The following is a 57,671-nucleotide window of genomic DNA, read 5'->3' as shown; positions in this document are numbered from 1 at the left end:
CTGCTGGCCCGTCTTGACTGTGATGTGGACTATGAAGGCCCGGCCACAGACTGGAGCAGCTCAGCACTGGAGCTGCTTAAAGATGCCCTGGCCGGTGAGGCCGCCAATGAAGTGATCCCGGGCACTCCCGCCACTCAGGGGGTCGCCAGCCTGTACAGCAAGAAGAATCCTTTTGCCGCCGAGCTGTCCACCAATCAGAAAATTACCGGCCGGGATTCTGACCGGGATGTGCGCCACATTGAGATTTCCCTGGAAGACTCGGGTCTGACCTACCAGCCCGGTGATGCGCTGGGCGTGTGGTTCAGCAACGACGAGGCGCTGGTCGATGGCTTGCTGCAACTGGTGGAGCTGTCCGGCGATACCGAAGTCAAGGTGGAAGACAAGACTCTGTCCCTGCGTGAGGCGCTGATCAACCACTATGAGCTGACTCAGGGTTACGCCAGCTTTGTGCAGGCCTATGCCGAACTGTCCGGCAGCGACAAGCTTAAGGCGCTGGTGGATGACAAGGCCGCCCTGCGCGAATACTGCGCCAGTCATCAGATTCAAGATATTATCGCCGGGCAGCCGGTGGCACTGACTGCCGAGCAACTGCTGGGGGCCCTGCGTAAACTGACGCCGCGGCTCTATTCCATTGCCTCCTCCCAGGCGGAAGTAGACGAGGAAGTGCACCTGACCGTGGGGGTGGTACGTTTTGACCACGACGGACAGCCCCGTGCCGGTGGTGCCTCTTCCTACCTGGCCGACCGGCTGGAAGAGGGCGGCAAGGTGCGGGTGTTCGTGGAGCACAACGACAACTTCCGCCTGCCCGCCGACGACAGCACCCCGGTGATCATGGTGGGCCCGGGCACCGGCATAGCGCCGTTCCGCGCCTTTATGCAGGAGCGGGATGACAGAGGTGCCGAGGGCAAAAACTGGCTGTTCTTCGGCAACCCGCACTTCACTCAGGACTTCCTGTATCAGCTGGAGTGGCAGCGCTACGTCAAATCCGGCCTGCTGGACAAAATCTCCCTGGCCTTCAGCCGGGATCAGGCCGAGAAAGTCTATGTGCAGCACAAGCTGAAGCAAGAGGGGGCCGAGGTCTATGCCTGGCTGGAGCAGGGCGCGCATTTCTATGTGTGTGGCGATGCCAACAAAATGGCTAAAGACGTGCATGAAGCCCTGATCGAACTGGTGGCTGAGCACGGCGGCAAGACCCGCGAACAGGCCGAAGATTATGTGGATGCGCTGCGCAGCGCCAAGCGTTACCAAAGGGATGTTTATTAAGATGAGCGAGCAAAAACTGTCTGACAACGAACGCCTCAAGCGCGAGAGTAATTTTCTGCGTGGCACCATAACGCAGGATCTGCAGGATCCGCTCACCGGTGGCTTTAACGGCGATAACTTTATGCTGATCCGCTTTCACGGCATGTATCAGCAGGACGACCGCGACATTCGCAACGAGCGTACCGCACAAAAGCTGGAGCCGCTGCACAATGTGATGCTGCGCGCCCGTCTGCCCGGTGGCATTATTAAGCCCGAGCAGTGGCTGACCATTGACAAGTTTGCCGCTGATCACACCATGTATGGCAGCATTCGCCTGACCACCCGCCAGACCTTTCAGTTTCACGGCGTGCTCAAGCGTGACATCAAGCTGATGCACCAGACCCTGAACAAGACCGGCATCGACTCCATCGCCACCGCCGGTGACGTGAATCGTAACGTGCTGTGCACCAGCAACCCGGTAGAGTCTGAGCTGCATCAGCAAGCCTACGAGTGGGCCAAGAAGATTTCCGAGCATCTGCTGCCCAAGACCCGGGCCTATGCCGAGATCTGGCTGGACGGCGAGCGGCTGGAAACCACCGACGAAGAGCCGATTCTGGGCTCCACCTATCTGCCGCGCAAGTTCAAGACCACTGTGGTGATCCCGCCGCACAATGACATTGATGTGCACGCCAACGATCTGAACTTTGTGGCCATTGCCGATAACGGCAAGCTGGTGGGCTTTAACGTGCTGGTGGGCGGTGGCCTGGCCATGACTCACGGCGACACCAATACCTATCCGCGCAAGGCCAGCGACTTTGGTTATATTCCGCTGGAGCACACCCTGGAGGTGGCCGCTGCTGTGGTCACCACTCAGCGTGACTGGGGTAACCGCTCCGAGCGCAAAAACGCCAAGACCAAATACACCCTGGAGCGGGTAGGCGTGGATGCGTTCAAGGAAGAAGTAGAAAAACGCGCCGGGATTAAATTTGAGCCGGTACGCCCTTACGAATTCACCAGCCGTGGCGACCGCTTTGGCTGGGTGGAAGGCATAGACGGCAAACACCACCTGACGCTGTTTATCGAGAATGGCCGTATTCTGGACTATCCGGGCAAGCCGCTGAAAACCGGCATGGCCGAGATTGCCAAAGTGCATCAGGGCGACTTCCGCCTGACCGCCAACCAGAATCTGATCATTGCCGGTGTACCCACCGAGCAGAAGGCGGAAATTGAAGCGCTGGCCCGTCAATACGGCCTGCTGGACGACAGCGTGTCTGAACAGCGGCAGAACTCCATGGCCTGTGTGGCGCTGCCCACCTGTCCGCTGGCGATGGCGGAAGCGGAGCGCTTCCTGCCGGAGTTCGTCACCGAGATCGAAGGCGTGCTGGCCAAGCACGGCGTGAATGATGACAGCATCATCTTCCGTGTGACCGGCTGCCCCAACGGCTGTGGCCGCGCCATGCTGGCGGAAATCGGCCTGGTGGGCAAGGCGCCCGGTCGCTACAACCTGCACCTGGGCGGCAACCGTGAAGGCACCCGCATTCCGCGCATGTATAAGGAAAACATCACCGATCGTCAGATCCTGGAAGAGATCGACGGTCTGGTTGCCCGCTGGGCCGCCGAGCGTGAGGCCGGTGAAGGTTTTGGCGACTTCGTGATCCGTGCCGGCATCATTGCGCCTGTGGTTGACTCCGCGAGGGACTTTTATGCAGTCTAATGTGTTGCCCGCTCTTGATGAGCTGACCGGCCTGTCCCGACAGCAGCAGGTCGAGGCCCTGGCGCCGCTCAATAAAGAGCTGGCGGCACTGGGCGCATTCGAGCGGGTGCGCTGGGCCCTGGACCATCTGCCGGGAGAGCCTGTGCTGTCTTCCAGTTTTGGTATTCAGGCGGCGGTGATGCTGCATCTGGTGACGCAAGTCAGGGCTGATATTCCGGTGATCCTTACCGATACCGGCTACCTGTTTCCGGAGACCTACCGCTTTATTGACGAGCTGACCGAGCGCCTGGGGCTCAACCTCAAGGTGTACCGAGCCGCCGAGTCCGCCGCCTGGCAGGAAGCCCGCCACGGCAAGCTGTGGGAGCAGGGGGTGGAAGGCATCAGCCGCTACAACCACCTGAACAAGGTGGAGCCGATGCAACGTGCGCTGCGTGAGCTGAACGCCGGCGTCTGGTTCTCGGGCCTGCGCCGCAGTCAGTCCGATACCCGTGAAGGGCTTGAGGTGCTGGGTATTCAGAACGGCCTGTTCAAGTTCCTGCCGATTATCGACTGGAGCAACAAGGACGTGCACTACTACCTGAAGGACCACGAGCTGCCGTATCACCCGTTGTGGGAACAGGGTTATGTGTCGGTGGGCGATGTGCACACCACCGCCAGGTGGGAGCCGGGCATGAGCGAAGCGGACACCCGCTTCAACGGCCTCAAGCGCGAATGCGGCCTGCATGAAATACCCGAGTCCGACGGCAGCGGTATCTGATTCGTCTGTGAACCCCTGCAATGTCGAGTAAAGGGCTCACTCCACCGACACGCCGTAAACCCCTCCCTGGGGGCTCCGCTGCGCCATCCCTGGCGCAGAGGGTACGGTGGAGCGAATCCCTTTACTCTCCTTGTTAAGCCTCAAGTTGTCTGTATGACTCGTTCCCACGCTCTGCGTGGGAGCACATACCGTTTAGCCTGGTATTTGCACAGGCGCTCAAAGACTTGTTACCGGCGAAGCCGATGCCGAAGAGGGAGAGCAAAGGTGTCTGCTTCACGACCGATCAAATGCCATGGATGGCATTTGCCGAGCGTCCCATGGAAGGGCTTGAAGCGTGTCGTGAAGTAGTGCCTTTGTTCGACCTCCGTACAGTTCTGCAGATACATCTAATGCCTTAAAGGCATAAAAAATCATTTTTTATTATTATACTGATATATGCCTGCCGGTTTATAGTTAGCCTGTCTATCGTTATTGTCGGAGCCGGCCATGGAACACCTGCCTCTTTTTATCAGCATTGAACAACGTCCCTGCCTGGTGGTAGGCGGCGGTGCCGTGGCCGCCCGCAAGGCCCGGCTGTTGCTGTCTCGCGGAGCCAGGCTGACCGTGGTGGCCCCCGAACTCTACCCCGAGCTGGAACAACTGCTGCCGGAGTTTGAGTGGCGGCAGGCCGAGTTTGACGAAACGCATCTGCAGGATCATTTTCTGGTGGTGGCCGCCACCAGCAGCAAGGAAGTGAACGCCCGCGTCTATCAGCTGGCCAATCAGCGCGGCATTCTGGTCAACAAGGCCGATGACAGCAAGCGCTCGGCGGTGATCTTTCCGTCCGTGGTGGAGCGCTTTCCGCTGCAGCTGGCGCTCAGCACCGGTGGCAAGGCACCCTGGCTGGCCCGCCTGCTGCGGGCTCGTATTGATGCATTACTGCCGTCACACTGGGGCGCACTGGCAGAGGTGGCCGGCCGGTTGCGGGAGCGGGTGAAAAACAGTTTTGGCAGCAGCGAAGAGCGTCGTCGTTTCTGGGCCCGGGCTCAGGATGACGGCACCCTCAATGCTTACCTGAAACACGGTAACCTGGCGGCGGCAGAGCGCTGGCTGCAGCAGGAAGCGCAGCTGCCGTCACAAGGCGAAGTGATCCTGGTGGGGGCCGGCCCGGGCGACCCGGAACTGTTGACGGTCAAGGCGCTGAACGAGCTGCAGAAGGCCGATGTGGTGCTGTACGATCAACTGGTGTCGGATGAGATCATGGCGCTGATCCGTCCTGAAGCGGAATTGATCCCGGTAGGCAAAAAGGCGGGTAATCACAGCGTGCCCCAGGATCAAATCAATCAGCTGCTGGTGGATCATGCGCTTGAAGGCAAGCGGGTGGTGCGTCTCAAGGGCGGCGATCCCTTTATGTTCGGCCGCGGCGCGGAAGAGCTGGAGACCCTGGTGGAAGCGGGCATTCGCTATCAGGTGGTGCCCGGCATTACCGCTGCCGCCGGTGCTACCGCCTATGCCGGCATTCCGCTGACCCACAGGGATCATGCTCAGAGTGCGGTATTTATTACCGGTCACTGCAAGAAGGATGGTGAAGAGCCGGACTGGGCCAGTCTGGCCAACAGCCGCCAGACCCTGGTGATTTACATGGGACTGATGCGCTCGGCGCATATTCAGCAGCGATTGATGGAGCATGGCTTAAGCGGTGCCACGCCGGTGGCGCTGATTGAGCGGGGCACCACTCAGCAACAAAAGCTGGTGCGTGGCACTCTGAATGAGCTTGGCGAGCTGGCAACTCAAGTGGAAAGTCCGGCGTTGATGGTAATTGGCTCAGTCACCTCACTGGCCGGCAAGCTGGGCTGGTTTCAGTCTCAGGCCGAGGTTGAAACCCTGCTCGAGCGCGCTGTTTAAGCGCCTTTGTCCTGCTCCAGCTGGCCCAGCGGGGCCAGCAACTCCAGCACATCCGTTATATAGTCTGCCGGTGTGACTTCTGTCATCAGCGCGGCCAGCTCGTTGCCAATGCCGGTAAAACGGTAATACAGCAGCCGTACGCCTTTGCGCCGTGGGCTGAGTTTGAGCCGTCTGTCTCCCAGTATCAGGGTGAGCGGGTTGGCAGTGGTCAGCTCGCCCGACTCCAGCTCGGTCTGGTGTAATAATCCCAGTTCAAACAGCTGCATCAGGCCGGCAAAGGGCAGGCGATATTTTCCCGGAGTCAGCTTTTGCTGGCGCAGCCCCTGCCAGAGTCCTTTTTGCCGGTAACCCAGAAACAGCCGTAAATTGTCATCGCCAAAATGGCAGCCAAGCGCACTGGCCTTTTGCAGCAGCAGGGCGTCTTTTTGGGTCATACGCCGCAGGCAGGTGAGCGCCTGTACTGAACAACGGCCGGGCTGAGCAATTTCACGGGTCAGTATGCTGGCCCAGAACTGCTGCATGGCGCTGTGACGAATATTTTCTGCAAGGCTCATGAAATGACTCAGCCAGTCAGGATCCGGCTCGCCCCCTACGTCGCTGCCGCATTGTTCATGAGCCAGGCGCATAATGGTTTCCAGATTCTTCTGGCGGGCGGCGTCTTCCAGCTGCTGCCGGATTCGGTAACGATCTCCAAAACTGTTGGGTGAGTCCCCGTGCAGCAAACCTGCCAGGCCTCGCTGTTCGGCCAGCTCGCGCAGTAAATGTTTACTGTTTTTTATCTTTGTATCCTGACTGAGTGTCTTGGTGATCATGAACGTCAATTCAGCTTGTTAATTATGTTTTCACTATGTTAAAATTCAGCTGCAACTTTTGAAAGGATCACCGAATGAAAAAAGACAAGTCCAGGATGACTTGGTTGCTTCTGTTCATTGGCTATGTCTCAAGCCTCGGGATCCTGGCCATCATGATATAGGGCAACCGGTTAATCTGTATACAAAAAAGCTCGTTAAGAGCCATTTTGCCAACATTCATCAAAAACCGGCTGACCGCCACACCAATAAAAAAAGAGCACCGCAGTGCTCTTTTTTTATATCAGCAAGGCAGAATGATCAGGCCTTATTGTAACGCTCGGCGGAAGCCAGAATTTCGGCTTCAGCGGCGGCCTTGTCTTCCCAGCCTTCTACCTTCACCCACTTGCCGGCTTCCAGCTCTTTATAGCGCTCAAAGAAGTGTTTGATCTGGGCCTTGAGCAGCTCGGGCACGTCATTGATGTCCTGAATGTGCTCATATTCCTTGCTCAGCTTGCTGTGGGGAACGGCGATTACCTTGGCGTCTTCACCGGACTCGTCGGTCATTTTCAGTACGCCAACCGGACGGCAGCGGATCACTGAGCCGGGCACCAGGGGGTGAGGAGTGGGTACCAGCACGTCTACCGGATCGCCGTCCAGAGACAGAGTCTGGTTCACGTAGCCGTAGTTGCAGGGGTAGAACATGGGAGTGGCCATGAAACGATCCACAAACAGGGCACCGGTGTCCTTGTCTACTTCATATTTGATGGGATCGGCATTCTGAGGGATTTCGATTACCACATAGATATCTTCGGGCAGGCTCTTACCGGCCGGTACCAGGTTCAGGCTCATGACGTTTCCTTGTATATAGTCAGTTACGTATTTGTGAATCGAGTGTACCACCGCGGCCGCTTTGCATCTGTTATACAAATGGGTAACGGCGATGACAGGCCGGCATTATAACCGGCCTGTCGCGTGAATCACCAGAGCAGTGCCCAAAGAGCCGCCACATTGCTAGAATGGCGGCACTTTTTAAACGCCGAAGGCAGTCTCATGCATATTCATATTCTCGGTATTTGCGGCACTTTTATGGGCGGGCTGGCGGTGCTGGCCCGTCAGCTTGGCTACCAGGTCACCGGCAGTGACGCCAATGTTTATCCGCCCATGAGTACTCAGCTGGAGCAACAGGGGATCACGCTGATCGAAGGCTATGATTCAAGCCAGCTCGATCCAGTGCCGGATCTGGTGGTGATCGGCAACGCCATGAGCCGGGGCAATCCTTGTGTGGAAGCCGTGCTCAACCGGCGCATTCCCTATACTTCCGGTCCGCAGTGGCTGCTTGAGCATGTGCTGCAGGACCGCTGGGTACTGGCGGTGGCCGGCACTCACGGCAAAACCACCACCTCGGGCATGCTGGCGCATATTCTGGAAGACTGCGGCCTTGCGCCCGGCTTTTTGATCGGCGGCGTGCCCGGCAACTTTGAGGTTTCTGCCCGTCTTGGTAATGCCCCTTTCTTTGTGATCGAGGCGGACGAGTACGATAGCGCCTTTTTCGACAAGCGATCCAAGTTTGTACACTACCGCCCCAGCACTCTGATCCTGAACAACCTTGAATTTGATCATGCGGACATTTTTCCCGATCTGGCGGCAATCCAGCGGCAGTTTCATCATCTGCTGCGCATGGTGCCCGGCCATGGTCGTATTCTGATGCCAACACATACACCGGCGCTGGACGCGGTGAAAAACATGGGCTGCTGGAGTGAGCTGGAATATGTGGGCGAGGGGGGCCGCTGGCGCGCCGAGCTGCTGGCGGGCGACGGCAGTCACTTTGCGGTCTGGCTCGATGATGAGCGGACTGGAGAGGTGAACTGGTCCTGCATGGGTCTGCATAATGTGAACAACGGCCTGATGGCGCTGGCCGCCGCCCGTCATGCCGGTGTGCCTGTGGCCGAAGCCATTGCCGCCCTCTGTGGTTTTGTGTCACCCAAACGGCGCATGGAGCAAAAAGGCGAGGTAAACCGCATTCGTGTGTGGGACGACTTTGCCCATCATCCCACCGCCATAGCCACCACCCTGGCCGGCCTGTGCGCCCGCAGCAAGGGCGGCCGGGTACTGGCGGTGCTGGAGCCCCGCTCCAACACCATGAAAATGGGCGTATACCAGCAAGCGCTGGCAGACTCGCTGCAACAGGCCGATGTCACCTATCTGTTTCAGCCTCCCGGGCTTGAGTGGAATTTGCAGGCGGTGGCCGATGCCTGCCCTCAGGGCCGGGTGTTTGACGAGTTAAATGAGCTGATAGCCGATCTGGTGCGCAAGGCCGAGGCCGGCGACGACATTCTGATCATGAGCAACGGCGGTTTTGGCGGCATTCACGACAAGCTGCTGGCGGCACTGGAGGCACAGCATGGCTGAATATTCCCGGCAACAGCAAATCACCCTGGCATTAAGCGGCGCGTCTGGTGCGCCTTATGCGCTGTCTTTGCTGAAATGTCTGGTCACCGCCGGCATTCAGGTGCATCTGCTGGTGTCCAGCGCTGCCCGTGTGGTGCTGGCTACCGAGCAGGGCGAACAGTGGCCTGGCAAACCGGAGCAGCTGGCCGATTATCTGTGCGAGCGCTATCAGGCCGGGCCCGGCCAGATTCGAGTGTATGGCAAGGAAGAATGGTTCTCGCCGGTGGCCTCCGGCTCAGGCGCTCCCCGGCGCATGGTGATCTGCCCCTGCTCCATGGGCACGGTGGCTTCCATTGCCAGCGGGGCGTCCGACAACCTGATTGAACGCGCCGCAGATGTGGTGATTAAGGAAAAAGGCCAGTTGATTCTGGTGCCCCGCGAGTCGCCGTTATCCGAGATCCATCTGGAAAACCTGCTCAAACTGGCACGCATGGGCGTGACCATCATGCCGGCAGCACCGGGCTTTTATCACCAGCCCAAATCGATCGACGATCTGGTGGACTTTATGGTGGCACGGATCCTGGATCATCTGGGGCTGGATCAGGATCTGGTCAGCCGCTGGGGTTACGGATCAGAGCGAAGCTAGAACCCGGAAGCTGGAAGTAAAAACCAGTTGTCTGTAGGTACAGTGCAGTTCGTCGGCCAAAGCGCACTGCTTCTCCGGCACGCCGTGAACCCATCCATGGGGGCTCCACTGCGCCATCCATGGCGCAGAGGGCGCGACGAAGCAGACACCCTTTGTCCTCCTCAGAATGTGCTGGGGTGACTGTATGCAGGCGATGCCGAGGTTACTCGAAGTAGCAGTGGGGATTGCCGAAGCCGACCATAAAATGCCATGGATGGCATTTTCGAGCGTTACAGGGAAGTACTTGAAGCGTGTCGGCGGAGTGCAACCGCACTGATGCTTCGCGCTGCGTATCCGCGTTTGTGCACAGGTTTGGGAATTCCGCTAAAATACCGCTTTAATCACAGCCGGGTGTGATTCACCCGAATGGAGCAGTAACAATGAAACACCGAGTGGATGTGCTGATCGGCACCGATGAGGTCAATGCCAGAACTCAGGCGCTGGGCGAACAGATAAACAACCACTATCAGGGCGTTGATGAGGTCGTGATGGTGGGCCTGTTGCGGGGCTCCTGCATCTTTATGGCCGATCTGTGCCGCCATCTTACCGTGCCGGTGCGGCTCGACTTCATGACCGCCTCCAGCTACGGCAACAGCATGGACAGCAACCGGGATGTGCGCATTCTTAAAGATCTGGATGACGAGATTCACGGCAAGCATGTGCTGATAGTGGAAGACATCATCGACACCGGTTACACCCTGAGCAAGGTGAAGGAAATACTGACTCTGCGCAGCCCGGCCTCGCTCACCATTTGCACGCTGCTCGACAAACCCGAGCGTCGTGAAGCCCAGGTGCCGGTAGACTGGGTGGGCTTTACCATTCCCGATGAATTCGTGGTAGGTTATGGCATCGACTACGCACAACGTTACCGCAACCTGCCTTACATCGGCAAAGTGGTACCGCTGGAGTAGCGCGCTCTCTGTATTCCGACACTTAATTCCTTCATATGCCTGGTCCTTGCCCAGACATATGTTTTTCGTTTGGAGAAAATATGACCAAAGCACTGGAAATTCAGGGCTTGCGCAAAACCTATGAGGGTGGTGTGGAAGCGCTCAAGGGAATAGATCTGAATGTGGAAGCGGGTGATTTTTACGCCCTGCTGGGCCCCAACGGAGCGGGAAAGTCCACGACTATCGGCATTGTTTCCTCGCTGGTGAACAAAACCGGCGGCACCGTAAAGGTATTTGGTCACGATATAGATACTGAGCTGGAGCAGGCCAAGTCCTGTATTGGTCTGGTGCCCCAGGAATTCAACTTTAATCAGTTTGAAAAAGTGCGCCAGATAGTGGTGAATCAGGCCGGGCTCTATGGTGTGGAGCGCAAGGAAGCTCTGGCCCGGGCCGAACGTTACCTGAAACAGCTGGATCTGTGGGACAAGCGGGATCTGCCGGCGCGTACTTTGTCCGGCGGCATGAAGCGCCGGCTGATGATAGCCCGCGCCTTGATGCATCAGCCCAAATTACTGATCCTTGATGAGCCTACCGCCGGAGTGGATATCGAAATTCGCCGGGCCATGTGGGATTTTCTGAAAGAAATTAATGCTGAAGGTATCACCATTATTCTTACCACCCACTATCTGGAAGAGGCGGAGATATTGTGCCGCCATATCGGCATTATCGACAAGGGCCGGCTGGTGGAAAATACCACCATGAAGGGGTTGCTGGGCAAGCTCAATGTGGAAACCTTTATTCTCGATCTGGCTGCCGACTGTCGCGAGCCCTTTTTATCGGGTGTTAACTGGCAGATGACAGACGATCACACCCTGGAAGTGGAAGTAGCAAAAGAGCAGGGGCTGAATGGAGTGTTTGCTCAGCTGAATGAGCAGGGTATTCGTGTGCTGAGCATGCGCAACAAGGCCAACCGGCTGGAAGAATTGTTTGTAACACTGGTGGAGCAGGGGAGAAAAGCGTGAATACCAGACAATATTACATCGCCTTCAAAAGCATACTGCACCGGGAGATAGTGCGTTTTACCCGCATTTGGGTGCAGACCCTGGTGCCGCCGGCCATTACCATGACCCTCTATTTCGTGATTTTTGGCAACCTCATCGGCAGCCGTATCGGCGAGATGGGTGGTTATTCCTATATGGCCTTTATTGTGCCCGGCCTGATTATGATGTCGGTGATCACCAACTCCTACTCTAACGTGGCTTCGTCGTTTTTCAGCAGCAAGTTTCAGCGCAATGTGGAAGAGCTGCTGGTGGCCCCGGTGCCCACCTATGTGATCATCGCCGGTTATGTGGGAGGCGGCGTGGTGCGGGGCCTGCTGGTTGGTTTGATTGTGAGTCTGGTATCGCTGTTCTTTGTGGATTTGCAGATAAGCCACCTGTTCAGCGTGGTCTTCACCATTTTTCTCACCGCCGTGCTGTTTTCTCTGGCCGGGCTGCTGAACGCTATTTTTGCCCGCTCCTTTGACGATATCAGCATTATTCCCACCTTTATTCTGACGCCGCTGACCTATCTGGGTGGGGTATTTTATTCCATAGAGCTGCTGCCGGAGTTCTGGCAGGGGGTGTCTCATGCCAATCCTGTGCTCTATATGGTAAACGCCTTTCGTTATGGTTTTCTCGGCATCAGTGATGTGCCCCTGACCGTGGCCTACGGCATTATTATTGCCTTTATCGCCGCCTTCTACGCCGCCGCCTGGTACCTGATCCACACCGGCCGCGGCCTGCGGCACTGATCAGCAGGTGTCTGTAACGCCTGCGTAAACGGGCAAAGGGTACGGCGAAGCAGACACCCTTTGTCCTTCTTGGACACTCGGAGCTGATTGGCAGCATGCAGGCAACGCCGATGTTGCCCGAAGCAGCAGTGGGGATTGCCGTAGCCGACCATTAAATGCCATGGATGGCATTTTCGAGCGTACATGGGGCGAGCTTGCTCGCCGTGACGAAGTAAAAAGCCTGAACGAACATTAAATATGTTCGCAGCAGGCTTTTTAATGAGTGGCCTTCAATGAAGCGTGTCGGCGGAGCGCAACCGCATTGATGCTTCGTTGCACTATTTCTCCAGCGCGTTAAAGCAAAAAGGCAGCCATTTGGCTGCCTTTTGTTGTTTACTGCGATGAAAACCGGCTATCAGGCCAGTTGCAGCGGAATGTTCTTGCTGGTGCGCACTATGTTGTTATCGGCATCCAGATACACCAGGTTCGGGTCGTAAGACTCGATCTGCTGCTCGCTCATGGGCGCATAAGCGCAGATGATGATGCGATCACCCACGGCGGCCTTGCGGGCAGCGGCACCGTTCAGGGAAATCATTTTCGAGCCCCGCTCACCGGCAATGGCGTAGGTATGAAAACGCTCGCCGTTCTCGATGTTATAAATATCAATCTGCTCATATTCGCGAATATTCACCGCATCCAGCAGATCCTGATCAATGGCGCAGGAGCCTTCATAATTCAGCTCGGCGTGGGTAACCCGGGCCTGATGCAGCTTGCCTCTGAGCATAATGCGTTGCATGTCCATGTTTGCTTGTCTCCGTATGGTTAGCCGAGTGTGACGACCCGGTTGTCTATCAGTCTGGCCTTGCCCAGAAAGGCAGCCATTAAAATGACCACTGCCCGGCTGTGTTCATTCAGCGGAAGCAGGGTGTCGGCATCTACCATATCGATGCCATCGGTGCGAAAACCGGCGTCAGTCAGCCGGGCGCTGCCATCGGCAGCCAGCTGCTCAAGATTGCGTTCGCCGGCGGCCAGCCGCTGGGCCAGCCAGTTCATGGTGTCGGCAAGCATGGGTGCCAGTGCCCGTTCGGCCTCGGTCAGGTAACCGTTGCGTGAACTCAGCGCCAGGCCGTCGTCGGCGCGTACCGTGGGCACGCCAATAATGTCTACCGGCAGGTTCAGATCTGCAGTCATTTTACGGATCAGTGCCAGTTGCTGATAATCCTTTTCGCCAAAACAGGCCACATCGGGCTGCACCAGATTGAACAGCTTGCACACAACCGTGCTGACGCCGTCGAAATGGCCCGGGCGCAGCGCTCCTTCCAGTACTTCGGAAACACCTGGCACAACGACTTTGGTCTGTTGCTGCTGACCATGGGGGTACATCAGCTCGGGGGTGGGAGTAAACACCAGCTCGGCCAGCTCACCCAGGCGTTCGCAGTCTTGCTCCAGCGTGCGTGGATAGGCATCCAGATCGGCGGCCTGGTCAAACTGCAGGGGATTGACGAAAATACTGACCACGACTCTGTCGGCCTGTTCACGGGCCCGGCGTACCAGCTCCAGGTGACCATTGTGCAGGTTGCCCATGGTGGGCACAAAGCCGATGCGCAGGCCGGCGCGACGCCACTCGCTGATGGTGGTTCTCAGCTGTTCTATATGACTGACCACTTGCATGGAACTTCTCTCAGTTAAAGCTGTGCTCAGGGCCGGGAAAGCGGCCTGCGGCCACCTCGGCCACATAGGTCTCGATAGCGGCCTTTACATTGCCGCTGTCAGCCAGGAAATTTTTGGTAAATTTGGGCACATAGCCGGTAGTCAGCCCCAGGGCGTCCTGCATCACCAGCACCTGGCCGTCGGTATCGGCACCGGCACCAATGCCAATCACCGGAATCGACAGCATGCGGCTGATCTCGGCCGCAAGCGGCCTGGGTACGCATTCCAGTACCAGCAGCTGAATGCCGGCGGCTTCCAGCGCTTTGGCATGATGCTTGATCTGCGCTGCCTGCTCGGCTTCACGGCCCTGCAGCTTGAAGCCGCCGAACACATGTACCGACTGGGGTGTCAGCCCCAGATGACCACATACCGGCACGCCCTGACGGGTGAGCTGCTGCACCGTCTCGGACAGCCAGTCACCTCCTTCCAGCTTTACCATATGAGCACCGGCGCGCATCAACGTTGCCGCATTGGTGCAGGCTTGCTCCGGGTTGCTATAGCTCATAAACGGCATGTCGGCGACGATGAACGCCTTTTCGCAGCCATTAGCCACACAACGGGTATGGTAAGCCATGTCATCCATGGTTACGCCAAGGGTGCTGCTTTCACCCTGCAGCACCATGCCCAGCGAGTCGCCAATTAAAATGGCGTGCACACCCGCTTGCTCAAACAGAGTGGCAAAGGTGGCGTCATAGGCAGTGATCATGGCGATTTTGTCGCCGGCCTGCTTCATGGCCCGCAGTCTGGCGGTAGTGATTTTACTCATTTTGGTTTCCTGTTACTGCTCGGACAGAGGCGTCATGCCGTTGAGCGGGCATTGTTGCAGCAGGGAGGAGAGAGTCGTGCCGCAGGGCAGGGTAAGCTCAGGGGCGAGATCTGCCAGCGGATAAAGTACAAATTCCCTTTGCTTCATGCCGTAGTGAGGAACGGTAAGACGTTGATCATTAATTTGCTGCTCTCCATAGAGCAGTATATCGAGATCCAGTGCTCTGGGTCCCCAGCGTTCATCCTTGCGAACGCGTCCTTCCCGCTGCTCGATGGCCTGCAGCGCATCAAGCAGGTCGTGGGGGGAAAGGCTGGTATCAAATACCGATACGCCATTGATAAAGTCGGGCTGATCGGCCGGACCCATGGGCTTGCTGCAATACAGCCGGGAGTGACGCAGGCTGCCGGCGTCAGCCAGGGACGACAGGGCCTGCTGGGCCGCGCGAATACGGGCCAGTGGCTCATTCAGATTAGCCCCCAGGGCGACATAAACCCGTGTCACGACTCTTTTTTCCGGCGCGGGCGGCGACGCTTGCGTTTACGGCTGCTGCCTTCGTTATCGTTGCTGTTGCGCGCAGGGCGGCTCTGTTGCTGACGATCCACCGGATTGGCCTGCTGGAAGTCGGTCCACCAGTCGGCCAGTTCACGCAAACGCGGGTCCAGCTCGGCCCGCAGCAGCAAAAAGTCGTAGCCGGCGCGAAACTTGGGATGTTCCAGCAAGCGGAACGGGCGCTTGCCGGCGCGTTTGGTGAGCCTGTCCTGCAGCTGCCAGATATCGCGCACGACGGTACTGAAGCGGCGCGGAATGGCCACGCTTTTGACCTGGCGGCTAATGACTTCGTCGGCAGCCAGCATAAAGGCATCGTGATAGCCAAGGCCGCCTTCGTTAACAAATTCCTGGGTGCGGGTTTCTACCGGGCCCCACAGCAGCGCAGCGTACAGGAAAGCAGGAGTGACCCGCTGTTCCTGAGCAATGCGTTCATCGGTGTTGGCCAGGGCCAGCTCAATAAAGCGACCATAGCGGTTGTTACCGTGGCCCATTACCTCAAAGGCTTCCGGAAACAATGGCGCAAACAGGCCGTAGTGCTGCAGCTGACGATAGGTTTCGACACCCTGACCGGCCAGCAGCAGCTTGAGGGTTTCTTCAAACAGGCGGGCAGGCGGAATATCGGTCAGCAGTGGTGCCAGCTCTCTGATGGGCGCTTCGGTGCGCGGACTGATGGACAGCCCCAGCTTGGCGGAAAAACGCACGGCACGCAGCATGCGCACCGGGTCTTCCCGGTAACGGGTCTCCGGGTCGCCAATCAGATCAAGGCGGCGGGCTTCAAGATCTGCCAGGCCGCCGGCAAAGCCCAGCACGGTAAAGTCAGCAATATTGTAGTAGAGGGCGTTAACGGTAAAGTCGCGGCGTTCGGCATCTTCTTCGATGGTGCCGTAGACGTTATCCCGCAGCAGCATGCCTTCCTTGGAGCGGGAAGACACATGCTTGCTGGTGTTCACGCTGTGGTGATGGCCGCGAAAGGTCGCCACTTCAATCACGTCCCGGCCAAACAGCACATGGGCCAGACGAAAGCGACGGCCCACCAGCCGGCAATTGCTGAACAGCCCCTTTACCTGCTCCGGTGTGGCATTGGTGGCCACGTCAAAGTCTTTGGGCTGGCGGCCCAGCAGCAGGTCGCGCACGCCACCGCCTACCAGGTAGGCTTCATAGCCACCCTTGTTCAGGCGATAGAGCACCTTGAGGGCGTTATCACTGATTTGTTGGCGCGAAATACCATGCTGGTCGCGCGTCAGTACCACGGGTTGCAAGGGCAACGCCTCCTGTTGTCGGGTCAGCAGCTTTTTACAAAAGCCGGCAATCTGGGAAAAAATAGGACACCTCGCGAGGGTCGGGGTTGAAAAATCGGCGCACTATGATAGCGCAGGGCGCTGAAAATGCGAACTGTCGGCGCAATTCAGCTCAATATCTGGCCTCGAAGGCACTTTATTCAGCTGCCAGTTCGAAATGGCCCAGGCCAGCAATTCATCTGCACCGGCACCAAACAAGTCTGCCGGTGGCTGCTGCCCGAGAAACGTCAGGGCCTGCCACAAGGCCTCACCTGGTGCTTTTATATTCAGGGGAGGCGCATGGTTTTGCTTGGACAGCTTATTGCCCTGAAATACCGCCAGGGGCAAATGCAGCCAGTCGGGTACGGGAGCATTCAGCAAACGGTAGAGTGCAATCTGGCGCGCTGTGGGCTCAAGCAGATCGGCACCGCGCACCACTTGTGTGATGCCCGCATCCATGTCGTCAATGACCACCGCCAGGTTATAGGCATAAAAGCCGTCGCGCCGGCGCACAATAAAATCTTCTTCTGCGAGGCGCTCGTCCACGCGCACCTCACCTTGCAGCTGATCGTGAAAACCATAGACGGGGCTGAACATTTTCAACCGCACGGCGGCACCTTTTGCTGCCAGTCCCAGTTTCCGGCAGTGGCCGGTGTAGAGCCCCCCGGCGGCGGCAATCTGTTTGCGGGTACAGTGACAGTAATAGGTAAGCCCGCGGCTGGCCCAGTCATCCAGTATCTGCTGATAACGCTCATGCCGCTGGCTCTGATATACCAAGGCACCGTCCCAGTGCAGGCCAAAGGCCTCAAGGGTGCGTAAAATATCATCGGCTGCCCCCGCAACTTCCCGGGGCGGGTCCAGATCTTCAATGCGCACCTGCCATTGCCCTGCCAGACTGCGGGCCTGCAGGTAGCTGCCAAGAGCGGCAATAAGAGAGCCAAAATGAAGGGGACCGCTGGGAGAGGGGGCAAAGCGCCCTGTATAGCGGTCGGGCGCTGTGTTATTCATGGATATACTGACCGGTTAGTAACCGGCCATCTGCTTTTCCTTGATCTCGGCCAGGGTTTTGCAGTCGATACACAGATCGGCAGTGGGACGGGCCTCAAGACGACGAATGCCAATTTCCACGCCGCAGTGCTCGCAAAAGCCGAAATCGTCTTCTTCGATTTTCTGCAGGGTTTTTTCGATCTTTTTGATCAGTTTACGTTCCCGGTCGCGGGCACGCAGCTCAAGGGCGAATTCTTCTTCCTGGGCGGCTCTGTCTACCGGATCCGGGAAGTTGGCGGCTTCGTCCTTCATATGGCCCACGGTGCGATCCACCTCTTCGCGTAATTGATTGCGCCAGGCACCCAGAATTTTGCGGAAGTGCGTTTTCTGCGCTTCGTTCATGTATTCTTCGTCGGGCTTGGCCTGGTAGGGTTCAACACCGGCAATAGCCAGAATACCGAGAGATTTTTTGGTTTCGACTGCTGGCATTCTGTATCTCCTAAAAAGCAAATATTGCGCCAACCAAATTTGAGAAGCGGCTATCTATAGCAGAAAGCATAATGGCAAAGCAATTTTACCGTGCTGTTTCTGCGAAAGTGGTCTTCGTACGGCACAATCTGGCTATATAAACACCACCACCATGTCACCAAAGAGTCCATGCTTTCTTATGGTGACCCCACCAGATGGGGGCGAAGTGAGCGCTTTTCAAGTCTGGAGCCTGAAACCTTGTTACGGTTACCATTCCGTATCATTTCAACAACTATAGGTTTTATTTTGGATTTTTCCTCATCATTGGGCTGCGGGCGGCTGATTCGGCGCTATAAACGTTTTTTGGCCGATGTGCAGGCGGAGGGGCGGGAGCTGACGCTGCATTGCCCCAATACCGGCCGGATGACGGGGTGTGCCGAGCCGGGCTGGACCGTGTTTTACTCCACTTCCGATAATCCCAGGCGAAAATATGCCCATACCTGGGAGCTGAGCCGCAATGATGCCGGTGATTTTATTTGCGTGAATACCAGCCGGGCCAATCAGCTGGTGGCCGAGGCGCTGAGTGAACAGCGAATTCCGGCACTGGCCGGTTATGAACGAGTGCGGGCCGAAGTGCGCTATGGCAGTGAAAACAGCCGCATTGATTTTTTACTGAGCGGCGAAGGCCGGCCCGACTGTTATGTGGAGGTGAAAAGCGTGACCCTGTATGAAGGTGGCGGGGCCGGTTTTTTTCCGGATACGCAAAGCCTGCGGGCACAAAAACATGTGCGCGAGCTGATAGAATGCGCCAAGGCCGGTCACAGAGCGGTGATGCTGTTTTGCGTGCTGCACACCGGCATTGAGCGGGTCAGCCCCGCAGAGCATCTGGATCCCAAATACGCCGCTCTGGTGCGCGAAGCCGTTGCCGCCGGCGTGGAATGCCAGGCCTGGAAGGCAACGATTTCACCAGAAGGCATGACCCTGACCGAGCCAGTACCGGTGGAGGTTTAAACACCGAAGTGTCGTTGAAAGCCGTCTGCAGGAGCGGAATAGCGCTGCGATAACCGACATTCCTGCTCCCTAGTCCCTAGTCCCTATTCCCTTTTCAGAGGCCAGCGCTTCTGGCAGTGATAAACCGGCCCCTGCGCGGTCAGCTCGGAGCGATACAGGCACAGGCTGTCCGGGCGGTAATGCAGTGGCGCTATGGGTGGTAGCGCCTCACTGGTACAGTTTCTGAACAGAGTAATATGAGGCCGGTAGGCGCGGTGGGGCTTGCCGGCACCCAAAGCCCGGCATTTCAGCTCTACGGTCTCGTATAACTTCATCAGAGAGTCAGGCGGTGTGCTTGGCCCCAGCCAGATAACGCCGGCTTTGGCAAAGCAGCCCAGCCGATCCAGAGTGAGGGCAAAGGCAGGCAGTGTCAGGCGGTCTATCTGGGCCAGCAAAGAGGTCTGCTGTTCGGGTGTGCATTGACCCATAAAATGCAGAGTCATATGGAATTGCTCGGGAGGAACGCGCCGGCCCGGCAGCGCCAGCCGGTTTTGTAATAATGTCAGCTCAGGGGCCAGCTGCTGGGCGGCGAAGGCCAGAAACAGGCGATTGTTCGTTTCAGTCATACCGTTGCTTTTTGATCGCCTTTTGATCGTATGTTATGGCCGCGGTATTGCAGTGCATCGGCTGCCGGAAGCGGTCTGGCGAACAGAAAGCCCTGGCCATGATCACAGCCGGCAGCAGCAAGAAATGCCATTTGCCATTCTGTTTCTATGCCTTCTGCTACCACCATCAGGTCGAGCTTGTGCACCATGGCGGTAATGGCTTCTACCATTTGTTGATCCACCAGGCTGGTTTCCAGATCCTTGATGAACAAGCGGTCAATTTTGAGGGAGTTGAACGGCAGCTGGCGCAGTTGCGACAAGGAGGAATAGCCGGTGCCAAAGTCGTCAATAGAGATGCGAATGCCGAGCTGTTGCAGCTGGTTAATCAGCGTCATGGCCAGCTCCACATTTTCCATCAGCATGGATTCGGTAATTTCCAGTTCCAATAAATAGGGAGGCACCTTCAGGTGTGCCATTATTCGCTCTATCTTGCAGGCGAGATCCGGCTCTCGTAGCTGGCAGACACTCAGGTTGACGGCAACGGGTCTGACCGGCACGCCATGTTGGTACTGCTGCTGAATAAACTCGCAGGCGGCTTCAATCACCCAATAGCCGACAGGGACAATCAGGCCGGTTTGTTCAGCGATATCGATAAAACTGCCTGGGGCCAGCAGACCTCTTTCAGGATGCTGCCAGCGAATTAATGCTTCAAATTTTATGTTTTTGCCGCTGGTCAAAGACACTATGGGCTGAAACATCAGCACAAATTCCCGGCGTTGCAGAGCCCGTCGTAACTCATCTTCCAGCACCATGGCCTGCAGAGCCTGCTCCTGCATAACGCTGTTATAGAAGGACAGCTGATTCTTGCCTGCCCGCTTGGCGTTATACATGGCCAGATCAGCATTGCGCAGTAACTCGCTGCTACTGCTGCCGTCATCAGGAGCCATGGTAATGCCGATGCTGGCACTGATGGTTGCCTCGTGCTGCCCCAGGTTTACCGGTTGGCTCAGGGTGCTGATAACCTTTTCGGCTACCTGGCGGGCATTATCGGCATTTTCTATGTTGAGCAGAATCACTGCAAATTCATCGCCACCCAGCCGTCCGATGATATCGGCTTCCCGTACTGCTTCTTGCAGACGGTGCCCCACCATCACCAGCAAGCGGTCACCGTCTTCATGGCCGGTGGAGTCATTGATGCGTTTGAAATCATCCAGATCCAGATACATCAGCGCCAGGCATTCACCCTTGCGGTGGTTGTGAAAAAGGGCCTGATCCAGCTTTTCGGTCAGGAAGCGACGATTAGCCAATCCGGTGAGCTCGTCGTGAAAAGCCAGGTGTTCCAGCCGGTTGGTTTGCTGTTTTACCAGGCTGCGCAAGCGTTCAGGCTCACGTAAGATGCGATGGAGTAATAAAGACATAATGGCAGCAAGCAGCAGACTGAAGCCGGCCCCGGTGATCATGGGCTGAACAAAGCTGACCGGACGACTCATGGTCAGAGTCCATTCACCATTGGGCACTTGAATGGTACGCGTAATTTGCAACGGTGTCAGCGGGGCGTCAGTGCGGGCAAAAATATCGGTGCTGCCGGTATCGGGGTGCTGGCGTGACAGGGTATAGGTGTAGTGTTTTTGTGCCAGCGTCCCCAGCTCTGTGACTGCCAGCAAATCATCCAGGTGGATCAGGGCCGTTACAAAACCCCAGAACTCCTCACGGCCATTTTGATCAAGAAAAACAGGATTGCGCCCTACCAGGCCCACACCACCCTGCACCAGCGGGAAGGGACCGGCCAGAGTCAGCTTTTTGCTGTTGACGGCCTGCCAGGCTTCTTTGCTGCGCTGGTCACTGAACAGCAAATTATGACCAATGCCCTGCTCATTACCATGCAGTGGATAGACTTGCTCGGTTGTACCGTCTGGTGCCAGCTGTAATGCAGACACACCACCCAGAGAATCCATGACTTCTCTGGCAAACTTGTTGAAGTCATGAAATTCCCCGTTACTGCGGCGTACTTCCTGAGCAAGAATATAGGTAGACGACAGCGCCTGCGTCAGGCGGCGCTCTAGTGATGAGGCCTGAGCACTGGCGACTTCCTCTACCAGCAGCAGCTGCTCTTTACGATCTGCCTGCAGCCTAAGGTGCGTATAAAACAGGCCAACAGAAAAAATGCAGACAAACGTCAGCAGCGTATAAAAAATGCTAAGCCGGGCTTTAAACATAACAGCTGCCGGCGCAGAACCGTGAAATTGCTGGTGGTAAAAACCAATGCATGGGCAACAAGCTCCGTCTGGTTACCGAGAAACCACTATACACAATCTTACGTCAGTGTTCCGTATGAGTGTTGCGCTGGCGCAAATTTCATTCCTGCAGACCTTTTGGCACAATAGCCGGGTTTAATGCCAGCCGAGTAACGCCGTGAACCAGCTACCCATTACCCAGGTTCTGCCGCAACTGCAGCACGCCCTTGCGGCCAGCCAGATTATTATTGAAGCCCCGCCCGGTGCCGGCAAGTCTACCTGGCTGCCGTTGTGGCTGTTGCAGCAGCAGATGACTGAAGGGCGCATTATTATGCTGGAACCGCGCCGGCTGGCGGCCCGTTCCATTGCTCAATATCTGGCGGCTCAGCTGAATGAGCAGCCCGGGCAGACGGTAGGCTATCGCATGCGTGGTGAAAGCCGTATTGGTAAACAGACCCGGCTGGAAGTGGTCACCGAGGGCGTATTAACCCGCATGCTGCAGGCAGATCCGGAGCTGAACGGGGTTGGTCTGCTTATTTTTGATGAATTTCATGAGCGCAGTCTGCAGGCGGATCTGGCGCTGGCTTTTGCGCTGGAATGCCAGGCACTGCGGAATGACCTTAAAATCATGGTGATGTCGGCCACTCTGGATGGCCTGGCTCTCAACAGCCTGCTGCCGGAAGCGGCCCTGGTAAGCAGCCAGGGACGCAGTTTTCCGGTGGCGCTGGAATATCGGCCCCGCAACCTGCATACACCGCTGGAAGAAAGTCTGGGTCTGGCCGTGCTGGATGCGTTGGGCCGTGAGCAGGGCAGCCTGCTGGCCTTTTTGCCCGGCGAGCGGGAAATTCGCCGGTCTGCAGAGTGGCTGAATGAGCGCTTGCCCGATGATGTGGAGCTCAGACCCTTATATGGTCGTCTTTCCCTTGCGGAGCAACAGGCAGCCATAGCGCCAGCCCAAGAAGGCCGGCGCAAGCTGGTGCTGGCCACCAATGTGGCAGAAACGTCGCTCACCATTGAAGGTATTACCCTGGTCGTGGACTCGGGGCTGGAGCGCCAGGCCCGTTTTGACCCTGAGTCGGGTATCACTCAGTTGCACAGCCGGCTCATCGGCCAGGCCTCGGCCACTCAGCGGGCCGGCCGTGCCGGCCGGCTGCAGCCGGGCACCTGTATTCGGCTGTGGAGCCGGGAGCAGCAGGAACGGCTGGCCCCGCGGCGGCCGGCAGATATAGAGCAAAGCTGCCTCAGTGGTTTTTTACTGGAGTGTGCCGCCTGGGGGGCCCAGCCAGAACAGTTGCCTTTGCTCACGCCGCCGCCGGCCTCCTTGCTGGCGGCGGCGCAGCAGCAGCTGGAAGTGCTGGGATTACTGGCCGGTACCCAGCTGACGCCACTGGGCCGGCGGGTCTGGCAGCTGGGCTGTGAGCCCTGGCTGGGGCAGTTGTTGCTGACTGCACTGGCGTGGCAGCAGCAGGGCCATAAGGGCGCGCTGGCCGATGGCGTCTGGCTGCTGGCGCTGCTGGAAGAAAACCGGCTCGGAGATAGCCCCCTGTCCGGACAAATACTGGCGGGCAAAGGCCGCATCAGGGCCAGTGCCCGGCGCTGGTTTGAACGAATAAAGCAGCCAATGAGTGAGCCCGAAGGCACTTATGTGGGCGTTTTGCTGGCCAACGCCAGACCAGAGTGGCTGGGGCAGTTGCGCGGCGGGCGTCGCTACGGTCTGGCCGGCGGCCTGAGTGCCGATTTGCCCGAAGGCAGCCCGCTTACCGGCAAAAGCTGGCTGGCGGTGGCGGCACTCGGCCGGAGCGAGCGGGGCGTGTTTGTGCAGGCTGCTGAACCGGTGGAGCTCAGTCAGCTTCAGTCGTTGTTACCGGAGCGTTTCAGTGAGCGGGAGCAACTGGAGTGGGATGCTGATGCCGACAGGGTGCGGGCCGAGCGACAGCGATGTTTTGGCAGACTGGTGCTGCAACGGACGCCGTTGAGTTCGGTCAGCCCGGAACAAAAGGCGCAATGTTTGCTGCAGGAAATACAAAAACGGGGCTGGGCGGCGCTACCGCTGAACGAAAAAGCCGAACAAACCTGGCTTCGCATGCAGCTTGCCGGACAAAAACTGGCCGATAAAGGCTTTATGGAATGTGATGAAACCGCCTGGCTGGCCGATGCCGAGCAGTGGCTGGCCCCGCACCTGCACGGCCTTGGCCGCTGGAGTGAGCTTGGCAAGCTCGACTGGCACGGCATTTTACTGAGCCGGCTGGACTGGCCACAGCGGCAATTGCTGGATACTCTGCTACCCAGCCAGCTTGAACTGGCCACCGGCACCAAAGCAGCGATTCGCTACCGGAAACAGGAAGATCCGGTTTTGCCGGTAAAGCTGCAGGAAATGTTCGGGCAACCCGGTTCTCCGCTGCTGGCGGAAGGCCGGGTGCCACTGCTTCTTGAGCTGTTGTCACCGGCGCGCAGGCCGCTGCAGCTGACCCGGGATCTGGCTGCCTTCTGGGCCGGTGCCTATGACGATGTAAAAAAAGAAATGCGCGGACGCTACCCCAAACACCCGTGGCCCGATGATCCCGCCAATACGGCGCCGACCCGGTACACCAAAAAACGAATGAATCACTGACTATGGCAAAAAAGACAACCCGTAAATCCCGCAAAAAGCCGGTGAAAAAACAGCGCCGCTTTGGCTGGGGACTCATGCTCAAGCTGGCCCTGGTAGGGACAGTATTAATGGGCATTTTCGGCATTTATCTGGACAGCCAGGTGCGCGCCCGCTTTGAAGGACAGAAGTGGTCGCTGCCAGCGCTGGTCTACAGCCGGCCGCTGGAGCTGTTTCCGGGGCAGAAGCTGTCTCATGCCCAGATGCTGCGTGAACTGCAGATGCTGAATTATCGCAAGGTGGCCAGCCCTTCGCGGCCCGGTGAATATGCGGTGAGCCGTAACCGCATTGAAATTCATCGCCGGCCGTTCAACTTCTCTGATGGTGCCGAGCAGGCCCGTACTTTGCTGCTGAGCTTTGACGGCCAGCGTCTGAGCCGCATGCAGAATCCGGATAACGGCCGCGAACTGGGTTATGCGCGCATGGATCCGGTGCTGCTGGATCGTCTGAACGTGGACGAACGGGAAGACCGACTGCTGGTGCGTCTGGATCAGGTGCCCGAGCTGCTGGTGCAGGCGCTGATCACGGTGGAAGACAGAGACTTCTATCAGCACGATGGCGTGTCGCCGCTGGCGATATTGCGGGCCCTGGTGGTCAACATCAAGGCCGGCCGCACCGTGCAGGGCGGCAGTACCCTGACTCAGCAGCTGGCCAAGAACTTCTTCCTCAGTCAGGACCGCAGCCTGTGGCGCAAGGTTCAGGAAGCCTACATGGCACTGATCATCGACTTTCGCTACGACAAGGACGAAATTCTTGAAGCCTATCTGAATGAAGTTTATCTGGGGCAAAACGGTGCCAAAGGGGTTTATGGCTTTGGTTTGGCCAGTTATTTTTATTTCGGCCTGCCCATCAACGAGCTGAATCCGGATCAGATGGCGCTGCTGGTGGCGCTGGTAAAAGGACCTTCTTTTTACGATCCCTGGCGTAACAGTGAGCGGGCCCGTGATCGCCGGGATCTGGTGCTGCGGCTGCTGGCCAATGAAGGTCATATTGACCGCCAGACCTATGAGCAGGCCAGCAGCCGGGATCTGGGGCTGATTGAGCGTGGCCGTATGGGCTATGGCCGCACTCCGGCTTTTATGGGGCTGCTGAAGGACGAGCTCAACACCCGTTTTGGTGCCGGCTTTCTCAATCAGAACGGCCTGCGTATTTTTACCAGTCTGGATCCCATCGCCCAGCATACTGCTGAGCAGGCGGTGGCCGAGCAGATAAAGCAGCTGCGTGCCAATACCAAGCGCCAGGATCTGGAAGCTGCCATGGTGGTGTCAAACTGGCGCAAGGGGGAAGTGAGTGCTGTTGTGGGCGGAGCCGATCCGGCCTTTGCCGGCTTTAACCGGGCGCTGTCAGCCCGTCGCCAGATAGGCTCGCTGATCAAGCCGCCTGTGTATGCGCTGGGTCTGGAAAACGGCTATCGTCTGTCCAGCCCGCTTAAGGACGAACCCGTTACCCTGCGCAGTGAAGGCGGACAGGTATGGCGGCCCAAAAACTACGATCGCCAGTATCGCGGCAGCGTGCTGCTGGTGGATGGTCTGGCCAAATCCCTGAACGTGCCCACGGTGAACCTGGGGATGGCAGTGGGTCTGGATAAAATAGTGGACGGACTCAAGCGCATGGGCGTAGAGCAGCCGGTGCCGCCTTATCCTTCCATGCTGCTGGGCACGCTGGAGCTGACCCCGCTGGAAGTCAACCAGCTGTATCTGACTCTGGCTAATCAGGGGTTGTATCAGCCGCTGACGTCCATTCGGGCCATTCAGGACGAAAAGGGCGAGCTGATTTATCAGCACACTGCCAAGGCCACTCAGGTGCTGGACCCTCAGGCCGGTTATCTGGCGCTTTATGGTATGACCCGGGTAGTGGGCGGTGGTACCGCGGCCCATCTGGCGGCCCGTTTTCCTAACCGGATCATGGCGGGTAAAACCGGTACTACCAATGACTTGCGGGATGCCTGGTTCTCCGGACTGGATAACGAAGAGCTGGTTACCGCCTGGGTGGGCCGGGACGATAACGGCGTGACCGGCCTGACTGGTGCCAGCGGTGCCCTGCGCATTTACAGCCGCTATCTCGATGGCCGTGGCGTTGACTCTTTACAGCTGTCGCCGCCGGCGGGTATTGATCAGGTCAACTTTGCCCTGAGTGACGGCCAGCCTGCCGACCCACGTTGTGAGCAGACCCGGCTATTGCCGGCCCGCACCAGTGGTCTGCCGCCGATACGCGGCTGTCAGCCGTCCATGCCTGAGCTGCCCAGCGGAGAGCAGGTGGGCGACTGGCTGCGGGATATTTTTAACTTTGCCCGCTGATGATAATGAGCTGAGTAAATAAGGGGGAGCCACTGTGCTCCCCCTTATTGTTGATGCCGGCGCAAACGGGTGAAAGCCACCGTCTCCGTATATGCTGAATAGAGAGACGGAGGGAAGCGCTATGTTTGCTTTTCATCATGTAACGTTAAATGTGCGTAATCTGAATGCATCAGAAGGGTTTTACAAAGGGCTGGGGTTTGAGCCTGATTACCGCTGGCAGGATGAGCAGGGCGAGCTGCAGATTTGTCATCTTCGTCTGGGGCAGGCGCGGCTGGAGCTGTATTGTTTTCGCCCTGAAGAAGAGCCGGATCTGGGCGCTTTGCCGCCCTGGGCGCAGAGCCATAGGCTGGGGCTGAGACATTTTGCCCTGCAGGTTACTGATCTGGATGATGCCTTAAGCAGTTTGCACGGGGCCGGCTTGCTGGCCGATAAACCAACGCCGGTGCCGGGTCAGACCTGTGCCCGCTATGTGTTTATCATGGATCCCGACGGCAACAGCGTGGAGCTGCTGGAAGCACCGCTGGTGGAAATACAGCGGCCGGCGTAAGGGCAGTGGTGTTTGCGGTTACACAGTAAGTCGGCCAAAGGGCTTGCTCCCCCGACACGCCGTAAAGGCGTGCCACTCCATGCTTCAACCCGCTGCGAATATTCACTGGATATTCGGTCGGGTTGAAGCATCTCGTCACGGCGAGCAAGCTCGCCCCATGGGGGCTCCACTGCGCATCTGACCGCCAGGGATGGCGGGAATGCCGAAAATGCAGGAGCAATTTTCGGCCCTGGCGCAGAGGGTGCGGGGGAGCAATTCCCTTTGGCCTCCTGTGAAACTCAGCGCTGCTTGCAGTCAACGCCGGTGTTGGCCGAAGCAGCAGTGGGGATTGCCGAAGCCGACCGTCAAATGTCAGGGATGACATTTGCCGAGCGTCCCATGGATGGGCTTGAAGCGTGTCGGCGTAGTGCAACCGCACTGCTGCTTCGCATTGCGGGTTCTTAACCTTTCAGCGCAGCAAAGGCCTTGTCGGCGGCGGCCAGGGTGTCAGCAATTTCCTGCTCACCGTGGGCCAGCGACATAAAGCCGGCTTCAAAGGCGCTGGGTGCCAGATAAACACCGTTATCCAGCATCAGGTGGAAGAAGCGTTTAAAGGCGTCCAGATCGCAGCGGGTGACCTGCTCATAGCGGCTGATGTTTTTTTCTTCGGTAAAGAAGAAGCCAAACATGGCACCCACCCGGGTGGTGGTAAAGGCAATACCGTGCTTGTCGGCGGCAGCCTGCATGCCCTCAACCAGAGCCTGAGTTTTCTGCTCCAGCGCCTCATACACACCGGGCTTGCCGATGGCATTCAGAGTAGCCAGACCCGCCGCCATGGCCACCGGGTTCCCGGACAGGGTGCCGGCCTGATACACGGGGCCGGTAGGTGCCAGATGTTCCATCACATCGCGACGGCCACCAAAGGCACCCACGGGCATGCCGCCACCGATGATCTTGCCAAGGGTGGTGAGGTCGGGCTTGACGCCAAAGCGCTGCTGAGCACCGCCGAGCGAAGCGCGGAAGCCACACATGACTTCATCAAAAATCAGCAGGGCACCAAACTCGTCACAGATGGCGCGCAGGCCTTCCAGAAAGCCGGGGGCAGGCGGAATACAGTTCATGTTCCCAGCGACCGGCTCCACGATAATACAGGCGATGTCGGCAGGAGCGGCCTCAAAAGCGGCGCGTACCGAGTCCAGATCGTTAAAGGTGCAGGTCAGGGTGTGTTTGGCAAAGTCGGCGGGCACGCCCGGTGAATTGGGCTGACCCAAAGTCAGAGCGCCGGAGCCGGCTTTTACCAGCAGGCAGTCGGCGTGGCCGTGGTAACAACCTTCAAACTTGAGAATTTTGTCACGGCCGGTGTAGCCCCGGGCCAGACGAATGGCACTCATGGTAGCCTCGGTGCCGGAGTTTACCATGCGCACCTGCTCCATGGACGGTACCAGCTGGGAAACTTTCTCGGCCATGGTCACCTCAACGCCGGTGGGGGCACCAAAGCTAAGGCCACGGGACACGGCTTCAATCACGGCATCTTTGACTACGTCAGCATTGTGGCCCAGTATCATGGGGCCCCAGGAGCCGATGTAATCGATATAGCTGTTACCGTCCACGTCATACATGCGGGCACCGTCGGCGCGCTCAATAAAACGGGGGGTGCCGCCCACACCGCTGAAGGCGCGAACCGGAGAGTTTACACCGCCGGGAATAAAGCGGCGGGCCTGGTTAAAGAGTTCGTCAGACTTGGACATGCACAAAATCCTTGGTGGTTGTGGTCGAGTGTGGTGCCGACTATAGCAAAATCTGCTCAGGCCGAGAATCGGCCCCGGTCGCACAATACTTGAACTGTTTAGTCGGGTATCGGATAATTTTGCAGAACACCATATATAAAGAGGTAGTGATGAGCGAAGCAGTCCCCTTGCCGATCCAGATGAGCGATGCGGCAGCCAACAAGGTAAAAGCCCTGATCGCCGAAGAGGAAAACCCGGATCTGAAGCTGCGGGTTTATATTACCGGCGGCGGCTGCTCCGGCTTTCAGTACGGCTTTACCTTTGATGAAAAAAGCAATGACGGCGACACCGTGATTGAAAAGAACGGCATCATCATGGTGGTCGACGCCATGAGCCTGCAATATCTGGTGGGCGGTACCGTCGATTATATTGAAGGTCTTGAGGGCTCCCGCTTTCTGGTAACCAATCCCAATGCCACCAGCACCTGTGGTTGTGGCTCTTCCTTTAGCATCTGAGGCTGAATATGTCCCTGTTTGACTGGTTTGGCGGCGGTGCCAGCAAGGCGGCCGAAGCGGCACCGGCTGTACAGAGCCCGGAAAAGCTGGCGCTGTATAAAAAAGAGTGGTGCCCCTTTTGTCAGAAGGTGAGCGCGGTAGTGCGCGAGCTGGATCTTGAGCTTGCTGAATATGACACCAATAACCCCGAGCACCTGCAGGCGCTGATGGCCGGTGGCGGCCAGTGTATGGTGCCCTGCCTGCGCATTGAACAGGAAAACGGTGACTATTTCTGGCTGTATGAATCGGCAGATATTGCCGCCTACCTGCGCCTGCAGTTCGGCAAGGCATCATGAGCGATGACTTTGTGCTCCATGAGCGCCTGGCCGCCGACTGCGTGGTGCTGGGCGACCTGCCGTTAAGCCGGGTGCTGCTGGCCAAAGACGGCCGCTATCCCTGGCTGATTTTAGTGCCCCGTTATACCGAATTGCGGGAAATTCATCACTTGAGCGAGGCGGATCAACAGCAGCTGATGCGTGAGTCCTGTGCGCTGGCGCAATTAATGGAACAGTCGCTGTCACCCGATAAGCTGAATGTGGCCGCACTCGGCAATATGGTGCCTCAGCTGCACCTGCACCATGTTGCCCGCTTTACCACCGATGACGCCTGGCCAGGCCCTGTCTGGGGGCGTTGTGAGGCCTTGCTCTATGATGATCTTGAGGCCGAAGCTGCCCGCTGGTGTGAACGGTTGGCTGCACTGCCGGACTTTGTCTCTGCTTAATAAAAAACGGCCCGCCAATGCGGGCCGTTTTTGTATCAGTTCTTCGCCAGCATCACATTGCCGACACGAGTCAGCTGGGCCAGCAGCTGGTTAGCCCTGGGCTTGAACCGGGCCAGTTCGGCAGCGGGCAGTTTGGCGGCCTGAGGCAGCTTCACCGTCTTGGGATCCTTGTGCACGCCATTGACCAGAAACTCATAATGCAAATGCGGGCCGGTGACCCGGCCGGTGGCCCCGAGCGTTCCGATTTGCTGCTCCTGCTTTACCCGCTGACCTTTTTTAACCATGCGTTTATGCAGATGCAGATATTTGGTCACATAAGTACTGTCGTGGCGAATAAACACATAGTTGCCGTTAAAGCGGTTATAGCCAGACTCGGTCACGACACCGCTGCCGGCGGCCATTATCGGCGTGCCGGTGCGTGCTGCATAGTCTATGCCTCTGTGCGGCCGCACCTGACCGGTGACCGGATGCAGCCGGCGGGGGTTAAAGTTGGAGCTGATATGGGTAAAGTTCACCGGTGCCCGCAAAAAGCTTTTACGCATGGCCCGGCCTTCCGGTGAATAGTAGTTGCCGTCTTCATGACGCACAGCGCGATAGACCTTGCCCTGATTCACAAATTCGGCGGCAAGAATGTCGCCGCTGCCTACCCTCAGCCCATCTTTGTACTGCTCTTCAAACAGCACGGTAAAATAGTCACCTTCGCGAATATCCAGCGCAAAGTCGAGATCCCATGCAAACATGCCGGCCAGGCTTATAATTTGACTGGCGCTGAGGCCAGCAGTCTTGCCGGCATTCCAGAAGCTCGAGCTGACTCTGCCCTGGGCAAACCGGCTGCGGCTTTCCAGACTGGCACTGTGAATACGGCTGCTCAGTCCCTTGGCACCTTTGGTAATTTCCAGTGTGCGGGCGGCGTCCAGAGAATAGAGCAGGGCGGTAAATTCATTATTGCGGTTGTAGCGAAATGTGAGTTTGTCACCGGGATGCAGTGACTGCAGGGCCTTCGCTTCTTCAAGCTGGCTGAGCTCGTGCAGCAATGCAGAGGGCAGGCCCTGACGGGAAAAAATCAGCGACAGCGCATCACCGGACTTTACCTGAACTATTTGCTCCTGAGCATGACGGCGAGACTCATTAAAAGGAATATTCTCGACTTCCAACGCCAGAGGATAACGCTCGCCAGCCACAATGAGGGCATCGGTTTGCTCAGCTATCGCCCGGCTGGCAACGGCCTGTTCACTGGGTAACATGGCCAGTATGCCCATACCGATACCAAGGGCAAAAATGGCAATACGATGTCGACGGGGTAAATTATTCAGCAGTTTAATCACAGGCATGCTCGGCTCTTCCCTGAAAACTGGCAAAAATTCTACAGTCTTTCCAATTTCTTCGCCATTCCAGTAATATGGCTTGCTTAACTAAATTATATTGCCTGATCCCTTTTTGTGCCCCGGCAAAGCGCCAGAGGGTGCCTCAGGCTTGCCAACAGGAGTGTAGTTGTCATGTCCCAGCTGGAAGCGGCGCTGGCGGAAATTAAACGTGGTGCCGAAGAGATACTGGTTGAAGAAGAGCTGATTGCAAAGCTGAAGGAAGGTCGCCCGCTACGGGTAAAACTGGGTATGGATCCCACCGCGCCGGATATTCATCTGGGTCATACCGTGATCCTTAACAAGCTGCGTCAGTTTCAGGATCTGGGCCATCAAGTATTGCTGCTGATTGGTGACTTTACCGCTCAGGTAGGCGATCCGTCCGGCAAAAACACGACCCGCCCGCCGCTGACTGCCGAGCAGGTGGCCGCTAATGCCAAAACCTATGCCGAGCAGGCATTCAAGGTGCTGGACCCGGCGAAAACCGAGATAGTGTATAACTCCAGCTGGCTGAGTGAACTGGGTGCCACCGGCATGATTCGTCTGGCTGCCCGTCAGACAGTCGCGCGTATGCTGGAACGGGACGATTTTAAGAAACGCTATGCTTCCGGCCAGTCCATTGCTATTCATGAATTTATGTACCCGTTATTGCAGGGCTACGATTCAGTGGCACTGAAGGCCGATATTGAGCTGGGAGGAACCGATCAGCGCTTTAACCTGCTGATGGGACGTGAGCTGCAGAAAGACGAAGGCATGACGCCTCAGGTGGTGCTGACCATGCCGTTGCTGGAAGGCCTGGACGGCGTCAAGAAAATGTCCAAGTCGGCAGGCAACTACATTGGTGTGGACGAAGCTCCCAATGAAATGTTCGGCAAAATCATGTCGCTGTCCGATGAGCTGATGTGGCGCTATTTCGAGCTCTTGTCCCGTCGTAGTCTGGACGAGCTGGCCGCCCTCAAGCAGGAAGTAGCCGACGGTGCCAACCCGCGGGATACCAAGATTTTGCTGGCCAGAGAAATTATCACCCGCTACCACAACGAAGCAGCTGCCGAACAGGCTTATCAGGACTTTGTGCAGCGGTTTCAGAAAAACGCCATTCCCGACGATCTGCCGGAAGTGACCCTGAATGCCGGTGCCGACGGCATGGGCATTGCAAATTTGCTGAAAGACGCCGGTCTGGTGGCGTCCACCTCCGAGGCTCTGCGCATGATCAAGCAGGGTGCGGTAAAAGTGGACGGTGACAAGCTGGAAGACAGCAAGCTGCAGGTACTGCCCGGTCAGGCGGTATATCAGGTAGGCAAGCGCAAGTTTGCCAGGGTCACCGTGGCCTGAGCCTGACGCTTGAAGCCAAAAAGGGCAGCTCATTGAGCTGCCTTTTTGTTTTCCTCACCGCGTCAGCGAGAACACCGGCAACGACAGGTGCCAGCGAATGGCGGCAACCCTGAGTATAAAGGTGCCCAGCATGCCCAGGGCGGTGGCCAGCAGGGTGGGCAGGCCCAGCGCCAGAGTACCGGTGTAGAGAATGCCGCCCAGAATACAGGCGGTGGCGTAGATTTCCCGCTGCAGCACCATGGGCACTTCCCGGGCCAGCACGTCCCGAATCATGCCGCCGGCCACCCCGGTGATCACGCCCATCACCACCGCCACCATGCCCGAGGTGCCATGGCTCAGAGCCTTGTCGGCACCAATCACGGTAAACACCGCCAGGCCAAAGGCATCGGCCAGAGGCAACATATACCAGGGCAGCCGGCGGGGCAGGCGAACTATATAGAGTCCCAGCATGGCCGTGCCCAGAATGACCCAAAGATAAAGGGTATCCGCTACCCAGAAAACTTGCTCGGCCCCGATAATAAGGTCCCGTATGGTGCCACCGCCAATGGCGGTGACGGCTGCCAGTACGATGACGCCAAAGCCATCCATGCGCAAACGGCCTGCAACCAGAATGCCCGAAAAGGCAAACACGGCGGTGCCGAATAAATCACTCCAGTAAAATACCGAATCAACCAGGGGCAGCAATTGTCTTTACCTCAACAAAAAAGGGCCGCCATTGTATAGAGGCGGTATGAGGAACTCAATTCGCCTTCTGTCTGTGTTGACGAACCAGATCCAGCTGCTGGCAAAGCCCGGCAATGCCGCCGGGAGTGCGTGGAGTAAAGCGGTGCAGAGTGTCCACATCCATAGTGAACAGCTGGTTTTGTTGTACGGCAGCAAGCTCCGGCCAGTCTTTCCAGCGCTGCAGAGCAGACAGGTTCCGGGCCAGAATCACGTCCGGATTTTGTGCCAGCACAAATTCTGCATCAATTTGCGGATAGGGTGTGGGGCTGTCGGCGGTAATACTGTCTCCGCCGCACAGGCTGACCGCCTGGCCCATCCAGGTATGCTGGCTGGCCGACATCAATGGCACTTCGTTCAGCTGATAAAACAGCCTGACCGGCGCTGCTTCTTGATAGCGCTGACGCAGGGCGGCAAGGCGGTGCCGATAATGTTCTGCCACCTGCTGAGCCTGCTGCTCATGGCCGGTGAGCCGGCCAAATCTGAGCAGCTCGTCACTCAGGTCATCCAGTTGTTTGGGCTCGGAATAGGCTACCGGTATACCCAGTTGCACCAAGGGAGCCACCTGCAGCGACTGCGCGCTTTGCCAGGCGATAATCAGATCCGGCTCCAGTGCCAGCACTTGCTCCAGATTAATGGAGCGGTAATTGGCAATGTCGGGAAGGGCAGTGGCGGCCTCGGGATAATCACTGGCCTCATCCACTCCCACCACCTGTTCGCCGGCACCAATGGCAAACAGTATTTCGGTAATATGCGGGGCCAGACTGATAATGCGTTTTGCCTCTCCGTAGGCCAGCGCCGGCATCAGCACTAACAGCAGCAGTAATTTAGTCATAAAGCAGCGGCACCAGAGTCAGGGTCCAGCCAATGGAGAGCCAGAACAGTAACGCCAGAGCCAGCCGCAGCAGCAGCCCGCGGGCCTGATCAGAACGCAGCTGATTGCCGCTGCCCAGCTTGGGGTAATACTCGGTGGCCTGAGTGTAACGTCGTGGCCCGCCCAGGCCAGCATTCACGCCAGCAGCGGCGACTGCCAGCAGCCGGCCGGCGGCAGCAAAGCCCCACAGGCTGCCTTTGGCCCAGCCACGGACTGCCCGGCGGGAGCCGGGATAAATCAGCAGGGTCAGTGCCAGCATATGAAATGGCAGCCAGGCCATAGCACGGTACAGCGCCGAGGGCAGAGTGCCAAAGGCGCGCCAGTCATTCAGCTTGCATGGCCAGGCCTGTACCGCCAGCCGCAGCAGGGCAAAGCTCAGCGCCGCATAAATGCCTCCGGCCAGATACCAGCAGGCCAGGGCAAAATCCCCGGCCAGCCGCAGCACCGCCACTTCCGCCGCTGCCTTGCGCAGCCCCAGCTCGGAGAGGGCATCGGTCTGGCGCAAGCACAGAGGGGCCAGAGTTAACCGGGCCAGATTGCGTTGTTCAGCTATCTGTTTAAGCGTTTGCGGCAGCCGCCGGCTGATCCGGCCCGCATCCAGGCAGGCCCATAACAACAGCACATCCAGTAACTCGGGCCAGGGGGCCAGCTCGGCAATGGCCCACCAGGCGGCCAGCAGCGGCAGCAGCACCACCAGCCATAGCCCCATCCCCGCGGCTTTCAGGTAACCCCGGCTGTAGCCGGATTTGTTCAGCCGCCGGCCCAGGCGTGTCAGCCCTTGGGTGAGCAGCGGCTGCAATTTGTCGGCAGGCTGCAGCAGGCTGAGCAGCAGTGCCAGCGTCAGCAGGCTAAGAGGGTGTTCCAGCAGAAACGTCATGGCTTAGCCGGGCAGACGCTGTACCATGGCCTTGACCATGGCCGAAGAGTGGCGTGCCGCCACGTCCAGAAAGGCTTCAAATGATTCGGCCTGCTCCTTGCCGGCAATGTCCGACAGGGCACGCACCACCACAAAGGGCACCTTGAACTGATGGCACACCTGAGCAATGGCACCGGCTTCCATTTCGCAGGCCTTCATGGCCGGAAACTCGGTGACCGCCTTGTTCAGCTGCTCTTCCCGGTGCATAAACTGATCGCCGGTACAGATAAGGCCGACGGCGGAATTGATGTCATCCTGGCCGGTGAGGCATTCCCGGGCCAGTTCAATCAACGCCGGATCGGCGGTAAAGGCCGGCGGCTGCTGGGCCATTTGCCCCATTTCGTAGCCAAATGCGGTCACGTCCACATCGTGAAAGCGCACCTCACTGGATACCACCACATCGCCCACATGCAGGGCCGGATCAAAGCCGCCGGCGGAGCCGGTGTTGATCACGCACTTGGGTGAAAAGCGCTCCAGCAGCAAGGTGGTGGCAATGCTGGCGGCTACCTTGCCGATACCGGAGCGGGTGATCACCACCTCCTTGTCGGCAAGTCGGCCCTGATAAAACTCGCAGCCGCCTACTGTGGTGGTAGTGGCGTTTTCCAGCTGGGCGCGCAGCTCGGCTACTTCCTGCTCCATGGCCCCGATAATTCCGATAGTCATAACAATAAATTCCGCAAAAATGATGGGCGCAAGTGTACCACCATCACCTTAAAAGGCCGATTGCACAGCACCTAAATTCGTTTGTTGGATGTGGATTTGTGGATTGCGAAGCACCAGCAGGGTTGCCAGCAAATAGCTACAGACAGCCCGGTGGTGAATAAGGAGGATAAAGGGTGCCTGCTTCGGCGTGCCCTTCGCGCCAAGGATGGCGCGACGGAGCCCCCAGGGATGGGTTTACGGCGAGCCGAAGAAGCAGTGCCCTTTGGCCGACGTATTTGCATGACTCAACCGACAGTTAAAACAAAAAGGCCGCTCAATGAGCGGCCTTTGCACATGAGGCTAATCAGGCTTACACGCCGATATAGTCCATGATGCCCTCGGCGGCCTTGCGGCCTTCGGCGATGGCGGTCACCACCAGGTCAGAGCCGCGTACCGCATCGCCGCCGGCGAAGATGCGCGGGTTGCTGGTCTGGTAGGCAAACTCGGCCTGCTCGGGGGCGATGACCCGGCCCCACTGATCGGCCTCAATGCCAAATTCCTTCAGCCAGGGCTGCTCGTGAGGCTGGAAGCCAAAGGCCATAATCACGGCGTCGGCCTCAAGTACCTGCTCGGAGCCGGGTACGGCTTCAGGGCGGCGGCGGCCGTTGGCATCGGGCTCGCCCAGCTGGGTGGAGACCACTTCCACGCCGGTGACCTTGCCATTGTCGCCCACCCGAATGCCGGTAGGCTGCAGGTTGAACATGAAGTTCACGCCTTCTTCCCGGGCATTCTGCACCTCGCGGCGAGAGCCGGGCATGTTGGCCTCGTCCCGGCGGTAGGCACAGATAACGTTGTCGGCGCCCTGACGAATGGAGGTGCGCACGCAGTCCATGGCGGTGTCGCCACCACCCAGCACCACCACCTTCTTGCCGGCCATGTCGATGTAGTCAGCAGCCTGCTTCTCGAAACCCAGCACCCGGTTAGCGTTGGAGATCAGAAAGGGCAGGGCGTCGTACACGCCGTCGGCGTTTTCGTTGGCGAGGCCGCCGCGCAGGTACTTGTAGGTACCCACGGCCAGGAAGACGGCGTCATAGTCGTCCACCAGGCTTTGAAAGGACACGTCCTTGCCCACTTCGGTATTAAGGCAGAATTCCACACCCATCTCGGTGAAGATTTCCCGGCGACGGCTCATCACCGACTTTTCCAGCTTGAACGACGGAATGCCGAAGGTCAGCAGACCACCGATTTCCGGATAACGGTCAAACACCACAGGGGTCACACCGTTACGGGCCAGAATGTCGGCACAGGCCAGGCCGGCGGGGCCGGCACCGATAATGGCGACTTTTCTGTCGGTCTTCACCACCTGAGACATGTCCGGACGCCAGCCCATCTCAAAGGCCTTGTCGGTGATGTACTTTTCTATGTTACCGATGGTCACGGCACCGAACTCGTCGTTCAGGGTGCAGGAGCCTTCGCACAGCCTGTCCTGCGGGCAGACGCGGCCGCACACCTCGGGCAGGCTGTTGGTCTGGTGACACAGATCCGCCGCCTCAAAGATGCGTCCCTCGTTGGCCAGCTTCAGCCAGTTGGGAATGTAGTTGTGCACCGGGCACTTCCACTCGCAGTAAGGGTTGCCGCAATCCAGGCAGCGATCGGCCTGCATGCTGGCCTGGCTGTCTGAAAAAGGTTCGTAGATTTCCACGAACTCGATTTTACGGGTGCCGATGGGCTTCTTGGGCGGATCGACACGTTGTACGTCTATAAACTGAAATACGTTCTGGCTCATCACAATCTTCCTTTACTGCGCGTGGACACGGAGCTCGGCGGTAGAGCGGCTCTGGTGACCCAGCAGGGATTTCACATCGCTGGACCTGGGTTTGACCAGCTTGAACATGGGCAAATAGTGGTCGAAGTCGGCCAGTATTTGCTGTGCCCGGTCGCTGCCGGTTTCCTGCAGGTGCTGAGTAATAATGCCGCGCAGGTGCTCCTGATGGATCACCAGCTCGTCCAGTCCCAGCAGCTCAACCAGCTCAAAGTTGGTTCTGAGCTCGAAATCATCGTCTTCGTCCAGCACATAGGCAAAACCGCCGGTCATGCCCGCGGCGAAGTTCACGCCGGTGCGGCCCAGCACGGTGACAATGCCGCTGGTCATGTACTCGCAGCCGTTGTCGCCCAGGCCTTCCACCACGGCAATGGCGCCGGAGTTGCGCACCGCGAACCGCTCGCCGGCGCGGCCGGCCACATAGAGGTAACCGCCGGTGGCACCATAGAGGCAGGTGTTGCCTGCCAGGGTGGCGTCCTGAGAGGTAAAGGCCACGCCCACATGAGACTTGATCACCAGCTTGCCGCCGGTCATGCCCTTGCCTACATAGTCGTTGGCATCTCCGGTGAGGATCATCTCCAGACCGCCGGCATTCCACACTCCGAAGCTCTGACCGGCAGTGCCGTCCAGATGAATGCGTACCGGGTCGGCTGCCATGCCCTGGTTGCCGTGACGTTTGGCTATTTCGCCGGACAGACGGGCCCCCACCGAGCGGTCTGTGTTGCGAATGGCATAATAGAAGTTACCGCCGGTCTTGCTTTCCACCGCAGGCAGGGCGTCTTCGGTTATTTTCAGGTTGAGTACACCCTTGTCGAAGTTGGGATTGCCGGTCTGGCAGAACACACCCAGGCCCGGTTTGGGCTCGGGCTTGGCCAGAATGCCGGACAGATCCAGTTTTTGCTGTTTGGCGGTGAGGCCGGGCAGGGCTTGCAGCAGATCGGTGCGGCCGATCAGGTCGGTCAGCTTGGTGACACCCAGTTGCGCCATCAGCTCGCGGGTTTCCTCGGCGATAAACTTGAAGTAGTTCTCCACCATCTCCGGCAGACCGAGGAAGTGATCCCTGCGCAGCTTTTCATCCTGAGTGGCCACGCCGGTGGCGCAGTTGTTCAGGTGACAGATACGCAGGTACTTGCAGCCCAGGGCCACCATGGGGCCGGTACCAAAGCCGAAGCTTTCGGCACCCAGAATGGCCGCCTTGACGATATCCAGACCGGTCTTGAGGCCGCCGTCCACCTGCAGCCGCACCTTGTGGCGCAGGCCGTTGGCCACCAGCGCCTGCTGAGTTTCGGCCAGGCCCAGCTCCCAGGGAGAGCCGGCGTACTTGACAGAGGTCAGCGGGCTGGCGCCGGTGCCGCCGTCGTAACCGGACACGGTAATCAAATCGGCATAGGCCTTGGCCACGCCGGTGGCGATGGTGCCCACGCCGGGCTCGGACACCAGCTTCACCGACACCAGGCAGTCGGGGTTGATCTGCTTGATGTCAAAGATCAGCTGGGCCAGATCCTCGATGGAGTAAATATCGTGGTGCGGTGGCGGCGAGATCAGGGTCACCCCCGGTACCGCATAACGCAGCTTGGCGATTTCGGCGGTTACCTTGTGGCCGGGCAGCTGGCCGCCCTCGCCGGGCTTGGCCCCTTGAGCCACCTTGATCTGAATGACCTCGGCGTTCATCAGGTAGTGCGGGGTCACGCCAAAGCGGCCGGAGGCCACCTGCTTGATTTTGGAGTTCTTCAGGCTGTTGAAACGGCGGGGATCCTCGCCGCCCTCGCCGGAGTTACTCTGCCCGCCCAGGCGGTTCATGGCCACGGCCAGCGACTCGTGGGCTTCCGGCCCCAGCGCGCCGATGGACATGGCGGCGCTGTCGAAACGGGGGAACAGTTCGCTGGCAGGCTCCACCTCACTCAGGTCAATACCGGCACCGGCGGGCTTCAGCGTCAGCAGATCCCGCAGGGTGGCCACCGGACGCTCGTTCACCAGTCTGGCGTAGACCTTGTAGTCGTCATAGTTGCCGGAGCGTACCGCCTTTTGCAGGCTGGTAACCACGTCCGGGTTGTAGCTGTGATATTCACCGTCATGCACATACTTGAGCAGGCCGCCCTGGTTCAGGGGCTTGCGGGCAATCCAGGCAAGCTTGCTCAGGTTGAACAGGTCCTGCTGGAAATCTTCAAAGGCGGCGCCCTGAATACGGCTGGACACCCCCTTGAAGCACAGTTCCACCACCTCGTCATGCAGGCCGATGGCTTCAAACAGCTGGGAGCAGCGGTAAGAGGCGACGGTGCTGATGCCCATTTTGGACATCACCTTGTACAGGCCCTTGTTGATGCTGTTGCGGAAGTTTAGCAGCGCCTGGCGCAGGGGCATGTTCAGCACGCCGTCGGCCACCTGGCGGGCCAGGGTCTCGTAGGCCAGATAGGGGTAGATGGCGGTGGCGCCAAAGCCCAGCAGCACGGCGAACTGGTGCGGATCCCGCGTGCTGGCGGTTTCTACTATGATGTTGGAGTCGCAGCGCAGGTTGGCTTCCACCAGGGTGCGTTGTACTGCGCCCACCGCCATGGCGGCGGGGATCGGCAGCCGGTCTTCGCGAATGGCGCGGTCACTCAGCACCAGCAGCACGGCGCCGTCGCGCACGGCGGTGGTGGCCTCTTCACACAGCCGCTCGATGGCCGCCTTCAGGCCTTCGGCCGGCTCAAAGTTCAGATCCAGCACGCAGTGTTTGTGCTCGGACTGATCCAGCTGCATCAGCTGATGAAAGTCGGAGTACAGCAGAATGGGTGACTCAAACTGAACCCGGTTGGCATGGCCATGGGTTTCGTTAAACACGTTCTGCTCCCGGCCGATCAGGGTAGCCAGAGACATAACGTGATTTTCCCGCAGCGGATCGATGGGCGGGTTGGTCACCTGGGCAAACATCTGGCGAAAATAGTCATAGACGGAGCGGGCCCGGCTGGACAGCACCGCCATGGGGGCGTCGTCCCCCATGGAGCCGACCGCTTCCTGGCCGTTTTCGCCCATCACCCGAATGACCTGGTCCAGCTCTTCCATGGAATAGCCGAACAGTTTCTGATAGGCGCGCAGTTGTCGCTCGTCCAGCTCGCGCTGGCCGGCCTGTTCGTCGGACAGGTCTTCAAAGCGCTCCAGTTTGCGCTTGTGTTTGGTCATCCATTCCTTATAGGGGTGGCGGCCTTTGAGATCGTCATCGATTTCAAAGCTGTTCCAGATCTTGCCGCTGGCGGTGTCTACCACGAACAGCTCGCCCGGGCCGACCCGGCCTTTTTCCAGCACTTCGTCCGGGGTGTAGTCCCAGATGCCGATTTCGGACGCCAGAGTAATAAAGCCGTCCTTGGTGCGCACATAGCGAGCCGGACGCAGGCCGTTGCGATCCAGGGCACAGGCGGCAAAGCGGCCGTCGGACATCACTATGCCGGCGGGGCCGTCCCAGGGCTCCATGTGCATGGAATTGAAGTCGTAAAAGGCGCGCAGGTCTTCGTCCATGGCCGGGTTTTTCTGCCAGGCGGGCGGGATCAGCATGCGCATGGCCCGGAACAGGTCCATGCCGCCGGCCAGGAACAGCTCCAGCATGTTATCGAGGCTGGAGGAGTCGGAGCCCGAGGTGTTCACATAGGGCGCGGCGTCCTTCAGATCCGGCAGCAGCGGCGAGGCAAACTTGTAGGCCCGGGCCTGGGCCCACTGGCGGTTACCGCCGATGGTGTTGATTTCACCGTTGTGGGCCAGAAAGCGGAACGGCTGGGCCAGCGGCCAGCGCGGCTGAGTATTGGTGGAAAAGCGCTGGTGAAACACGCAAATGGCAGACTGCATGCGAATGTCGGCCAGATCCAGGTAGAACCGGGGCAGATCCGCAGGCATGCACAGGCCCTTGTAAGTCATCACCAGGTTGGACAGGCTGACCACATAGAAAAAGTCGTCACTGATGCGCTTTTCAATGCGGCGGCGCACGATATAGAGGCGGCGCTCAATGTCCTTTTCGGCCCAGCCGGCAGGGGCGTTAACAAATACCTGCTCAATGCGCGGCAGCGAAGCCTTGGCGATCTCGCCCAGCACACCCGGGTTTACCGGCACCTCGCGCCAGCCCACCAGGCTCAGGGTTTCCCGCTCCAGCTCTTCGTTAATAATGGCTCTGTGTTGCTCGGCCAGGGCGGCATCGGGGTTGAGGAACAGCATGCCCACAGCATATTTACGGCCCAGGCTCCAGCCCTTGTCTTGTGCCACGGCGCGAAAGAAGCTGTCGGGTTTCTGCATCAGCAGGCCACAACCGTCACCGGTTTTGCCGTCAGCGGCAATACCGCCCCTGTGCTGCATACGATCCAGTGCCGAAATGGCAAGGCGCACTAGCTTATGACTGGTTTCGCCTTCGGTATGGGCGATCAGACCAAAGCCACAGTTGTCCTTTTCCAGTGTGGGGTCATAAAGAGACATTGCTTTCCTCCATTGCTCGGCTGCTGGCCGGGCGACTGCGTATTACTCAGCGCATTCTGCGTCGAAGCGTCCGTTGCCATAAGTGGCTTAATTACAAAAATATCGATAATTTTTTGTGAGGTCAACGAAATGTTTTCATTCCGAAGTAACCGTGTCCTGCGACTTGATGTCAGATTTTTTTAATGTAAAAAGCGCTTGTTTAGGGTTTAATGCCGCCCTGATGTGATTTTTGTGCCTTTGATCCTTTTCTTTATTGATGCTTGGCGTAAGCAAGTGATGCACACCAGTTGTTGTTTTATTACAACAAAATGGCGCTTTTTCTTGATTTTACTCCTGCATTTTATTGGTGCATTAATTGCCCCATACCAGTGCATAGGCGGGAAAGTGGTCCGTGTTCAGCTGGTTGCATGTTCAATTTTGGTGCATATCGGCTAAATGTACCGGCTTATATTGATCGTCTTTGGTAATGACTGGCGCTGAGTTACGTCAAATTTACCTCTTTTGGTGCAGACATCATTCAGCCAGGCTACATGACAGTGCACTTCGGAGCCGGTATTCTTTGAGCTTGCCGTTGCCGAAGGAAAGCCTGATGAAACCCATTAAAACCTGGGCCCAGTACTATGTGGACCTGATGACCAAGCTGGGCATAGTCCGCTTCAGCATGTTGCTGGCTGCCTGCATTATTCTGCTGGCCATCTTTATACAGGTGGGAGTAACCCTGTTTTTGCGCGGCTCGGTGGAGTCGGTGGATATGGTGCGCTCTATTTTCTTTGGCCTGCTGATCACTCCCTGGGCGGTGTATTTTCTGTCGGTGGTAGTGGATCAGCTGGAGGATTCACGCCAGCGGCTGAGTCGTCTGGTGCAGAAGCTGCAGCAAATGCGCGACCGGGATCAGGAGCTGAACAGCGAGTTGCAGGAAAAAATCGAGCTGCTTAATCGTCAGATTGAAGAAACCCGCAAGGCGCAGGCGGCCCGCCAGCAGGCCATTGAAGATCTGGAAAGTGAAGTGTTTCAGCGGGAAAAAGCTCAGATGGAATCTCAGGAACGCTCGGCACTGTTGCGTTCCTTTATCGATACTTCACCTGATCTGGTGTATTACCGTAATGAGCTGGAGGAATTTTCGGGCTGTAACAAGGCCATGGAAAATCTGCTCGGCCGGCCGGAAAAAGAGCTGATAGGCCTTACTCCTTACGATGTGTATCCGGAAGACGTGGCTGATAAAGTAGTAGAAACCGATAAAGAAGTCTTTGCCCGCAACGAAACCCAAACCTACGAACAGTGGTTGCAATATCCGGATGGCCGCCGAGCCTGCTTTGAGCTGCGCAAGGTGCCCTTCTTTGATCGGGATGGCAAGCGTCTGGGACTGTTGGGTTATGGCCGCGATATTACCGAGCGCAAGCGCTATCAGAATGAGCTGGAGCAGGCGAGCCAGGACAAAACCACTTTTATATCCACCATCAGCCACGAACTGCGTACGCCGCTGAACGGCATAGTGGGCTTAAGCCGTATTTTGCTGGCCACTGAACTCAGCGACGAGCAGCGCCAGCATCTCAAAACCATTCACTTCAGCGCTGTGACCCTGGGTAATATCTTTAATGACATTATTGATCTCGACAAAATGGACCGCCGCCGGCTGACGCTGGCACCTGAACCCATGGATTTGCCCGGCTTTCTTGATGACCTGGAGAGTCTGGCACGGCTGCAGGCGGAGCAGAAGGGGCTGTATCTGCACTTTGACCGGGACGGTGACATACCCGACTGGATTGAGGCGGATGGCACCCGGTTACGTCAGGTGCTGTGGAATCTGGTGGGTAATGCGGTCAAGTTTACTGACGACGGTGGCGTCACCATTCGTTGTATGGCTGATGAACTGACCCCCGGAGAAGTTACTCTGCGCTTTGATATTGAAGATACCGGTATCGGTATTCCTGCCGCCTTGCAGCAAAAGATATTTGCGCTCTATTTTCAGATTGAAGGCAGCAAACACGCTACCGGCACCGGCATTGGTCTGGCAGTGTCACAGCAGCTGGTGGAAGCCATGCATGGTACCATTGAACTGGACAGCGAGCCGGGGGAGGGTTCCTGCTTCAGTATTACCATTACCGTGCCTACCACTCAGGCACCCAAAGACGACCCTGTGCTGGCCCAGCTGCCTTGTTTGTCGGTGTTGCTGGTGGAAGACGTCGAGCTGAATATTACCGTGGCCTGTGCTCTGCTGGAAAAACTGGGTCATAGTGTCAGTGTTGCCCGCAACGGCGGTGAAGCTTTTGCATTACTGGCTGAGCAGCAGTTTGATCTGGTGTTCCTGGATATTCAGCTGCCGGACATGACGGGTTTTGATATCGCCGGCCAGCTGCGGCAAGACGCTGAGCAGCAGGGAACCAGATTGCCGCCGCTGGTAGCGCTGACAGCGAATGTCATTAGTGACAAGCAGAAATACCTGGCCGGCGGTATGGATGATGCCATCAGCAAACCGCTCTCGTCCAAGGCCATCAAAGGCGTTCTGGCCCGTTTTTTTGGTCATAAGCCACCTTGCGGCAAGGCTGCAAGGGCGGTCTCTTCTGCCGTTGCTGAGGCTTCCCGGGACGACGCGGTACTGGATACTGTTTTTCTGCAGGACTATGTGGAGACGGTAGGTGCTGCGGCCTTGCTGTCCAGTGTGGATATGCTTGGCACCATGGCGGGTGATTATCTGTCGCGGCTGAAAAGCGTTACTGCCGAACGCCGGCAGCAGGAAATTGTGGAAGAAGCTCACAAAATAAAAGGGGCGGCGGGTTCGGTGGGGCTGAAGCGGGTGCAGCTGCTGGCCCAGCAGATACAAAGCCCGGATTTGCCCGACTGGTGGGAACGGCTGGATGACAGAGTGAATGAACTGGAACGGCTGCTTGAGCCGGATCTGGCGGAATTGCGGCACTGGCTGGAGTTGCGTGTATGAGTCGTTATGCAGACCTGATCCGCGCTGAGCGGTTACGACCTGCTTCTGTGCCGGAAACCACAGTGCAGGCAATAGAAGCAGACAGGGCGCGTATTGTGCAGTGCTCGCCGGTACGCCGGCTGCAGCAAAAGACTCAGGTGTTTCCGTTGGACGTAAAAGCCTCGGTACGTAGTCGCCTGACTCATTCTCTGGAGGTAAAGGAAACCGGGCGTCAGCTGGCACTTAGGGTGGCCGCTGAGCTTGAACCTGAAGTAGAGCGGGATGCGCTGGTCAGTCTGGTGGAGATGGCCTGCCTGCTGCACGATGTGGGTAATCCGCCTTTTGGACATTTTGGCGAGGCGGTCATGATTGACTGGCTGGGACAGCAGCTGCCGGGCTTGTTTCGCCGGGCCGTGGGTGAGCCGTCCCGGCAATGGCCTATGCTGCTCGCAGATTTACGCCAGTTTGAGGGGAATGCCCAGAGCCTTCGGCTGGTGCATACCCTGCAGGATCTGAATCTGAGCCTGAGTCAGCTGGCAGCACTGCAAAAATATGTGCGCGGTGCTTATCAGCCCAAAACCGGCGGCCGCTGGCAGCAAAAACCCGGACACTTTTTCAGTGAGCGGCCGCTGGTGCAGCAAATCCGGCAACTTTTTCCCACTACCGCCCGGGGCCGTCATCCGCTGACATTTCTGATGGAAGCAGCCGATGACATGGCCTATGGCGTGGCGGATCTGGAGGATGCCGTCGACAGGGGGGTGCTCAGCCTGGCCGAGCTGGAACGAGCCCTGCTGAATAACGGCAACGACTATTTGAAGACGCTATGGCAGGGCTCCCGCGTGCAGGAACCGGGGTTTTTCAGCCGCTTTCGTGAGCGGCTGGGGCAAGACTTGCTGCCGTTGGTTACTGAGCAGTTTATGTTGCACCAACAGGCCATTCTTGAGGGGGAGCACGATCAGCCGCTGCTGGCGGCGGAGCAGGCTCCCGCCGACGCGCTGCAGTGGCTGAAAAGCTTTGCTCACGAACATGTGTTTCGCCGTCGTGAGGTCGAATCGCTTGAGCTGGCAGGGTTTGCCGCACTCAAGGGCGTGCTCGACGCTTTTGCGCCTTTGCTGACATTGTCTGCGGCCGAGTTTGTGGATCTTGAAAACCGCCGCGATGCCAATGGCCAGCTGCTGCGCCGGCTGTTTCACCGGTTACCGGCACGGCACCTGGCGGCCTATCGGCGCGACAGCCAAAGCGCACCTTTTTTTGAAAGTGAGGCCGAGCGGGAATGGTATTTTCGCGTGCGCCTGCTGCTGGACTTTATCAGTGGCATGACAGATACCTATGTGCTGGAAGAATATCGGCTGCTGTGTGGTCTTCAGAGCTGAATACCAGACCGTGATATAAATAATGCTGGAGGCTGACAGGTGCGTTGGTTTTACCTGCTGCTGTGTTTGTTGATCATGACGCCAGCCATTGCCGCCGGACCAGTGATGGTGATGCATCAGGTAGTGGCAGGCGAGAGCTGGAGAGCGCTTGCGGCTCGTTATCAGCTGAGTGAACGCCGGCTGCGATTTGAGTTTAACCGGGAGCGCTTTCTGGTGCCGCTGGCACCGGGAGACTGGGTTTGGGTACCAAACAAGTCAGTACCACGTAAAACTCCGCTAACCGATGTGAGCGCGGTTTCTCCGGTGCCGGCCAGAACTTCCACCTTGCCCGTTACCGATTTAGTGGCCTTGCCTGTGCTGGGCCGTCCCGACCCTGCTCTTGCCCCCAAATCGGATGAGTTGCTGCTGACTTTGGCCAGTGCTGCCAGAGCGGCTGCCAGTGATGATATTGACAGTTTTCTGCTGAGCCAGACCGAGCTGCTGGCTGAGGATACTCTGTCGTTTGGCACCAGCCAGCTGGCCGCGCTGCCCTGGCTGAACCCCAGTGACTGGTACTGGGATTATCAATTACCCTTGTTTGATCGTGATGCCAGGGCTAATACTCAGCTGGCACTTCCGGTGAACCGGCAGCTTAACAGTGAACTGGGAATAGATTACCGGGACGACCGGCTTACCTATCAGTTGGGTTTGCACTATCGCCGTGATCTCCCGGCTGACAATCAGTTACACCTTCAGCCTCTGTTTGACTATCAGGATGACACCTATCACAGACGGGGTGGCGTTCTATTATGGATGCAGCATCAGGATTTACGTCTGGGCGCAGCACAATACCGCCCGCTTTCTCCCTGGTATTCCGGTGAGCGGCCCGCTGCGGGGAGAGTCTGGTTTGGTGAGGGTAATATCAGTGCGCTGCCCGGGCTCAGCATTAGTGGCCGTTACTACCAGTGGCAGGGCCGTCAGCTGCAGTTGTTCGGCAGTGGTGATAAATACAAGGCAGCCGCTTCCCGGCAGTGGTCGCTGAGTTATGCACCCTGGCGTATTTTGCGGTTACAAACCTCGGTGCTGAATAACAGCGAAGACGAGTTTGAATCCCGCATTCGACTGATGTTTGAGCTTCCCCTCAGACTTTCTCCCGGACTTTGGTGGCGGCCTGCCGAAAATAATAACCTGGAGGAATACCGGCCTCTGCAATATCACAGAGTCCTGGTACTGGAGCATCGTTAAGGGCTTATTTAGGCTGGGGGGTAAATTCGGTATTGGCAAAACTGCCGCGTGTTTCACTTTGCAGCAGGCTGATCAGCAACAGAGCACGATGATCGCCGTCTGCTTCCTGATAGATGGCTTCCATACCGGCAAAGGGACCGCTGTGAATGGTGACTCTGTCGCCGCATTGGGGCAGATCGCTGAGTTTGTTCTGCAGACGCGGGTCTCCGGTGCGGCACATCAGCTCAAAAATAAGTTCGTCGGGCACCACGCAGGGAGTGTCGCCAAAGCGCACCAGATTACGGACACCGCGAGTGGAACGCAGAGAAGTAGCGCTGATTTTTTTCAGGTTGGCCCGCAAAAACACATAACCGGAAAACAGGGCTTCATTGCGGACTATGCGTTTACCACGAATGATACGTTTAGCTTCCACAAACGGACAGAAACACTCCACATTCTGGTTCTCAAGATGAAGCAGCGCCCGCTCTTCTTCCCGGGGCCGGCAATGGGCAAGATACCAGTTGAGCATAAATCCGTCCTGCGCAGGTGAGTAAATATCGCATTATGGCAGCAACCATAAAAAAGGGCCACGGTATGCCGTGGCCCTGAAGATAAAGTGAGCAGTAACTTACCAGCCTTTTACCACACCGCCTTTGAACAGCTCCAGTGCGGCCTGATAGACCTCTTCGCTCTGATACGCCTTGACGAAGGTCTGAATACGCTCGTCATTCTGGTTATCTTTGCGGGATACAATCAGGTTAACGTAGGGTGACTCCTTGTCTTCCACAAACAGGCTGTCGCGGCCGGGCAGCAGGTCGATTTGTGACGCATAGGTGGTGTTGATCACTGCAAAGGCCACGTCATCCAGCGAGCGGGGCAGCTGCGGTGCTTCCAGCTCGATAATGTCGAGGTTTTTGGGATTGCCGGTAATGTTCAGGGGAGTGGCTTCCAGGCCTACGGCATCATCCACTTCAATCAGACCCTGCTGCTCCAGCAGCAGCAGGCTGCGGCCCAGGTTGGTGGGGTCGTTGGGCACGGCCACCTTGGCACCGTCGGACAGTTCATCCAGCGACTTGACTACCCTGGAGTAGGCGGCAATGGGATATACAAAGGTGTTGCCCACCGGTACCAGCTCATAACCACGGTCGGCAATCTGCTTGTCGAGGTAAGGCTTGTGCTGAAAGGCGTTGATGTCGAGGCTGCCGTCGCTCAGGGCTACGTTGGGAGTCACGTAGTCGCTGAAGGAGACCAGCTCTACTTCCAGGTTGTATTGCTCTTTGGCGACCCTGGCTGCCACTTCGGCTACCTGCTCCTCGGCACCGGCAATCACACCCAGGCGCAGCGGCTTGGCAGCTTCGGCTTCGGCGGTAGTTTGTTCGTTCTGTTCACCACAACCGGCCAGCGCCAGGGCCGAAGCCAGCAGACCCAGGGTAGCGAATGATTTCAGTCCTGCTTTCATATTGCACTCCTTGATAAAGAAAACTCAGCGACGATCCATTCGAGCTACCAGCCGTTCGCCGGCGCTCTGAATGATTTGTACCAGTACCACCAGAATGACCACGGTAATCAGCATAATTTGCGGATCAAAGCGCTGGTAGCCGTAACGAATACCCACATCTCCCAGGCCACCGCCACCCACGGCACCGGCCATGGCCGAGTAGTTCACCAGGGTGACCAGGGTGATGATAATGCCATTGAGCATGCCCGGCAGGGCCTCGGGCAGCAATACCTTATACACAATTTGCAGCCGGCGCGCGCCCATGGCCTGCGCCGCTTCCACCAGCCCTGACGGCACTTCCATCAGGGCCCCTTCCATCAGCCGGGCCACAAAGGGAATGGCAGCCACGGTCAGCGGCACCACGGCAGCCCAGGTGCCGATGCTGGTGCCCACCACCAGCCGGGTAAAGGGAATAATGGCCACCAGCAGAATGATAAAGGGCACGGAGCGACCTATGTTGACCACGGTTCCCAGTATTTTGTTAAAAGCCTTGTTTTCCCAGATCTGACCGGGCTTGCTCACATGCAGGGCAATGCCCAGTGGCAGGCCCAGGGCGCAGGCAATAGCGCCCGAGCCAAAGGTCATGATCAGGGTCTCCCAGAGTGCCGAGAGCAGCAGATTAATCATGGCGTCGGACATAACCGAGTAACTCCAGCTGAATTTTGTGTTCGTCCAAATAAGTCATGGCGGCCTGAGTTTGCTCAGGTGCACCGTCCAGCTCTGCCAGCATAAAGCCGAATTTTACGCCGCCGGCGTATTCAATGTCGGCACTGAGAATGGTTACATCCACGCTCAGTTCCCGGCTTAAAATGGAGATCAGCGGTGTGTCCACGGTTTCCCCGGTAAAGCCCAGCCGCACCAGGGGCAGGGCACCGGGCTCCCGCACAGCCGACAGCCGCTGCTGATATTCCTCGGGAATATCCAGATTAATGGTGGAAGCAATAAAGCGCCGGGCAAGATCAGTCTGAGCATTGGCAAAGAACCAGGCTACGTCACCCTGCTCAATCAGTTCACCGTCATTAATAATGGCGACCTTGTCACAGATAGATTTGACCACCTGCATCTCGTGAGTGATCAGCAATATAGTGAGGCCCAGACGTTGATTGAGCTCTTTCAGCAGCGCCAGAATGGACTGGGTGGTCTGCGGATCCAGCGCCGAGGTGGCTTCGTCGCACAACAGTACCTTGGGGGCCGGTGCCAGTGCCCGGGCAATGGCCACCCGTTGCTTCTGACCGCCCGACAGCGCATTGGGGTAGGCATGGGCACGGTGAGAAAGACCCACCAGCTCCAGCAGTTCGTTCACCCGCTGTTTGATCTCGGCCTTTGAGTTGCCTGCCAGCTCCAGAGGCAGAGCGATATTGTCGAACACGGTGCGGGATGACAACAGGTTGAAGTGCTGAAAAATCATGCCGATATTGCGGCGGGCGCGGGACAGTTCGGTACCGTTCATGGCGGTCAGATCGTTACCGTCTACGTGCACGCTGCCCTCGGTGGGGCGCTCGAGCAGATTAACACAACGGATCAGGGTGCTTTTGCCGGCACCGGATTCGCCGATAACGCCCATAATCTGGCCGGCAGCAACCTCCAGATCCACGTTTTTCACGGCGTGAACGGCGGAGTCGCCTGTTCCGTAGCGTTTGGTAATATTGGTTAGTTTGATCATCGGAGGATGAGCCTTCCGGTATGGTTATCCACTGCGTAAACAGCGTAAGAACAGGGACAAGTCATGTCATCATGACTGATGGCAGAGAATGCTAAGCCGTCTGGACGTCTGCGTCAACGAGTATTTACCGGTAAGGCTGCCACAATGAAACATATTCCTTTGCCTTGGCCCGATGCCAATGCCTTGATATAAGATGTAAAAGATAACGATAAGCCGTAAGCTGGCGGCAAGAGTCTCAGCATCAGCGTTGTCTGAGCGAAGCACTAGCAGGGTTACCTTCTTCGACACGCTGCGAGCACATCCATGTGGCGCTCGGCAAATGCCATATATGGACACCTCGCTTTTCGCCAGTGGGGTTTCCGTGTTTTTTGGCGACCAGGATTAACTGCACCCGTATATTCGGCCTGTGTTGATGAGTGAGTCTTTGGCTCACTCTGGCCCTAATGAGAACCGCGCCCTTGCTGCCTATCGTCCCTACGGAGTTCAGACTCCTGACATTTGCCCGGCGTTTGCAAGGGCCGGTTTAACCTGTTGCCTCATTCACGTTTTCCACATCGCGTTTCGTCGGGGTGATAACCTCTTGTTTTCCTTCCTGCTAAACGGGGGTTAATTCGGTTTCTTCATGTCAGCTCAGGCTGCCCGATAGTGCTCCTGCCTGAACAGCATGACCCAGATAATCCGTGCCAGCTTGTTGGCCGTGGCGACCGCAGCGCGCTGCTTGCCTCGACGCTCGACCAGCTGTTTGACCCACAGTGAGAACCGGTCTGTCGCCTTATTCAGATGCCGGATAATTGACCAAGCACCTTGTATCAACAGCTTGCGTAAGTACCCATTGCCACGCTTGGTAATGCTGCCCAGCTTTTGCTTACCACCGCTGGAGTGCTCTTTCGGCACCAGCCCGAGGTTGGCGGAGAAGTGCCGGGCATTGCGGTACTGACTGCCGTTACCGACAAAGGCGACCATGGCGGTTGCAGTTACCGCGCCTACACCTCGAATGTCGGTGAGTCGGGCGCAGGCCTCGTTATCGCGACATTGCTGTTCGATGTCTTTATCCAAGCGCCGGATAGCCTCATCCAGCTGCCGCCATTCTTCCATCATATCCTGACAGCAGGCTCGCGCCCGTGGCGTCAGTTCGTTACTGGCATCCTCCAGCAGCAAGGGCATGGCCTGCTTCAGGTTTTCTTTACCGCCGGCCAAGACAATGCCGTATTCATTGAGCAAGCCCCGTAACTGGTTAATCAACCGGGTTCGCTCCCCAACACGGCGCTCTCGCAGCCGGTGCGCCAGGCTGATGTCGGTCTGCTCCAGCGTGCGAGGCTGGACAAACGTCATATTGGGGCGCCGTGCCGCCTCACAGATGGCAAAGGCATCATTACGGTCGTTCTTATTGCCTTTGACGAAGGGTTTCACATGTTGAGGTGGCAGCAACATCACTGGGTGACCCCGCTGTTGCAGGGTGCGCCCCCAGTAATTGGAGCCGCTGCAGGCTTCCATCGCAATGGGTACCTGAGGGTACTGACTAAGCAGCTCTAATACCTTATGCCGGGTCACCTTGCGATTGAATATCGCCTTGCCAGCTTGATTGACGCCACAAACCTGAATCACATTTTTTGCCAAATCGAGACCAATGAGTGTAATGTTCATATCGGACACCTTTTGTGGTTATTTGAGCTTCAACCCAAATATGGCGCATTACGACGCCGCTTACCCAAGAGGTGTCCATCTCATCATCCATGGCATTTGACGGTCGAATCCGGTAATCCCTGCTATTGCTTCTGACAGTGCGTTGTCTGCTGTGATAAGCCAGCAGACACTTATTCTTTTTCAGGGAACGAATACAAGGAATCCGATGGGCCAGTATTTTCTGCGTCGATTATTGCTGCTTATCCCCACCTTTTTAGGCATTACCCTGGTGGTGTTTGCCATTACCCGCTTTGTGCCCGGCGGCCCGGTAGAGCGCATGCTGATGGAAAGCCAGATGGCAAGCAGTGAGTTCAGCCAGAGCAGCCGGGGCGGACAGGTGCTGTCTGCCGATCAAATTGAAGAGCTGAAAGCTTTCTATGGTCTCGACAAGCCGGTGGGAGAAGCCTATCTGGAATGGCTGGGCAAGCTGGTGCGCCTCGATCTGGGAGAATCTACCCGCTACTACCTGCCGGTGTGGGAGCTGATAAAAGAGCGGCTGCCAGTCTCGGCCTTTTTTGGCATCAGCACTTTTATTCTCAGTTACCTGGTGTCCATTCCCTTGGGCATTCTCAAGGCGCTTAAACACAACAGCCGTTTCGACAGTGTCAGCTCCATGTTTATCTATGCCGGTTACGCCCTGCCGGCCTATGTGGTGGGCATTTTTCTGCTGACGGTGTTTGCCTTTCAGCTGGGCTGGTTTCCCATGGGGGGCTTTGTGGGGGACGACTTCTACTATCTTGAGGGCTTCTGGCCCAAAACCCTGAACCTGTTTCATCATGCCCTGCTGCCGCTGATTGCCTATGCCATCGGCGACTTTGCCGTGCTCACCATGACCATGAAAAACAGCCTGATGGAAAACCTGTCGGCAGACTATGTGCGCACCGCCGTGGCCAAGGGGTTACCGTTTCGCAAGGCGGTCACTCGTCATGCCCTGCGCAACAGCCTGATCCCCATTGCCAGCCATTTCGGCAACGTGATTTCGGTGTTTTTTGCCGGCTCCTTTCTGATTGAGGTGATCTTTAATATCGACGGCCTTGGCCTGCTCGGCTACGAGGCGGTGGTGGAGCGGGACTACCCTGTGGTGATGGGCATACTGGCGGTGACGTCACTGCTGATGCTGCTGGGCAATATATTGTCGGACATCTGCGTGGCGCTGGTGGATCCGCGAGTGAGGTTCGATGGCTAGGCTGCTTTCCGATGTGACCAAAAAGAAACTGCGCCGCTTTCGCAGCATTAAACGCGGTTACTACGCCTTTATCATTTTTATGGTGATGGTGCTGCTGGCCGCCGCCGCCGAGCTGTGGGTCAGCAATCGGGCGCTGCTGGTGAAGTATGAGGGGCAGCTGTACTTTCCCACCTATGGGGCCGTGATCACCGGCAACACCTTTGGCCTTGGCTATCAGTATGAAACCGACTACCGGGAGCTGAAGCAAGTGCTGAGCGAGCAGCCCGGCAACTGGGTGCTGCTGCCGCTGGTGCCCTGGAGTCCTTACGAGCAGGATTACAGCGGTAACAGCTATCCGCCCACGGCACCCAGCCTGGACAGCCGGCACTTTCTCGGCACCGACAGCTCGGGCCGGGACATAGTGGCGCGGCTGGTTTACGGCTTTCGTACTGCCGTGGGCTTTGCCTTTATTGCACTGACCGCCAGCTATGTGATTGGCGTGATGCTCGGCTGCCTGATGGGCTTTCTGGGCGGGCGTTTTGATTTATTGTTTCAGCGTTTCATCGAGATCTGGTCGCAGGTGCCGTTTCTGTATGTGATCATGATTTTGGTGTCGATTACTCAGCCCAACTTTGCCCTGTTTGTGGCCATCAACGTGCTGTTTGGCTGGATGGGCATCACCTGGTATATGCGCACCCTGACCTACAAGGAAAAGGCCCGGGATTATGTGCTGGCGGCCCGGGCCCAGGGGGCGGGCACTGTGCGTATTATCGTGCACCATATTCTGCCCAATACCCTGATGATGATCGTCACCCTGGCCCCCTTTACCGTGGTAGCCAATATTTCCCTGCTTACGGCGCTGGATTACCTCGGTTTTGGCCTGCCGCCGCCCACTCCCAGCTGGGGGGAGCTGCTGCGTCAGGGCGTGAACCACCTGGACTCCCCTTGGATAGTAGCGTCAGTGGTCAGCGCGGTGTCGCTGGTGCTGATCAATGTTTCCTTTATTGGTGAGGCCATTCGTGAGGCCTTTGATCCCAAACATTTTTCCCGATACGAATAGGTGAGGACTGCATGAACAAACTGCTGGCAATGCTCGCATCTTTCAGCCTGGCCCTGAGCCTGCAGGCCGCTGAGCTGCCCGATAATCTGGAATGGGAAACCAATACTGCGGATCCCATTTTTGCTTCCCCCGAAGCCAAGCGGGGTGGACGCTTTAATATGACGCTGATGAGCTTTCCGCTCACCTTTCGCACCGTAGGGCCCGACTCCAATACTTCGTTCCGGTCTTTTGTACTGGAAAATCAGCTTGGTCTCTATGCCCTGCATCCACAAACCGATAATCCCATACCAGCGCTGGCCACTCACTGGGCCTTTGGTGATGACAACCGCACCATGTATTTCAGGCTGAATCCGGACGCTCGCTGGTCCGATGGCGAGCCGGTTACTGCTGATGATTTTCTGTTTGCGCTGGAATTTATGCGCTCCAAGGTGATTCGGGCCCCCTGGTATAACAACTACTTCACCGAAGAAATTACCGATGTGACCAAATATGATGACCACACCATTTCGGTGACCGCCGGCAGCCCCAAGAGCCGGCGCGAGCTGCTCAATACGCTGGGGCTGGTGCCCCAGCCCGCGCATTTTTATGAAATGAGTGAAGACTGGGTGCGTCGTTATAACTGGGAAGTGGTGCCGGTGACCGGTGCCTACGTGATCAGTGACGTCAAGCGCGGCCGCTCCATTACCTTTAAACGGCTGGACGACTGGTGGGGCAATGAACTCACCTATTACAAACATCGCTTTAACGTGGATGAAATCCGGCTCACCGTAGTGCGGGATCTGAATATTGCCTACCGCCATTTTCTGCGCGGCGATGTGGATACTTTTGGTCTGATCCTGCCGGAATGGTGGCACGACAAAACCAACACTCCAGAATACCGCGATGGTCTTATTAATCGCATCTGGTTCTATAACGATATGCAACAGGGTGCGCAGGGGTTTCATCTGAACACGGCTCATCCCAGGCTGGCTGATGTTCGGGTGCGGCAGGGCATTGCTCATGCCATTAATATGCAGCGCATGCTGGAGACCATACTGCGCGGTGATTACGAGCGTATGAATAGTTTTGGCACCGGTTATGGTGACTTTACCAACTACGATATTCGCGCCCGGGAGTACGACATTAACAAGGCCAGAGCCCTGTTTGCCGAGGCCGGCTACGATCGTCAGGGGCCGGGCGGTATTCTGCTTAATGCCACAGGCGATCGGCTCAGTCTGGCGGTGACTTACACCACTCAGGAACATACTGCCCGTCTGGCCATTCTGCGGGAAGAGGCGCGCAAGGCCGGGCTGGACTTGCAACTGAACCTGGTAGACGGTGCCACCGGCTTCAAGTCGATGCTGGAGAAAAAGCATGAGGCGGCCTGGCTGGGCTGGGGCGGCGGCGGTCTTTACCCCCAGTACTGGGAGTTCTTTCACTCTCTTAATGCCAACAAGCCCCAGACCAACAACCTGTTCAATGTCAGCGATGCGGAGCTCGACCGGTTAATCGAGGAATATCGTCGTACCATGGACCTGGATGCCAAGGCGGCCGTTTCCCGGAAAATTCAGCGCCGGGTGCACGAGCTGGCCATCTTTATTCCCGGCTATCAGGTGCCTTATACCCGGGAAGCCTACTGGCGTTATGTGAAACTGCCCGAGAGCAAGGGTACGCGGCATTCGCCGTCCTTATTCTGGCCGATGGAAGGCTATCCTTACAGCACCGGCGGTCTGTTCTGGATTGATGAACAGCTGCAGGCAGAGATCAAGGCCGGGGGCAAAAAATACGAGCCGGTACTGGACGTGGTGGAAACCTGGCGGAGGCCTGAAAGCCAATGACGGCATTGCTGGAAGTGGACAACCTGGCGGTCAGTTTTACCACCGAAGCGGGCCGCTTTCGCGTGGTGGATGACGTCAGTTTTTCGCTGGCACCGGGTCAGACCCTGGGGCTGGTGGGTGAGTCGGGCTGTGGCAAGAGTGTGACTGCCCTCAGCCTGCTGGGCCTGCTGCCGCAACCGGCAGGGAAAGTGGAAGGTGGCCGGACTTTGTTTCAGGGAGCAGATCTGCTGACCCTGAGCCCAAAAGCGCGTTATCGGCTGAGGGGCAACAAGATTGCCATGATATTTCAGGATCCGATGACGGCGCTGAACCCGGTGCATACAATCGGTCGCCAGCTGACCGAAGTTTATGATCTGCATCGGCCTGAGCTGAACAAGACACAACGGCGGGAAGCCGCGTTAAACATGCTCAATAAGGTTGGCATTTCCGAAGCTGAGGCCCGCTTGAATGCGTACCCTCATCAGCTGTCTGGAGGTATGCGTCAGCGGGTAATGATAGCCATGGCGCTGGCCTGTGAACCGGACTTGTTGATCTGCGATGAGCCCACAACGGCGCTGGATGTGACCATGCAGGCGCAGATTCTGCATCTTATTGACGAGCTGCAACAGCAAAACAATATGGCGGTGATCTTTATCACTCATGATCTGGGTGTGGTAGCCCAGATCTGCGATCAGGTGTTGGTGATGTATGCCGGTCGCAGCGCTGAGCAAGCCAGTGTGCTTGATCTGTTCGAACGTCCGCGACATCCCTATACCCAGGGGCTGTTGGCATCCATTCCCCGGCTGGACCGTCAAAGTAAAACCGAGCTGCCGGTGATTCCCGGGCAGGTACCCTCTTTGGAGCAGCTACCGGCTGGCTGCCGCTTTGCCAATCGCTGCGCGTACAGCAGCGAAGTGTGCACTACTCAACCGGCCCGGGAGCAGGCAGGAGACGGGCATCAGGTCTGGTGTCACCATTGGCGGGAGCTGGCATTATGACGGCACTGCTGCAGTTAGAGCAGCTGACTCAGCATTT

The 57,671-nt window shown here is 57.6% G+C and carries 49 protein-coding genes (2 of these 49 only partly in view); 25 read left to right on the top strand and 24 right to left on the bottom strand.

The annotated features are described in order from the left end of the window. The 4 genes from N2M06_RS14770 to cysG form a co-directional block, all read left to right on the top strand. On the top strand, positions 1-1,263 hold the 3' portion of the coding sequence (locus N2M06_RS14770) for an assimilatory sulfite reductase (NADPH) flavoprotein subunit (protein WP_346351137.1). The gene continues 543 nt to the left of window position 1, outside the view; 1,263 of the gene's 1,806 nt are visible here — the last part of the coding sequence; the start codon falls outside the window, past its left edge; it ends in the stop codon at positions 1,261-1,263. Continuing rightward, the gene (cysI, locus tag N2M06_RS14765) at positions 1,253-2,956 is read left to right on the top strand and encodes an assimilatory sulfite reductase (NADPH) hemoprotein subunit (protein ID WP_346351136.1); all 1,704 of its coding nucleotides are present in this window, start codon (positions 1,253-1,255) and stop codon (positions 2,954-2,956) included. The genes N2M06_RS14770 and cysI overlap by 11 nt, the downstream gene beginning before the upstream one ends. Continuing rightward, the gene (locus tag N2M06_RS14760) at positions 2,946-3,713 is read left to right on the top strand and encodes a phosphoadenylyl-sulfate reductase (RefSeq protein ID WP_346351135.1); all 768 of its coding nucleotides are present in this window, start codon (positions 2,946-2,948) and stop codon (positions 3,711-3,713) included. The genes cysI and N2M06_RS14760 overlap by 11 nt, the downstream gene beginning before the upstream one ends. 486 nt (positions 3,714-4,199) lie before the next feature. Continuing rightward, complete coding sequence (gene cysG, locus N2M06_RS14755) at positions 4,200-5,597, top strand: siroheme synthase CysG (RefSeq protein WP_346351134.1); 1,398 nt, start codon at positions 4,200-4,202, stop codon at positions 5,595-5,597. On the opposite strand, the gene N2M06_RS14750 is transcribed toward cysG, so the two are convergent. Both N2M06_RS14750 and ppa read right to left on the bottom strand, forming a co-directional pair. Further along, the gene (locus tag N2M06_RS14750; protein WP_019934461.1) at positions 5,594-6,409 is read right to left on the bottom strand and encodes a TIGR03899 family protein; all 816 of its coding nucleotides are present in this window, start codon (positions 6,407-6,409) and stop codon (positions 5,594-5,596) included. The genes cysG and N2M06_RS14750 overlap by 4 nt on opposite strands. Before the next feature lie 297 nt (positions 6,410-6,706). After that, complete coding sequence (gene ppa / locus N2M06_RS14745; protein ID WP_019934460.1) at positions 6,707-7,237, bottom strand: inorganic diphosphatase; 531 nt, start codon at positions 7,235-7,237, stop codon at positions 6,707-6,709. 201 nt (positions 7,238-7,438) lie between these two features. Between ppa and mpl the strand changes: the two genes are divergently transcribed. The 5 genes from mpl (at position 7,439) to N2M06_RS14720 (ending at position 12,143) form a co-directional block, all read left to right on the top strand. Continuing rightward, the gene (gene mpl / locus N2M06_RS14740; protein ID WP_346351133.1) at positions 7,439-8,797 is read left to right on the top strand and encodes a UDP-N-acetylmuramate:L-alanyl-gamma-D-glutamyl-meso-diaminopimelate ligase; all 1,359 of its coding nucleotides are present in this window, start codon (positions 7,439-7,441) and stop codon (positions 8,795-8,797) included. After that, positions 8,790-9,422: a flavin prenyltransferase UbiX gene (locus N2M06_RS14735; protein WP_346351132.1), complete on the top strand. Its 633-nt coding sequence runs from the start codon at positions 8,790-8,792 to the stop codon at positions 9,420-9,422. The genes mpl and N2M06_RS14735 overlap by 8 nt, the downstream gene beginning before the upstream one ends. A gap of 419 nt (positions 9,423-9,841) precedes the next feature. Continuing rightward, entirely contained in the window at positions 9,842-10,372 is a 531-nt protein-coding gene (hpt, locus tag N2M06_RS14730) for a hypoxanthine phosphoribosyltransferase (protein WP_317074556.1), read from the top strand. Between the two features lie 80 nt (positions 10,373-10,452). Further along, a complete protein-coding gene (locus N2M06_RS14725) occupies positions 10,453-11,373 on the top strand; it encodes an ABC transporter ATP-binding protein (RefSeq protein ID WP_346351131.1) in 921 nt (306 codons plus the stop codon). Further along, the gene (locus N2M06_RS14720) at positions 11,370-12,143 is read left to right on the top strand and encodes an ABC transporter permease (RefSeq protein ID WP_346351130.1); all 774 of its coding nucleotides are present in this window, start codon (positions 11,370-11,372) and stop codon (positions 12,141-12,143) included. The genes N2M06_RS14725 and N2M06_RS14720 overlap by 4 nt, the downstream gene beginning before the upstream one ends. A 394-nt stretch (positions 12,144-12,537) precedes the next feature. On the opposite strand, the gene panD is transcribed toward N2M06_RS14720, so the two are convergent. The 7 genes from panD to dksA all read right to left on the bottom strand — a co-directional run bounded on the left by panD (position 12,538) and on the right by dksA (position 17,900). Continuing rightward, positions 12,538-12,918: an aspartate 1-decarboxylase gene (gene panD, locus N2M06_RS14715; RefSeq protein ID WP_317074564.1), complete on the bottom strand. Its 381-nt coding sequence runs from the start codon at positions 12,916-12,918 to the stop codon at positions 12,538-12,540. 26 nt (positions 12,919-12,944) lie between these two features. Further along, positions 12,945-13,793: a pantoate--beta-alanine ligase gene (gene panC / locus N2M06_RS14710; protein ID WP_346351129.1), complete on the bottom strand. Its 849-nt coding sequence runs from the start codon at positions 13,791-13,793 to the stop codon at positions 12,945-12,947. Between the two features lie 10 nt (positions 13,794-13,803). Continuing rightward, on the bottom strand, positions 13,804-14,598 hold the full coding sequence (panB, locus tag N2M06_RS14705) for a 3-methyl-2-oxobutanoate hydroxymethyltransferase (RefSeq protein ID WP_346351128.1): 795 nt from the start codon (positions 14,596-14,598) through the stop codon (positions 13,804-13,806). A gap of 12 nt (positions 14,599-14,610) precedes the next feature. After that, complete coding sequence (gene folK / locus N2M06_RS14700) at positions 14,611-15,099, bottom strand: 2-amino-4-hydroxy-6-hydroxymethyldihydropteridine diphosphokinase (RefSeq protein WP_019934451.1); 489 nt, start codon at positions 15,097-15,099, stop codon at positions 14,611-14,613. Continuing rightward, complete coding sequence (gene pcnB, locus N2M06_RS14695; protein WP_346352195.1) at positions 15,096-16,436, bottom strand: polynucleotide adenylyltransferase PcnB; 1,341 nt, start codon at positions 16,434-16,436, stop codon at positions 15,096-15,098. The genes folK and pcnB overlap by 4 nt, the downstream gene beginning before the upstream one ends. 72 nt (positions 16,437-16,508) lie before the next feature. Next, positions 16,509-17,432: a tRNA glutamyl-Q(34) synthetase GluQRS gene (gene gluQRS / locus N2M06_RS14690; RefSeq protein ID WP_019934449.1), complete on the bottom strand. Its 924-nt coding sequence runs from the start codon at positions 17,430-17,432 to the stop codon at positions 16,509-16,511. 15 nt (positions 17,433-17,447) lie between these two features. Further along, entirely contained in the window at positions 17,448-17,900 is a 453-nt protein-coding gene (dksA, locus tag N2M06_RS14685; RefSeq protein ID WP_019934448.1) for an RNA polymerase-binding protein DksA, read from the bottom strand. A gap of 285 nt (positions 17,901-18,185) precedes the next feature. Here dksA and sfsA point away from each other — a divergent pair, with 285 nt between their 5' ends. Beyond that, a complete protein-coding gene (sfsA, locus tag N2M06_RS14680; RefSeq protein ID WP_346351127.1) occupies positions 18,186-18,890 on the top strand; it encodes a DNA/RNA nuclease SfsA in 705 nt (234 codons plus the stop codon). An 83-nt stretch (positions 18,891-18,973) separates the two neighbouring features. On the opposite strand, the gene thpR is transcribed toward sfsA, so the two are convergent. Both thpR and N2M06_RS14670 read right to left on the bottom strand, forming a co-directional pair. Then, positions 18,974-19,495 carry an RNA 2',3'-cyclic phosphodiesterase gene (thpR, locus tag N2M06_RS14675; RefSeq protein ID WP_346351126.1) on the bottom strand — a complete coding sequence of 174 codons (522 nt, stop codon included), beginning with the start codon at positions 19,493-19,495 and terminating at the stop codon, positions 18,974-18,976. Continuing rightward, complete coding sequence (locus tag N2M06_RS14670; RefSeq protein ID WP_346351125.1) at positions 19,492-21,690, bottom strand: EAL domain-containing protein; 2,199 nt, start codon at positions 21,688-21,690, stop codon at positions 19,492-19,494. The genes thpR and N2M06_RS14670 overlap by 4 nt, the downstream gene beginning before the upstream one ends. A gap of 196 nt (positions 21,691-21,886) precedes the next feature. Here N2M06_RS14670 and hrpB point away from each other — a divergent pair, with 196 nt between their 5' ends. From hrpB to N2M06_RS14655, 3 genes are all read left to right on the top strand, one after another. Continuing rightward, positions 21,887-24,319: an ATP-dependent helicase HrpB gene (gene hrpB, locus N2M06_RS14665; RefSeq protein ID WP_346351124.1), complete on the top strand. Its 2,433-nt coding sequence runs from the start codon at positions 21,887-21,889 to the stop codon at positions 24,317-24,319. Between the two features lie 2 nt (positions 24,320-24,321). Then, positions 24,322-26,652, top strand: a complete 2,331-nt coding sequence (mrcB, locus tag N2M06_RS14660; RefSeq protein ID WP_019934443.1) for a penicillin-binding protein 1B — start codon at positions 24,322-24,324, stop codon at positions 26,650-26,652. 121 nt (positions 26,653-26,773) lie between these two features. Further along, positions 26,774-27,199: a VOC family protein gene (locus N2M06_RS14655; protein WP_019934442.1), complete on the top strand. Its 426-nt coding sequence runs from the start codon at positions 26,774-26,776 to the stop codon at positions 27,197-27,199. Between the two features lie 440 nt (positions 27,200-27,639). Here N2M06_RS14655 and hemL read toward each other — a convergent pair whose 3' ends face one another. Further along, positions 27,640-28,926, bottom strand: coding sequence for a glutamate-1-semialdehyde 2,1-aminomutase (gene hemL, locus N2M06_RS14650; RefSeq protein ID WP_346351123.1), 1,287 nt, complete (start codon positions 28,924-28,926; stop codon positions 27,640-27,642). A gap of 149 nt (positions 28,927-29,075) precedes the next feature. Between hemL and erpA the strand changes: the two genes are divergently transcribed. The 3 genes from erpA to N2M06_RS14635 are packed head-to-tail and all read left to right on the top strand — an operon-like array spanning position 29,076 to position 30,180. Then, complete coding sequence (gene erpA / locus N2M06_RS14645) at positions 29,076-29,420, top strand: iron-sulfur cluster insertion protein ErpA (protein ID WP_026344754.1); 345 nt, start codon at positions 29,076-29,078, stop codon at positions 29,418-29,420. Positions 29,421-29,428: 8 nt separating this feature from the next. Further along, positions 29,429-29,755 carry a glutathione S-transferase N-terminal domain-containing protein gene (locus tag N2M06_RS14640; protein ID WP_346351122.1) on the top strand — a complete coding sequence of 109 codons (327 nt, stop codon included), beginning with the start codon at positions 29,429-29,431 and terminating at the stop codon, positions 29,753-29,755. Then, positions 29,752-30,180 carry an HIT domain-containing protein gene (locus tag N2M06_RS14635; protein WP_346351121.1) on the top strand — a complete coding sequence of 143 codons (429 nt, stop codon included), beginning with the start codon at positions 29,752-29,754 and terminating at the stop codon, positions 30,178-30,180. Before N2M06_RS14640 ends, N2M06_RS14635 begins: the two co-directional genes overlap by 4 nt. A 35-nt stretch (positions 30,181-30,215) precedes the next feature. On the opposite strand, the gene N2M06_RS14630 is transcribed toward N2M06_RS14635, so the two are convergent. After that, complete coding sequence (locus N2M06_RS14630; protein WP_346351120.1) at positions 30,216-31,511, bottom strand: peptidoglycan DD-metalloendopeptidase family protein; 1,296 nt, start codon at positions 31,509-31,511, stop codon at positions 30,216-30,218. 165 nt (positions 31,512-31,676) lie between these two features. On the opposite strand from N2M06_RS14630, the gene tyrS reads away from it, so the two are divergent. After that, positions 31,677-32,873: a tyrosine--tRNA ligase gene (tyrS, locus tag N2M06_RS14625; protein WP_019934436.1), complete on the top strand. Its 1,197-nt coding sequence runs from the start codon at positions 31,677-31,679 to the stop codon at positions 32,871-32,873. 54 nt (positions 32,874-32,927) lie between these two features. Here tyrS and N2M06_RS14620 read toward each other — a convergent pair whose 3' ends face one another. The 6 genes from N2M06_RS14620 to gltB all read right to left on the bottom strand — a co-directional run bounded on the left by N2M06_RS14620 (position 32,928) and on the right by gltB (position 42,281). After that, positions 32,928-33,557, bottom strand: a complete 630-nt coding sequence (locus N2M06_RS14620) for a TRIC cation channel family protein (RefSeq protein WP_019934435.1) — start codon at positions 33,555-33,557, stop codon at positions 32,928-32,930. 55 nt (positions 33,558-33,612) lie between these two features. Then, a complete protein-coding gene (locus N2M06_RS14615; RefSeq protein ID WP_346351119.1) occupies positions 33,613-34,428 on the bottom strand; it encodes a cobalamin-binding protein in 816 nt (271 codons plus the stop codon). Continuing rightward, positions 34,421-35,344: a cobalamin biosynthesis protein gene (locus N2M06_RS14610; RefSeq protein WP_346351118.1), complete on the bottom strand. Its 924-nt coding sequence runs from the start codon at positions 35,342-35,344 to the stop codon at positions 34,421-34,423. The genes N2M06_RS14615 and N2M06_RS14610 overlap by 8 nt, the downstream gene beginning before the upstream one ends. A 3-nt stretch (positions 35,345-35,347) precedes the next feature. Further along, positions 35,348-36,046 (bottom strand): 5'-methylthioadenosine/S-adenosylhomocysteine nucleosidase, encoded by a 699-nt coding sequence (gene mtnN, locus N2M06_RS14605; RefSeq protein WP_346351117.1) that lies wholly within the window; start codon positions 36,044-36,046, stop codon positions 35,348-35,350. 349 nt (positions 36,047-36,395) lie between these two features. After that, a complete protein-coding gene (locus N2M06_RS14600) occupies positions 36,396-37,811 on the bottom strand; it encodes an FAD-dependent oxidoreductase (protein WP_317074540.1) in 1,416 nt (471 codons plus the stop codon). Positions 37,812-37,823: 12 nt separating this feature from the next. Further along, on the bottom strand, positions 37,824-42,281 hold the full coding sequence (gene gltB / locus N2M06_RS14595; protein WP_346351116.1) for a glutamate synthase large subunit: 4,458 nt from the start codon (positions 42,279-42,281) through the stop codon (positions 37,824-37,826). Positions 42,282-42,870: 589 nt separating this feature from the next. On the opposite strand from gltB, the gene arcB reads away from it, so the two are divergent. From arcB to N2M06_RS14580, 3 genes are read left to right on the top strand one after another with little or no spacing between them, the layout of a single operon-like run. Further along, positions 42,871-45,216 (top strand): aerobic respiration two-component sensor histidine kinase ArcB, encoded by a 2,346-nt coding sequence (gene arcB, locus N2M06_RS14590; RefSeq protein ID WP_317074538.1) that lies wholly within the window; start codon positions 42,871-42,873, stop codon positions 45,214-45,216. Further along, positions 45,213-46,568 carry a dGTPase gene (gene dgt / locus N2M06_RS14585; protein WP_317074537.1) on the top strand — a complete coding sequence of 452 codons (1,356 nt, stop codon included), beginning with the start codon at positions 45,213-45,215 and terminating at the stop codon, positions 46,566-46,568. The genes arcB and dgt overlap by 4 nt, the downstream gene beginning before the upstream one ends. 39 nt (positions 46,569-46,607) lie before the next feature. Beyond that, entirely contained in the window at positions 46,608-47,792 is a 1,185-nt protein-coding gene (locus N2M06_RS14580) for an inverse autotransporter beta domain-containing protein (protein WP_346351115.1), read from the top strand. Between the two features lie 4 nt (positions 47,793-47,796). Here the strand turns inward: N2M06_RS14580 and rfaH are convergent, their stop codons facing one another. The 5 genes from rfaH to N2M06_RS14555 all read right to left on the bottom strand — a co-directional run bounded on the left by rfaH (position 47,797) and on the right by N2M06_RS14555 (position 52,576). Continuing rightward, complete coding sequence (rfaH, locus tag N2M06_RS14575) at positions 47,797-48,300, bottom strand: transcription/translation regulatory transformer protein RfaH (protein WP_019934426.1); 504 nt, start codon at positions 48,298-48,300, stop codon at positions 47,797-47,799. 99 nt (positions 48,301-48,399) lie between these two features. Beyond that, positions 48,400-49,230 (bottom strand): methionine ABC transporter substrate-binding lipoprotein MetQ, encoded by an 831-nt coding sequence (metQ, locus tag N2M06_RS14570; RefSeq protein WP_317074535.1) that lies wholly within the window; start codon positions 49,228-49,230, stop codon positions 48,400-48,402. Between the two features lie 24 nt (positions 49,231-49,254). Next, entirely contained in the window at positions 49,255-49,908 is a 654-nt protein-coding gene (locus tag N2M06_RS14565) for a methionine ABC transporter permease (protein WP_019934424.1), read from the bottom strand. After that, complete coding sequence (gene metN, locus N2M06_RS14560; protein WP_346351114.1) at positions 49,889-50,932, bottom strand: methionine ABC transporter ATP-binding protein MetN; 1,044 nt, start codon at positions 50,930-50,932, stop codon at positions 49,889-49,891. The genes N2M06_RS14565 and metN overlap by 20 nt, the downstream gene beginning before the upstream one ends. Before the next feature lie 630 nt (positions 50,933-51,562). Continuing rightward, positions 51,563-52,576, bottom strand: coding sequence for an IS110 family transposase (locus N2M06_RS14555; RefSeq protein ID WP_346350953.1), 1,014 nt, complete (start codon positions 52,574-52,576; stop codon positions 51,563-51,565). A 205-nt stretch (positions 52,577-52,781) separates the two neighbouring features. Here N2M06_RS14555 and N2M06_RS14550 point away from each other — a divergent pair, with 205 nt between their 5' ends. The 5 genes in view from N2M06_RS14550 to N2M06_RS14530 are tightly spaced (at most 11 nt apart) and all read left to right on the top strand, a layout consistent with a single transcriptional unit that may run on beyond the window. After that, positions 52,782-53,801, top strand: a complete 1,020-nt coding sequence (locus tag N2M06_RS14550) for an ABC transporter permease subunit (RefSeq protein WP_019934422.1) — start codon at positions 52,782-52,784, stop codon at positions 53,799-53,801. After that, a complete protein-coding gene (locus tag N2M06_RS14545) occupies positions 53,794-54,840 on the top strand; it encodes an ABC transporter permease subunit (RefSeq protein WP_317074532.1) in 1,047 nt (348 codons plus the stop codon). The genes N2M06_RS14550 and N2M06_RS14545 overlap by 8 nt, the downstream gene beginning before the upstream one ends. A gap of 11 nt (positions 54,841-54,851) precedes the next feature. Next, positions 54,852-56,657, top strand: a complete 1,806-nt coding sequence (locus tag N2M06_RS14540; protein ID WP_019934420.1) for an extracellular solute-binding protein — start codon at positions 54,852-54,854, stop codon at positions 56,655-56,657. Next, positions 56,654-57,634, top strand: coding sequence for an ABC transporter ATP-binding protein (locus tag N2M06_RS14535; protein WP_019934419.1), 981 nt, complete (start codon positions 56,654-56,656; stop codon positions 57,632-57,634). Before N2M06_RS14540 ends, N2M06_RS14535 begins: the two co-directional genes overlap by 4 nt. Further along, positions 57,631-57,671, top strand: partial view of an oligopeptide/dipeptide ABC transporter ATP-binding protein gene (locus tag N2M06_RS14530; protein WP_346351113.1) — the 5' portion only. The gene runs 973 nt beyond the window's last position; only the first 41 of its 1,014 coding nucleotides appear in the window; the start codon lies at positions 57,631-57,633; its stop codon lies beyond the right edge, outside the window. Before N2M06_RS14535 ends, N2M06_RS14530 begins: the two co-directional genes overlap by 4 nt.

Origin of the sequence: Oceanimonas sp. AH20CE76, assembly GCF_039654065.1 — a bacterium.
In the GTDB taxonomy this organism is placed as follows: domain Bacteria; phylum Pseudomonadota; class Gammaproteobacteria; order Enterobacterales; family Aeromonadaceae; genus Oceanimonas; species Oceanimonas smirnovii.
This window is presented reverse-complemented; position numbering and strand designations above follow the sequence as displayed.

Bases quoted from the DNA above. Each gene is read 5' to 3' on its own strand.
- N2M06_RS14725 (WP_346351131.1), top strand. From the start codon at position 10,453: ATGACCAAAGCACTGGAAATTCAGGGCTTGCGCAAAACCTATGAGGGT.
- panD (WP_317074564.1), bottom strand. From the start codon at position 12,918: ATGCAACGCATTATGCTCAGAGGCAAGCTGCATCAGGCCCGGGTTACC.
- N2M06_RS14550 (WP_019934422.1), top strand. From the start codon at position 52,782: ATGGGCCAGTATTTTCTGCGTCGATTATTGCTGCTTATCCCCACCTTT.
- rfaH (WP_019934426.1), bottom strand. From the start codon at position 48,300: ATGCTCAACTGGTATCTTGCCCATTGCCGGCCCCGGGAAGAAGAGCGG.
- mtnN (WP_346351117.1), bottom strand. From the start codon at position 36,046: ATGACTATCGGAATTATCGGGGCCATGGAGCAGGAAGTAGCCGAGCTG.
- N2M06_RS14655 (WP_019934442.1), top strand. From the start codon at position 26,774: ATGTTTGCTTTTCATCATGTAACGTTAAATGTGCGTAATCTGAATGCA.
- N2M06_RS14610 (WP_346351118.1), bottom strand. From the start codon at position 35,344: ATGACGTTTCTGCTGGAACACCCTCTTAGCCTGCTGACGCTGGCACTG.
- N2M06_RS14540 (WP_019934420.1), top strand. From the start codon at position 54,852: ATGAACAAACTGCTGGCAATGCTCGCATCTTTCAGCCTGGCCCTGAGC.
- cysG (WP_346351134.1), top strand. From the start codon at position 4,200: ATGGAACACCTGCCTCTTTTTATCAGCATTGAACAACGTCCCTGCCTG.
- ppa (WP_019934460.1), bottom strand. From the start codon at position 7,237: ATGAGCCTGAACCTGGTACCGGCCGGTAAGAGCCTGCCCGAAGATATC.
- N2M06_RS14555 (WP_346350953.1), bottom strand. From the start codon at position 52,576: ATGAACATTACACTCATTGGTCTCGATTTGGCAAAAAATGTGATTCAG.
- mpl (WP_346351133.1), top strand. From the start codon at position 7,439: ATGCATATTCATATTCTCGGTATTTGCGGCACTTTTATGGGCGGGCTG.
- N2M06_RS14760 (WP_346351135.1), top strand. From the start codon at position 2,946: ATGCAGTCTAATGTGTTGCCCGCTCTTGATGAGCTGACCGGCCTGTCC.
- N2M06_RS14750 (WP_019934461.1), bottom strand. From the start codon at position 6,409: ATGATCACCAAGACACTCAGTCAGGATACAAAGATAAAAAACAGTAAA.
- hemL (WP_346351123.1), bottom strand. From the start codon at position 28,926: ATGTCCAAGTCTGACGAACTCTTTAACCAGGCCCGCCGCTTTATTCCC.
- N2M06_RS14535 (WP_019934419.1), top strand. From the start codon at position 56,654: ATGACGGCATTGCTGGAAGTGGACAACCTGGCGGTCAGTTTTACCACC.
- gltB (WP_346351116.1), bottom strand. From the start codon at position 42,281: ATGTCTCTTTATGACCCCACACTGGAAAAGGACAACTGTGGCTTTGGT.
- mrcB (WP_019934443.1), top strand. From the start codon at position 24,322: ATGGCAAAAAAGACAACCCGTAAATCCCGCAAAAAGCCGGTGAAAAAA.
- panB (WP_346351128.1), bottom strand. From the start codon at position 14,598: ATGAGTAAAATCACTACCGCCAGACTGCGGGCCATGAAGCAGGCCGGC.
- panC (WP_346351129.1), bottom strand. From the start codon at position 13,793: ATGCAAGTGGTCAGTCATATAGAACAGCTGAGAACCACCATCAGCGAG.
- cysI (WP_346351136.1), top strand. From the start codon at position 1,253: ATGTTTATTAAGATGAGCGAGCAAAAACTGTCTGACAACGAACGCCTC.
- tyrS (WP_019934436.1), top strand. From the start codon at position 31,677: ATGTCCCAGCTGGAAGCGGCGCTGGCGGAAATTAAACGTGGTGCCGAA.
- arcB (WP_317074538.1), top strand. From the start codon at position 42,871: ATGAAACCCATTAAAACCTGGGCCCAGTACTATGTGGACCTGATGACC.
- dksA (WP_019934448.1), bottom strand. From the start codon at position 17,900: ATGCCAGCAGTCGAAACCAAAAAATCTCTCGGTATTCTGGCTATTGCC.
- N2M06_RS14670 (WP_346351125.1), bottom strand. From the start codon at position 21,690: ATGTTTAAAGCCCGGCTTAGCATTTTTTATACGCTGCTGACGTTTGTC.
- N2M06_RS14735 (WP_346351132.1), top strand. From the start codon at position 8,790: ATGGCTGAATATTCCCGGCAACAGCAAATCACCCTGGCATTAAGCGGC.
- N2M06_RS14565 (WP_019934424.1), bottom strand. From the start codon at position 49,908: ATGTCCGACGCCATGATTAATCTGCTGCTCTCGGCACTCTGGGAGACC.
- N2M06_RS14615 (WP_346351119.1), bottom strand. From the start codon at position 34,428: ATGACTAAATTACTGCTGCTGTTAGTGCTGATGCCGGCGCTGGCCTAC.
- thpR (WP_346351126.1), bottom strand. From the start codon at position 19,495: ATGACTGAAACGAACAATCGCCTGTTTCTGGCCTTCGCCGCCCAGCAG.
- gluQRS (WP_019934449.1), bottom strand. From the start codon at position 17,432: ATGAATAACACAGCGCCCGACCGCTATACAGGGCGCTTTGCCCCCTCT.
- N2M06_RS14635 (WP_346351121.1), top strand. From the start codon at position 29,752: ATGAGCGATGACTTTGTGCTCCATGAGCGCCTGGCCGCCGACTGCGTG.
- metN (WP_346351114.1), bottom strand. From the start codon at position 50,932: ATGATCAAACTAACCAATATTACCAAACGCTACGGAACAGGCGACTCC.
- hpt (WP_317074556.1), top strand. From the start codon at position 9,842: ATGAAACACCGAGTGGATGTGCTGATCGGCACCGATGAGGTCAATGCC.
- dgt (WP_317074537.1), top strand. From the start codon at position 45,213: ATGAGTCGTTATGCAGACCTGATCCGCGCTGAGCGGTTACGACCTGCT.
- N2M06_RS14630 (WP_346351120.1), bottom strand. From the start codon at position 31,511: ATGCCTGTGATTAAACTGCTGAATAATTTACCCCGTCGACATCGTATT.
- N2M06_RS14600 (WP_317074540.1), bottom strand. From the start codon at position 37,811: ATGAGCCAGAACGTATTTCAGTTTATAGACGTACAACGTGTCGATCCG.
- metQ (WP_317074535.1), bottom strand. From the start codon at position 49,230: ATGAAAGCAGGACTGAAATCATTCGCTACCCTGGGTCTGCTGGCTTCG.
- N2M06_RS14640 (WP_346351122.1), top strand. From the start codon at position 29,429: ATGTCCCTGTTTGACTGGTTTGGCGGCGGTGCCAGCAAGGCGGCCGAA.
- erpA (WP_026344754.1), top strand. From the start codon at position 29,076: ATGAGCGAAGCAGTCCCCTTGCCGATCCAGATGAGCGATGCGGCAGCC.
- N2M06_RS14545 (WP_317074532.1), top strand. From the start codon at position 53,794: ATGGCTAGGCTGCTTTCCGATGTGACCAAAAAGAAACTGCGCCGCTTT.